The 56,533-nt window shown below is 64.5% G+C and carries 52 protein-coding genes and 1 pseudogene (2 of these 53 only partly in view); 33 read left to right on the top strand and 20 right to left on the bottom strand.

The genetic code is table 11. The features are described 5' to 3' along the window. Nucleotides 1-386, bottom strand: partial view of a TIGR03084 family metal-binding protein gene (locus A3E1_RS0107620; RefSeq protein WP_020520158.1) — the start only. 400 nt of this gene lie to the left of the window's left edge; 386 of the gene's 786 nt are visible here — the first part of the coding sequence; its start codon is at nt 384-386; its stop codon lies off the left edge, out of view. A 51-nt stretch (nt 387-437) separates the two neighbouring features. Between A3E1_RS0107620 and A3E1_RS0107615 the strand changes: the two genes are divergently transcribed. Beyond that, a complete protein-coding gene (locus A3E1_RS0107615; RefSeq protein ID WP_020520157.1) occupies nt 438-1,070 on the top strand; it encodes a TetR/AcrR family transcriptional regulator in 633 nt (210 codons plus the stop codon). On the opposite strand, the gene A3E1_RS0107610 is transcribed toward A3E1_RS0107615, so the two are convergent. Further along, complete coding sequence (locus A3E1_RS0107610) at nt 1,059-2,300, bottom strand: CehA/McbA family metallohydrolase (protein ID WP_020520156.1); 1,242 nt, start codon at nt 2,298-2,300, stop codon at nt 1,059-1,061. The two genes, A3E1_RS0107615 and A3E1_RS0107610, sit on opposite strands and share 12 nt — an antisense overlap. Before the next feature lie 78 nt (nt 2,301-2,378). Further along, a complete protein-coding gene (locus tag A3E1_RS0107605; protein ID WP_020520155.1) occupies nt 2,379-2,852 on the bottom strand; it encodes a hypothetical protein in 474 nt (157 codons plus the stop codon). A 370-nt stretch (nt 2,853-3,222) separates the two neighbouring features. On the opposite strand from A3E1_RS0107605, the gene A3E1_RS0107595 reads away from it, so the two are divergent. From A3E1_RS0107595 to A3E1_RS39375, 3 genes are read left to right on the top strand one after another with little or no spacing between them, the layout of a single operon-like run. Continuing rightward, the gene (locus A3E1_RS0107595; protein WP_020520153.1) at nt 3,223-4,695 is read left to right on the top strand and encodes a phytoene desaturase family protein; all 1,473 of its coding nucleotides are present in this window, start codon (nt 3,223-3,225) and stop codon (nt 4,693-4,695) included. Further along, complete coding sequence (locus tag A3E1_RS45950; RefSeq protein WP_020520152.1) at nt 4,692-5,447, top strand: fatty acid desaturase; 756 nt, start codon at nt 4,692-4,694, stop codon at nt 5,445-5,447. Before A3E1_RS0107595 ends, A3E1_RS45950 begins: the two co-directional genes overlap by 4 nt. After that, complete coding sequence (locus A3E1_RS39375) at nt 5,448-6,041, top strand: TetR/AcrR family transcriptional regulator (RefSeq protein ID WP_020520151.1); 594 nt, start codon at nt 5,448-5,450, stop codon at nt 6,039-6,041. On the opposite strand, the gene A3E1_RS0107580 is transcribed toward A3E1_RS39375, so the two are convergent. Next, nucleotides 6,038-6,796 carry an AfsR/SARP family transcriptional regulator gene (locus A3E1_RS0107580; protein ID WP_083929402.1) on the bottom strand — a complete coding sequence of 253 codons (759 nt, stop codon included), beginning with the start codon at nt 6,794-6,796 and terminating at the stop codon, nt 6,038-6,040. The genes A3E1_RS39375 and A3E1_RS0107580 overlap by 4 nt on opposite strands. Before the next feature lie 112 nt (nt 6,797-6,908). On the opposite strand from A3E1_RS0107580, the gene A3E1_RS39370 reads away from it, so the two are divergent. Beyond that, on the top strand, nt 6,909-7,292 hold the full coding sequence (locus A3E1_RS39370) for a hypothetical protein (RefSeq protein WP_157631387.1): 384 nt from the start codon (nt 6,909-6,911) through the stop codon (nt 7,290-7,292). A gap of 55 nt (nt 7,293-7,347) precedes the next feature. Here A3E1_RS39370 and A3E1_RS39365 read toward each other — a convergent pair whose 3' ends face one another. Then, nucleotides 7,348-8,904, bottom strand: coding sequence for a ricin-type beta-trefoil lectin domain protein (locus A3E1_RS39365; protein WP_020520148.1), 1,557 nt, complete (start codon nt 8,902-8,904; stop codon nt 7,348-7,350). 139 nt (nt 8,905-9,043) lie between these two features. Between A3E1_RS39365 and A3E1_RS0107565 the strand changes: the two genes are divergently transcribed. From A3E1_RS0107565 to hrpA, 6 genes are all read left to right on the top strand, one after another. After that, entirely contained in the window at nt 9,044-9,487 is a 444-nt protein-coding gene (locus tag A3E1_RS0107565; RefSeq protein ID WP_020520147.1) for a Clp protease N-terminal domain-containing protein, read from the top strand. Then, on the top strand, nt 9,477-10,724 hold the full coding sequence (locus A3E1_RS44535; RefSeq protein WP_020520146.1) for a Clp protease N-terminal domain-containing protein: 1,248 nt from the start codon (nt 9,477-9,479) through the stop codon (nt 10,722-10,724). The genes A3E1_RS0107565 and A3E1_RS44535 overlap by 11 nt, the downstream gene beginning before the upstream one ends. Before the next feature lie 63 nt (nt 10,725-10,787). Further along, nucleotides 10,788-10,997: a hypothetical protein gene (locus A3E1_RS46995; protein WP_169454384.1), complete on the top strand. Its 210-nt coding sequence runs from the start codon at nt 10,788-10,790 to the stop codon at nt 10,995-10,997. After that, complete coding sequence (locus A3E1_RS0107550; protein WP_245571112.1) at nt 10,981-13,719, top strand: helix-turn-helix transcriptional regulator; 2,739 nt, start codon at nt 10,981-10,983, stop codon at nt 13,717-13,719. Before A3E1_RS46995 ends, A3E1_RS0107550 begins: the two co-directional genes overlap by 17 nt. A 9-nt stretch (nt 13,720-13,728) precedes the next feature. Further along, nucleotides 13,729-14,355, top strand: a complete 627-nt coding sequence (locus A3E1_RS0107545) for a hypothetical protein (protein WP_020520143.1) — start codon at nt 13,729-13,731, stop codon at nt 14,353-14,355. A 34-nt stretch (nt 14,356-14,389) separates the two neighbouring features. Continuing rightward, a complete protein-coding gene (gene hrpA / locus A3E1_RS0107540; protein WP_083929401.1) occupies nt 14,390-18,151 on the top strand; it encodes an ATP-dependent RNA helicase HrpA in 3,762 nt (1,253 codons plus the stop codon). Here hrpA and A3E1_RS0107535 read toward each other — a convergent pair whose 3' ends face one another. The 3 genes from A3E1_RS0107535 to A3E1_RS0107525 all read right to left on the bottom strand — a co-directional run bounded on the left by A3E1_RS0107535 (nt 18,152) and on the right by A3E1_RS0107525 (nt 20,201). Then, nucleotides 18,152-18,334: a hypothetical protein gene (locus A3E1_RS0107535; protein WP_020520141.1), complete on the bottom strand. Its 183-nt coding sequence runs from the start codon at nt 18,332-18,334 to the stop codon at nt 18,152-18,154. It abuts the gene before it with no gap. Nucleotides 18,335-18,344: 10 nt separating this feature from the next. Continuing rightward, nucleotides 18,345-19,580, bottom strand: a complete 1,236-nt coding sequence (locus A3E1_RS0107530) for a hypothetical protein (protein ID WP_026208200.1) — start codon at nt 19,578-19,580, stop codon at nt 18,345-18,347. A 90-nt stretch (nt 19,581-19,670) separates the two neighbouring features. Next, nucleotides 19,671-20,201, bottom strand: a complete 531-nt coding sequence (locus A3E1_RS0107525) for a hypothetical protein (RefSeq protein WP_020520140.1) — start codon at nt 20,199-20,201, stop codon at nt 19,671-19,673. 45 nt (nt 20,202-20,246) lie between these two features. Here A3E1_RS0107525 and A3E1_RS0107520 point away from each other — a divergent pair, with 45 nt between their 5' ends. Further along, on the top strand, nt 20,247-20,744 hold the full coding sequence (locus A3E1_RS0107520; protein WP_020520139.1) for an acyl-CoA thioesterase: 498 nt from the start codon (nt 20,247-20,249) through the stop codon (nt 20,742-20,744). Between the two features lie 80 nt (nt 20,745-20,824). Then, a complete protein-coding gene (locus A3E1_RS0107515) occupies nt 20,825-22,774 on the top strand; it encodes an acetoacetate--CoA ligase (protein WP_020520138.1) in 1,950 nt (649 codons plus the stop codon). Here the strand turns inward: A3E1_RS0107515 and A3E1_RS39355 are convergent. Continuing rightward, nucleotides 22,722-23,306 (bottom strand): TIGR03089 family protein, encoded by a 585-nt coding sequence (locus A3E1_RS39355; protein ID WP_020520137.1) that lies wholly within the window; start codon nt 23,304-23,306, stop codon nt 22,722-22,724. The two genes, A3E1_RS0107515 and A3E1_RS39355, sit on opposite strands and share 53 nt — an antisense overlap. A gap of 144 nt (nt 23,307-23,450) precedes the next feature. On the opposite strand from A3E1_RS39355, the gene A3E1_RS0107505 reads away from it, so the two are divergent. The 4 genes from A3E1_RS0107505 (at nt 23,451) to A3E1_RS0107490 (ending at nt 27,879) form a co-directional block, all read left to right on the top strand. Continuing rightward, nucleotides 23,451-24,590 (top strand): glycosyltransferase family 4 protein, encoded by a 1,140-nt coding sequence (locus A3E1_RS0107505; protein WP_026208199.1) that lies wholly within the window; start codon nt 23,451-23,453, stop codon nt 24,588-24,590. 26 nt (nt 24,591-24,616) lie between these two features. Further along, complete coding sequence (locus A3E1_RS0107500) at nt 24,617-25,702, top strand: mannose-1-phosphate guanylyltransferase (protein WP_026208198.1); 1,086 nt, start codon at nt 24,617-24,619, stop codon at nt 25,700-25,702. 29 nt (nt 25,703-25,731) lie between these two features. Continuing rightward, complete coding sequence (locus A3E1_RS0107495) at nt 25,732-26,730, top strand: hypothetical protein (RefSeq protein WP_020520134.1); 999 nt, start codon at nt 25,732-25,734, stop codon at nt 26,728-26,730. A gap of 159 nt (nt 26,731-26,889) precedes the next feature. Further along, a complete protein-coding gene (locus A3E1_RS0107490; protein ID WP_026208197.1) occupies nt 26,890-27,879 on the top strand; it encodes an ArsR/SmtB family transcription factor in 990 nt (329 codons plus the stop codon). An 849-nt stretch (nt 27,880-28,728) separates the two neighbouring features. On the opposite strand, the pseudogene A3E1_RS39350 reads toward A3E1_RS0107490, so the two are convergent. Together A3E1_RS39350 and cofD are read right to left on the bottom strand one after the other, a co-directional pair. After that, nucleotides 28,729-29,469 (bottom strand): annotated as a pseudogene (locus A3E1_RS39350) (coenzyme F420-0:L-glutamate ligase); the annotation flags it as partial. A gap of 1 nt (nt 29,470) precedes the next feature. Continuing rightward, nucleotides 29,471-30,391 carry a 2-phospho-L-lactate transferase gene (gene cofD / locus A3E1_RS0107480; RefSeq protein WP_040390650.1) on the bottom strand — a complete coding sequence of 307 codons (921 nt, stop codon included), beginning with the start codon at nt 30,389-30,391 and terminating at the stop codon, nt 29,471-29,473. Nucleotides 30,392-30,415: 24 nt separating this feature from the next. Here cofD and A3E1_RS0107475 point away from each other — a divergent pair, with 24 nt between their 5' ends. Next, nucleotides 30,416-32,890, top strand: a complete 2,475-nt coding sequence (locus tag A3E1_RS0107475) for a bifunctional FO biosynthesis protein CofGH (RefSeq protein WP_020520130.1) — start codon at nt 30,416-30,418, stop codon at nt 32,888-32,890. 302 nt (nt 32,891-33,192) lie between these two features. Further along, entirely contained in the window at nt 33,193-33,450 is a 258-nt protein-coding gene (locus tag A3E1_RS0107470) for a WhiB family transcriptional regulator (protein WP_020520129.1), read from the top strand. Here the strand turns inward: A3E1_RS0107470 and A3E1_RS0107465 are convergent. After that, entirely contained in the window at nt 33,447-33,830 is a 384-nt protein-coding gene (locus A3E1_RS0107465) for a metallopeptidase family protein (protein WP_020520128.1), read from the bottom strand. The genes A3E1_RS0107470 and A3E1_RS0107465 overlap by 4 nt on opposite strands. 201 nt (nt 33,831-34,031) lie before the next feature. Here A3E1_RS0107465 and A3E1_RS0107460 point away from each other — a divergent pair, with 201 nt between their 5' ends. Continuing rightward, the gene (locus tag A3E1_RS0107460; RefSeq protein ID WP_051104940.1) at nt 34,032-34,379 is read left to right on the top strand and encodes a DUF3499 domain-containing protein; all 348 of its coding nucleotides are present in this window, start codon (nt 34,032-34,034) and stop codon (nt 34,377-34,379) included. Between the two features lie 7 nt (nt 34,380-34,386). Here the strand turns inward: A3E1_RS0107460 and A3E1_RS44530 are convergent, their stop codons facing one another. Next, a complete protein-coding gene (locus A3E1_RS44530) occupies nt 34,387-35,235 on the bottom strand; it encodes a hypothetical protein (RefSeq protein WP_020520126.1) in 849 nt (282 codons plus the stop codon). 74 nt (nt 35,236-35,309) lie between these two features. On the opposite strand from A3E1_RS44530, the gene A3E1_RS0107450 reads away from it, so the two are divergent. From A3E1_RS0107450 to ahcY, 7 genes are all read left to right on the top strand, one after another. Beyond that, nucleotides 35,310-36,695 carry an aldehyde dehydrogenase family protein gene (locus A3E1_RS0107450; protein WP_020520125.1) on the top strand — a complete coding sequence of 462 codons (1,386 nt, stop codon included), beginning with the start codon at nt 35,310-35,312 and terminating at the stop codon, nt 36,693-36,695. A 20-nt stretch (nt 36,696-36,715) separates the two neighbouring features. After that, entirely contained in the window at nt 36,716-38,071 is a 1,356-nt protein-coding gene (locus tag A3E1_RS0107445; RefSeq protein WP_020520124.1) for a phosphomannomutase/phosphoglucomutase, read from the top strand. 14 nt (nt 38,072-38,085) lie between these two features. Further along, entirely contained in the window at nt 38,086-38,253 is a 168-nt protein-coding gene (locus A3E1_RS0107440; RefSeq protein WP_020520123.1) for a Trm112 family protein, read from the top strand. Beyond that, on the top strand, nt 38,253-39,461 hold the full coding sequence (locus tag A3E1_RS0107435; RefSeq protein WP_020520122.1) for an SIS domain-containing protein: 1,209 nt from the start codon (nt 38,253-38,255) through the stop codon (nt 39,459-39,461). Before A3E1_RS0107440 ends, A3E1_RS0107435 begins: the two co-directional genes overlap by 1 nt. After that, nucleotides 39,458-40,384 (top strand): cation diffusion facilitator family transporter, encoded by a 927-nt coding sequence (locus A3E1_RS0107430; protein WP_020520121.1) that lies wholly within the window; start codon nt 39,458-39,460, stop codon nt 40,382-40,384. The genes A3E1_RS0107435 and A3E1_RS0107430 overlap by 4 nt, the downstream gene beginning before the upstream one ends. Continuing rightward, complete coding sequence (gene manA / locus A3E1_RS0107425) at nt 40,368-41,468, top strand: mannose-6-phosphate isomerase, class I (protein WP_020520120.1); 1,101 nt, start codon at nt 40,368-40,370, stop codon at nt 41,466-41,468. Before A3E1_RS0107430 ends, manA begins: the two co-directional genes overlap by 17 nt. 721 nt (nt 41,469-42,189) lie before the next feature. Then, complete coding sequence (gene ahcY / locus A3E1_RS0107420; protein ID WP_020520119.1) at nt 42,190-43,641, top strand: adenosylhomocysteinase; 1,452 nt, start codon at nt 42,190-42,192, stop codon at nt 43,639-43,641. On the opposite strand, the gene A3E1_RS0107415 is transcribed toward ahcY, so the two are convergent. Next, nucleotides 43,642-44,553 (bottom strand): RDD family protein, encoded by a 912-nt coding sequence (locus A3E1_RS0107415; protein ID WP_020520118.1) that lies wholly within the window; start codon nt 44,551-44,553, stop codon nt 43,642-43,644. Between the two features lie 64 nt (nt 44,554-44,617). Between A3E1_RS0107415 and A3E1_RS39340 the strand changes: the two genes are divergently transcribed. Beyond that, nucleotides 44,618-45,640: a stage II sporulation protein M gene (locus tag A3E1_RS39340; protein ID WP_020520117.1), complete on the top strand. Its 1,023-nt coding sequence runs from the start codon at nt 44,618-44,620 to the stop codon at nt 45,638-45,640. On the opposite strand, the gene A3E1_RS0107405 is transcribed toward A3E1_RS39340, so the two are convergent. From A3E1_RS0107405 to A3E1_RS39335, 5 genes are read right to left on the bottom strand one after another with little or no spacing between them, the layout of a single operon-like run. Next, nucleotides 45,563-46,870 carry a DUF58 domain-containing protein gene (locus A3E1_RS0107405; RefSeq protein WP_020520116.1) on the bottom strand — a complete coding sequence of 436 codons (1,308 nt, stop codon included), beginning with the start codon at nt 46,868-46,870 and terminating at the stop codon, nt 45,563-45,565. The genes A3E1_RS39340 and A3E1_RS0107405 overlap by 78 nt on opposite strands. After that, the gene (locus tag A3E1_RS0107400) at nt 46,870-47,820 is read right to left on the bottom strand and encodes an AAA family ATPase (protein ID WP_020520115.1); all 951 of its coding nucleotides are present in this window, start codon (nt 47,818-47,820) and stop codon (nt 46,870-46,872) included. Before A3E1_RS0107400 ends, A3E1_RS0107405 begins: the two co-directional genes overlap by 1 nt. A 2-nt stretch (nt 47,821-47,822) precedes the next feature. After that, nucleotides 47,823-49,130: a DUF4350 domain-containing protein gene (locus tag A3E1_RS0107395; protein WP_020520114.1), complete on the bottom strand. Its 1,308-nt coding sequence runs from the start codon at nt 49,128-49,130 to the stop codon at nt 47,823-47,825. Beyond that, entirely contained in the window at nt 49,127-49,696 is a 570-nt protein-coding gene (locus A3E1_RS0107390) for a DUF4129 domain-containing protein (protein WP_020520113.1), read from the bottom strand. Before A3E1_RS0107390 ends, A3E1_RS0107395 begins: the two co-directional genes overlap by 4 nt. Continuing rightward, nucleotides 49,693-50,589 carry a hypothetical protein gene (locus tag A3E1_RS39335; RefSeq protein WP_020520112.1) on the bottom strand — a complete coding sequence of 299 codons (897 nt, stop codon included), beginning with the start codon at nt 50,587-50,589 and terminating at the stop codon, nt 49,693-49,695. Before A3E1_RS39335 ends, A3E1_RS0107390 begins: the two co-directional genes overlap by 4 nt. Nucleotides 50,590-50,740: 151 nt before the next feature. Here A3E1_RS39335 and mtrA point away from each other — a divergent pair, with 151 nt between their 5' ends. The 5 genes from mtrA (at nt 50,741) to hpf (ending at nt 56,383) form a co-directional block, all read left to right on the top strand. After that, a complete protein-coding gene (mtrA, locus tag A3E1_RS0107380) occupies nt 50,741-51,430 on the top strand; it encodes an MtrAB system response regulator MtrA (protein WP_020520111.1) in 690 nt (229 codons plus the stop codon). 60 nt (nt 51,431-51,490) lie between these two features. Then, nucleotides 51,491-53,128 (top strand): MtrAB system histidine kinase MtrB, encoded by a 1,638-nt coding sequence (gene mtrB / locus A3E1_RS0107375; protein ID WP_083929431.1) that lies wholly within the window; start codon nt 51,491-51,493, stop codon nt 53,126-53,128. Then, nucleotides 53,125-54,843: an LpqB family beta-propeller domain-containing protein gene (locus A3E1_RS0107370; RefSeq protein WP_020520109.1), complete on the top strand. Its 1,719-nt coding sequence runs from the start codon at nt 53,125-53,127 to the stop codon at nt 54,841-54,843. The genes mtrB and A3E1_RS0107370 overlap by 4 nt, the downstream gene beginning before the upstream one ends. Nucleotides 54,844-54,847: 4 nt before the next feature. Next, a complete protein-coding gene (locus A3E1_RS0107365; RefSeq protein WP_040390626.1) occupies nt 54,848-55,567 on the top strand; it encodes a ComF family protein in 720 nt (239 codons plus the stop codon). Nucleotides 55,568-55,750: 183 nt separating this feature from the next. Beyond that, on the top strand, nt 55,751-56,383 hold the full coding sequence (gene hpf / locus A3E1_RS0107360; protein ID WP_020520107.1) for a ribosome hibernation-promoting factor, HPF/YfiA family: 633 nt from the start codon (nt 55,751-55,753) through the stop codon (nt 56,381-56,383). Here the strand turns inward: hpf and A3E1_RS0107355 are convergent. Next, nucleotides 56,356-56,533, bottom strand: partial view of a GNAT family N-acetyltransferase gene (locus tag A3E1_RS0107355; RefSeq protein WP_020520106.1) — the 3' portion only. It continues 947 nt past the right edge of the window; only the last 178 of its 1,125 coding nucleotides appear in the window; the start codon falls outside the window, past its right edge — the gene reads right to left on this strand; the stop codon is at nt 56,356-56,358. The two genes, hpf and A3E1_RS0107355, sit on opposite strands and share 28 nt — an antisense overlap.

Genomic DNA, 56,533 nt, shown 5'->3' with positions numbered 1-56,533 from the left:
GCGCTCATGCGCGTCCCGTACCAGGGAATCTTCGTCCCGTCCGGAACCTCGGCCAGCGTCGCGGCCAGTTCCGCCCGCCCCCGGCGCCACAGCGCGAGCAGTTGGCCGGGAGTGTGTGCGTCCACGCTGGCGTTGGCGGCGGTGTCGACGAACCCGGCGGGGTCGGCGGCCGCGGCGGCTAGCGAAGCGGCGAACTTGTCCTGATCGGACACCGCATAGCGGCTGACTTCATCGGTCCACGCGAGATGAGCGATCTGGTGGGAGATCGTCCAGCCGGGTGCGGGGGTAAGGGTGGCCCAGTCGGACGTGGGCAGTGCGGCCACGAGCCGGTCCAGGTCTTCGCTCTCGTCGTGCAGGTCGGCGAGCACACCGTTAAGGGCGGACATGGAGCAAGGCTAGTTACTGACCGCACGTACGGTCAAGGGTATGCTCTCGCTATGGCCGGACGCCGCGATGAAATTCTGGACGCCTTTGTGCGCAGTGTGGCCCGCCGTGGGTACGAGCGCACGAATTTTGCCGATCTTGCCTCCGAGCTGGGCATGTCCAAGGGCACGATCGTGCATCACTTCGGCACCAAGGACCAGCTGTTACGGGAGTTGCAGGAGCGATACATGCGCCAGCGGCTCGAGGAGGCCAAGCGCATCCTCGCCGTGACGCAAAGCGCGGCCGACCGGGTCGCCGCATTGATCTACGCCGGCGTCTTCTATCAGGCCTACCACCGGGATGAGGCGGTGGCGTTCCAGCGCGAGATCGTCCACTTGCGCGATAGCCCGGCACTGGAAGACGCGCGCAAGATGCGCCGCGAATATTCCGAACTCGTCACTGCCGTGGTGCGAGACGGGATGGCGGACGGAACGTTCCGTCCAGGCGACGCGGCGTTGATGGCGCTGATGTTCTACGGTTCCGTGCAGTGGATGTGGACGTGGTACGAGCCTGATGGCCGAGTCGCGCCGGAAGCCCTTGCGGCACAACAGGTTGACTTGGTCATGGGTGGTCTCATGGCGGGCTCCGCCGCGCCGCTCGACCACCCACGACTCGCGAAACTAGTCCACGGCGCCTTAGGGCTGTAGCCACCACGGGCTCGTGTAGGCCACGCCGTAGTCGTTGCACGGGTGCCCAGCGGGGCCGGGTGAAGCGTTGGCTTGCGTGGGATCGGAGACCCTCAGCACCACCCAGTTGCCGTCAGCCGCGTTGAGCGGAACGGCGAAGTTGGCGATGCTCCCCGACGTGAAGTCGACAACGTTGACCACCGTCGGTGCACTCGTGCCAGGCCGCAAAACCTGGATGCGCAAGGGTTTGCCGAACCAGTCGGGACCCCGGTCGAGGTCGAGGGAGAAGTTGACGACGCCGCTCGTGATGCCCAGCGTCCCTCCCATTTGGACACCGTTGGCGGTGGCGTTGACGCGCAGGCCCGACAGGCGGGTCGCGAAGAAACGCCTGGCGCGCATGGCTTCCTGAACTCCGGCGCGGGTGTTCTGGGCGACCCACAAACCGGTACGGCCCTTGCCCTCGGGGAACCCCCAGTTGGTGCCGTGCTCGTCGGTGACGCCGGTCAGGCCGGTACGCCAGCCCGCGTTGAGGCAGGCGACGAGTGGCGAGGTCTGCCCGTTGGACCAGCCGTCGAACAGATAGTCATCGCCGCGGTTGAAGATCTCCATCGCGACCATGTAGTTGCGGGCGGCTGAGGAGTAGCTGAAGTTGTTGAAACGCTGGACTTCCCGTCCTGGGTGGTTGAAGGAGGCGATGCCACCAGCGTTGGAGATCCAGTTGTAGAGGCGGCTCATGCTGCTGGACCCGCCGAGGTCGGTGAAGTTGGCGGTGAACCAGACGTTCACGTGACCGAGGGTCGGGTGTGACCACTCGAACCCGCGGATCGCCGTGTAGTTGCCGGGATCATCGGCAGCGCCAGCCAAGACGTTGGTGCGGTCCCATTCCGAGCGGGACAGCCCGTTGATGGCGAACAGCGTGGTGTGATCGGTCAGTGCGGCAACGTCGAGACCCGCGGAACGCATGGAGGCGAAGGCGTTCTCGGGGCTTCCGTCGCCGTCGGACATGACGGTGTGGTTGTGCATGTCAGCATGCACCAGCGTGGTGCCCTGGGTTAGCGCCGACGTGCGCGACGCGCCATAGGCGGGCAGGTTAGCGCCCATGGGCCCGGAGGCGACCTGGGTGCGAGCGGCTTGTGCGGTGCCCGGGGCGGCGGCGAGAACCAGCAAGCCTCCGGCACCGGCGATCAGGGAACGCCGGCCAAGCGCGCTGTGATCGTGTGCGTGGGGATGGTCATGGTGGTGGGCACTCATGGCCGTTAGTGGACCGAACAAGCGGACAATATCGCAATAGGTCGATTCTTAATTAAACTGCCCGAAGTTTGTTGTTCATCATATTCGGGTGAACGTCATGATCCAGTTTACCGGCCCCCACGTCTGGCCGTCGTCAAAGGAAAACGCCTGAGACCACTGGGCACCGGTCTGCGTGATGTTCTCCCACGTGAAGCGGACTTTAGCGGGCTGACCGCCAAACACATCGTCACCGGTGAAGACCCCGACGCCGTCAGTGAAGCGCCCTTCCACTGGCGGATCAAGGTGACCTGGACGGCCAGTCGAGGCCCACCAGATGCGCCAAACCTGTTGCTCTGGCTCGAAAAGGCGCAGTGACATGCCTTCGAAGTATTCGCCCGTCGGCAATGTCGTGACCATGAAGTCCACATTTCCCATGCCGCCGAGAATCGGGTTGGCCTCTTGCGTCGCCTCGAACTCCACCCACTCGATGCACTCGGGATCGAGAGTGTTGGCCAGCTTGCGATTGTGCACATGCCAGCGCCCGAAGAGGAAGTCAAAGTCAGTCTGTGCCATACCCGGGATCATGCCACCCCGGGTATGACAGCACGTGCCCTAAATGTGTTCTCTAACGTGTTCATGCCAGCCGAGACGTTCGGCGATGGCGCCTAAGGCGTAGAGACTTGGCGCATCGACGCGCTCTCTAAGCTCGGCCAGTATTGCTTCCGTAGTGCGGCTGCTGATGTGAAGCTGTCCAGCGGCCGCGCGAATGGTGTGTCCGGACAGCAGCAGCTGCAACAGCCTCTGCTCCCTGGGCCCAATGTCCAAAGTGCACCCCCGTGTCACTTTTCCCTGCCGTGGGCAATCACTGAGCATCATCGAGAAAGCCACCTAGGCCTGTCAAGGTCAGTTGTGCTGATCTATGGGAAGGGTCTACTTTGAACATATGTTCAGAACGAACGTTCAGAACCAGACCTGGGACGTCGCCATCATCGGTGGTGGCATGGCTGGAATGGGCGTTGCGCTGCGTCTTCAGGCGGCAGGGCAACGCACGGTGGTGCTGGAAGCCCACGGTCACGCGGGAGGATGCGCAGGATACTTCCGCCACAAGGGTTTTTCCTTCGATGTGGGTGCCACGACGCTGGTCGACTTCGAGCCCGGCGGCGTGGGCGCGGAGCTGCTCGATGTGGCGGGAATCACGGACTTCGCTGGCGAACAACTGCCGGGCTATGGCGCGTGGCTGCCTGATCGCAAAGTGACCTTGCACCGGGAAAACGCGCTGTGGCACCAAGAACGACTGCGAGCCTTCGGCGACAGTCCGGCGCACCGTGCTTTTTGGACCTTGCTCGATCGGCTGGCCGGAGTGTTTTGGAAGGCCAGCCGCAAGGGCGTACGCCTGCCGGTGCGCACGGGGCGGGACGTGCTTGCTGACCTGCGCGCGATCGGGCTGGACGGGCTGCCGCTGGCACGTTATGCAACGTGGACACTTGGCGATGCGTTGCGCCGCCATGGTTTACGCGAGCAGGACGCGCTCGTTGGCCTGCTCGGCATGCTCGTCGAGGACACCGTGCACAGCACCGTTGACGACGCGCCGCTGATCAACGCGGCTCTGGGCGTCACGATCAGAGGAGCGGGCCTGACCCGTCATCGCGGCGGCATGCACGGATTCTGGCGTGTGCTCGTGGCTCGCTATCGGGAGCTTGGCGGTGTGTTCCAGGCCGGGTGCCGGGTGCACAGTGTGTCGCCGGGGTTCGTGCTAGACACCCATCGCGGGCCGGTCCGTGCCCGCCAGGTCGTCAGCACCCTGCCCGCATCGCTTACAGCGCAAGTGATTCCGGCTCTAGCACCCCGGTTGCGCCGGTATGTCACGCGAGACGAGCCACATCTGGGCGGAGCTGCCGTCGTCTTTCTCGGCGTGCCAGAGTCCGAAGTGGACGGACAGCATTTCACCCACCATCAGCTGATGCACGACTACCGGGCACCCTTGGGGGAGGGCAACAACATGTTCATTTCGGTATCCAGTGCGGGCGACCATGACAGCGCACCCCCAGGACACCGGGCGGTGATGATTTCCACGCACACCGAGCTCGGCGGCTGGGACGGAACAGACTACGAACAGCGCAAGAAGGAACTCACCGAAACCCTTATCGCGCAAGCGCAGCGGGTCTACCCGCAGCTGGGGGAGCGAGCCGTCGTGTGCCAGACCGCAACGCCACGCACCTATGAGCACTTCACCAGCCGCCCGCGCGGAGCCGTGGCCGGAGTGAGGCAAACGTTGCGTAACACCAATCAGCGGGCGATCCCGCATCACCTTGGCATTGATGGTCTATGGATGGCGGGCGACACCACCTGGCCCGGACTCGGAACCGTCGCCTGTGTGCTGGGCAGCCGCATCGTGGCCGAAGGGATCCTGCGTTGATTACCGACGACCTCCTCGTGACGACCCGGGCACAGCGCATTGCCGCCCTGGCACGGCCCTTCATAGGTGTCGCTGTCTTCGCCTTCGTGGTGTGGCAGGGGTGGTGGTGGCTTACGCCCCTAGTCATGTTCGGCATCTTCGTCGCTGTCGTGACCGTCACGCATGACGTCGTGCACCGGGCGATCGGGCTCGGTCCTCAGGCGACCGAGTGGGCGCTGTTTTTCTGCGGGCTCGTGTTGCTGGAGAGCGGGCACGCGTACCGCATCACACACACGCAGCATCACAAGGTCTTTCCAGGACAAGACGATCCCGAGGGGTACCCAGCGAAGCTCTCCTTCATCGGAGCGATCTGCTATGGACCGGTGTTTCTCGGCAAGCTCTGGTGGTGGTCTTTCAAACGCGTGCCAGCACAACGCAAATGGCTCGTCGCCGAAGCACTCGTGCCGTTGACCGCACTGACCGTCGGGCTATTCGTGCCCGGCGTTCTGCTCTACGCGGCGCTCGCGATCGTTGGCAGCTGGGTGTATCCGCTGCTCACGGTTTACCTTCCGCATCACGGTTACGGCGATACGCCGTACACGCAAACGAGAACCCTGCGCGGGCGCATCATTCCGGCTATCTTCCTTGAGCTGACCTATCACCTCGAACACCACCTCTACCCCCAGGTGCCCAGTCACAAGCTCGCGGAATTGTCGCGGCGGCTCGACCCGGTGCTGGAAGCCGTGGGGGTCCGGCCCTGGAAGGTCCCCTAAGTGCCGCGTCCCGAAACCCGTGAGCGAATCATGCAAGCGACCGTGCGCACGCTGTCGGTTGAGGGCTACTCCAAAACCACGGCTCGTGCTATCGCCAAGACTGGCGGGTTCGCTCCCGGTGTCATCTACTACCACTTCGCCGATCTCGGCGACCTCTTCGCCGCCACGGCAACGTATACGAGCCAACGGCGGCTGGAGCGGTACCGCGCTGAGACAGCGGAAGTCAGTGGTGCCACCGATCTGATCGGCCGTCTTCGCGTGCTCTACCAAGAGGACGAGTCCAGTGGGCACATCGCCGCGATCCAGGAACTTGTCGCCGCAGCGGTAACCTCCCCGCAGCTGGCCGAAACGGTGCGTGCTGAAACGGCCCGCTGGCAGGAGTTCGCCGAGTCTGTCCTAAACGGACTGCTCGGCGAAAGCCCTCTGGCGGCCTTGCTTCCCGTGCCGGAGCTAGCAGCCGCCGCCGTGGCCACTTATCTCGGTTTGGAGATGCTCTCGCACCTGCACGCCGAACGGTATGGCGCACCCGCCATGTTCGACGCCGCCACGCGGCTAGCCCCGCTCCTAGATACCATCCTTGCCAGCGACAGTTAGATGGCGGCGCCGGATAGGACGGCGTGGTGCAGATCGCAGAGCCGCTTGCCCGGCTCCACTCCGTAAAGCTCGCTCAGGGTCCGGTGGGTGTCGCGGAACACTCGCAGGGCTTCGGTCTGCAGGTCACACCGCGTGAACGCCCGCATAAGCAGGCAGGCCAAGGGTTCCGAGCCCGGGCTTTGGGCGTGCAACGCGGATAGCTCGTCGACTATCACCCGGTGCATGCCGAGCTGAAGCTCCAGCTCGAAACGCTCCACGATCGCGATCGTCCGCTGCGTCTCCAGCGAGGCGCGCATGGCTGAGAACCACGCGCCTTGCAGGCCAGCCAAAGGCTCATCACGCCAAAGCGCCAGCCCTTCGCGCAACAGGTGGACCTGCTGTTGACTGCCACTCACGAGCCGGGCGTCAGCCACGATCCGGCGGAACCTAAACACGTCAACCGATTCGTCCTCCAGCGTCATGCTGTAACCATTGCTGCTTTTGATGCCAACGCCTGGCACGCTGGCGAGTCTCGATCGCAGCCGGGCCACGTAGTTGTAAAGAAGTTCGCGCGCGCGGGTGGGTGGTTCCGTCCCCCAGACCCGGTCAATCACCGTGCTTGCTGAGATGTGCTGCCCCTGACCAAGAGCGAGGACAGCTAGAATGCCGCGTTGTTTATTGGGGCCAAGGTCGATCTCACTGCCTTCAAACCACAGACTTGGCCGTCCAAAAAGGACCAATGACGTCCTCAAGTGTGTTGCCCCCGTTTGCAACATAGTTGTATATGAGATCGATTATGGAACATCGATGTGTAAGGCAATGATATCCATCGCTGATGCTTGTACTGCAACGCTTTCAGTTGCGCAAAGACGCACGAAGGGAGATTTCGTGAAACGACTCGCATCAGTGCTACTGGCGGCAGCTATCGCGGTCGGCGTGATGGCGGTGCCGACAGCGGCGCAGGCTCAGAGCGGCGGTGGCTGCCTGCAGCAGAGGCTGAGTCCCTGCTCCAGCTACTCGAACTCGTATGGCCGGCAAAGCGGTGACTTCTATGTGAACTCTTGGGGTTCCGAGTGCACCGCGCAGGTCTATCTACGGACGAATGGCGTGCGCGTGTATCACTACACGGCGGTCATCGACCACCTCGGGCGCTATCCGGAGGTGCACAAGTACATCACCAGCACGGGATCGGGCCGCACGGAGGTCGAGTTCTTCACCTGCAGCGGATCGAGCCTGGGCTGGAAGTACAGCCCGTACATCTACTTCCCGTAACCGACGGCGAAGGCCGGCTGGGAAGGTCCCGGCCGGCCTTCGCTGTCAGGCTGTTTTAGTACACCCGGGAACCGATGAAGTCGTTGTATCCGTAGCCAACGGGGTTGGCGAAGTTGCGGGATTCGAACGACCACTGCTGCCGGGTTGAGGTGCCGCACGTTTGCAAGCGCAGGCGCGGCGCTCCGGAAGAGGGGCTGTCAAAAGCGAGGCACAGTCCGCTGTTGGTCGCCGGCTTGATCTGGTTGCCGGCGAAGACCCACTTCTGGTTGTTGCCACCGTGGCAGTCGTAGATGATGACTTCGGTGTTGGCGCTGATCGAGCCGCCACGCACGTCAAGGCAACGGTCGTGGGAGAGCTCGGAGTGCACGGACTGGCGGGTGGAGTCGTACCAGAAACCCTGGTTGCGTCCGCCGTGGCAAGTCCAGCTGACCTGTTTGGTGGCGTTGCGGGAGTTGTAGCCTTCACCGTCTGCGCAGCCACCTGTTCCGGCGTTGCGCAGCTGCTTGAACTCCATCAGCCCCGGGTAGAGCACACCCTGGCCGGTGGAAGCCGGGTCCACACAGGACGCTGTGGACAAGCCGGAGGTGAAGAACGCGGTCATGCACTGGGCGAACATGCCGTGGCCGCGGTAGTTCGGGTGGAACGATTGCCTCGCGGCGTTTTCGTCCCAGATGCCAACCTCGATGAACAGACCGCGCACTGAGGTGCTGTCAGTGCAGACTTCGTGGCCGTGGAAGAGCCGGCTCGCGTCGAGGTAGCGCACACTTTGGTTCTGGGCTGCCCTGCGCAGGGCCGTTTCGAACATCGGCACGGCCTTGTTGCGGGCGAAAGCGGCGTCGTGCAAGTAAATCAGACATCCGCCGCCGTACCAGCCGGGGAAGTTCGGGTTGTCTTCGACATCCGGCGAACCCGGGCTGGGGTAGGACATCAGCGCCAGCTCGTAGTCAGTCGCCAGGTAACCGGCTCTGGTCATGGTCTGCTTGACACTGGCCAGAACTTGCTCGACCTGCTGGCGGCTGCCGTCGGTGCGGATCGCCCACTGGTCGGTGTACGTGCCGTAGCACGGACCCTGGAAGAAGACTCGCTTGACCGCGCAGTCGGTGGCGACGGGTCCAAACTGGATGGTCCCTTCACCGTTGGCGCCCACGACGATCCAGATGAGCTTGACGTGTGTGTTGCGGGCCTTGATGGCAAGGTAGTCGCCCTGGTTTAGCTCGTTCCACTGGCGCTGGCCGGATCCCTCGATGAGGTGCACCGGCTGGCCGCCCGAGCAGGCCAGGTTGTATTGCGTGTCCGAGGGAATGCCAGTGCGGAAAACGGCCTGGTCATAGGAGCGGTCGCACCAGTTTCCATCTTGGTGCGTCCCTGGGACATAGTTGCCGACGCCTTCGCCCGAGATCTCGCTGTCTCCCATGGTGATGAGCGAGGTCTTGCGCTGTTCGATCGGCTTGATACCCGGGCTGCCGTACAGAGCGGTCGCTTCGCTGGCGCGAATGACTTCCAGATCTGCTGGCAGCGGCTGAATCGGGGGACGGGCCGCCGCCTGTGCCGCGGGGACCGGTAACGCGAGCCCTATCAGCAGGGCGGTGACTATGGCGGTTGATCGCCTCATCCGGGCTCCTTGCGATGGGGGTGAATACGGCGTGGTTACGCCGTGGTTACCGCACGGTAGTACAGACAGAGGTAAATGTGAATACCTTTCACCTGGGTTGGTTCGGCTATCATGCGTTCCAATCACGAGGGGACGCACCATGATCGACCGTCTTGCCATGGACGCCGAAGCCGTCATCGCGAATGCTCATGAAGCCGCCAAATCAATCGGCCGTGACGGCCTCGACAGTGCCGGGCTTCTGCTAGGAATGCTAGTCACCGAATTCAGCCCTGCCGCGAAAACCCTGGCCGCACAAGGGGTTTCGGCTGCGGCCGTGCGGGATCTCATCGCGGCACGCTGGCCGTTGCCGGAGCGGCCCGTCATGCCCGGGGTTCTCCCGTTAACCGACGAGATCATCACGATTCTGTCTGATGCCCAGAAACTCGCGCATTACTCCGGATCGGAAACCCTTGGTTCAGGTCACCTCCTGCTCGCGCTCGTGCGCCTGCGGGAATCGCTTGGCGCGCAACTGCTCTGGTCGTGTGTTGCGGACTTAGGCGCTTTGGAGGCGGCCGTGGAAGCAAAGTTCGGCAATGCTCCATAACTTCACCGAAGAGGCGAGGCAGGCGCTGATCCAGGGTCAGGTCGCGGCCAGAGAGTTGCGTTTCGACACTTTGGACAGTGCCGCCATGCTGCTTGGCTTGCTCACGGCCGAGAAGGATCCCGCGGTCAAAGCGCTTGTCCAGCAAGGGATAACACCCCAGAGGGTACGAGAGCAGGTCACCCGTCAGCGACCACCTGCCTTTGCCGAAACCCAGAAGCGGGCCGTGGCCTATTCCGCTGAAGCGCAAGAGGTTCTGGAGCAAGCGGTCTGGGAGTCCAAGCGCCTGGGCCACAAGCGGATCATCACGGCCGGTCACCTCATCCTCGCGATGATCCGCGTCCAGCACTCAGCGGCGGCGTTCGCGCTCGCGGAGATCGGCGCTGACTTCAGCGCGATCGAGATGGCCGTTGCGGCGCAACACGTGCCGTCCCAACCGGACGCTGCCGTCGAACTGTCCGCTGAGTTTCGCCAATTGCTCGTCGAGGCGAGCGGGTGGGACTGGCCGCGTCCGCGGCGTCACTTCGCGGGTTACATCGTCAGCGCTTTGTGGTACGCGGCAACGCTCGCCCTCATGGTGGAGCTGACAAGGAACACGTCAGGTCCAGAACTCGTGCTCGCGCTCGCCGCTGTCTTCCTGGTCGTCAGGATGGCGCTCTACGCCTGGCGTTTCAGCCGCGCACGCATCCCCGCCCCGGAATCCTCCACCGTCTTATTCACGCCGCCTCAGTTACGTGAGCTTCTAGCCAGCTGGGGTGTCAGCGACTTCGCGCTATGGCTGCGCGACGACTACAAGCTTGACGACCACGCGGTCCGCATCGGAACTAAGGCCCGCATCGGCGTTTCGCGCGAGGTCTTCAACCGCCCGGCCGAAAGTGGTGAGGTCGTCGCCCACGAGCTGGCGCACGTGCTGCGCAACGACTCGTCCCACGGGACCTTCCGGATCTGGGCGCTCTACAGCCTGGCGGTGCCAGCCTTCGTGACCTTTGAGCCCTCGGTCTGGGTGCTCGCCGCGGTCAGCCTGGTCGCGCACCACGTCATGGTGTCGTGGCGGGCCGAGATCGCGTGCGATCTGATCGGGGTGCGGCTCACTTCGTACCAGCAGATGGTTTCGTTCTTTGATCGGGCCGGCGGCCCTAGGTATCGGCCGGCCCGCACCCATCCGCCCGTTGCGCTGCGGTTATGGATCGTGCGCCGGTTCGGCATAGGTATACCTAGGACGGGTACCCAAGACGCCTAGGTAGGTAGGTCTGGCCAAGATAGGTAACTGCTGTGGATGGCATCGGCCCTTACTCGCTAGAAGATGAGTACATCAGAAAGCGATGAAGGGAAAAAGACAGTGATACTCCACCCGGAACTCCTCCTCGGCCAGATCAACGAACACCACCGCGAGCTGATCGCCGAAGCCGAGCAAGAGCGACTCTTCCAAGCCATCAAGCGCCGTCTCACCGATAACAACAAAGCACAGCGTGCGAGGGAGCCGGTAATCTCGACCCGTGCGAAGCACGCGTGACGGGGCGAGCCCAGTGATGATAGGACGTGACCGCGAGCTGCATCAGCTGATGCAGCTCGCCTCGTCTTCGCAGCCGCGTGCGGCGATCGTGGCCGGTGAGCCCGGAATGGGTAAGACCCGGCTGATAGCGGAATTTCTGAGCAAGCTGACGCCCGAGACGGTTGTCCTCGTGGGCCATGCCGAGCCCGGATCGCTCGCCCGGCCCTATGAAGTGCTGATGGATGCCCTGAGCGGCGAGCCTGACGTCTCGCGCCAGCGGCTCGACGAGCTGGCCGACACGGGCCGCAGCGCTGTTGAGCGCTTGCACGCCGGCCTGGCACTGCTCAATGAACTGATCGGGGATCGCCCAGCGGTCATCGTGTTCGAAGATCTCCACTGGGCTGACTCTGAAAGCGCCGCGCTCTTCGAGCGCCTGGCTGACCTCGACACGGCCAAGCTGATCATCGGGACGTTCCGTCCAGGAGACCTTGACGGGCGCAGTCCCGCGACCGGGTTGTTGTCGCGTCTGGATCGTCGCCGTCCAGTGACCCGCATCGAACTCGAACCGCTCACCGAGGCGGAAACTGGGGCATTTGTCGCCGCTGTGGCGGGCCAGCCGGCCACGGTCCGCGCGGTGTCGTCGCTGCACCGGCGCACGGGTGGCAACCCCTTCTTCCTAGAAGAGCTGTTGCGTGGGCACGAGGGCGAAGACCCGGAACTGCTCTGTGAGCACCCGCTGCCGTGGAGTGTGACCGAAGTCCTGCGCCGCCACGTCGCCGACCTCGATCCCCGCGACCAGCGCGTGCTCGACGCCGCGGCCGTGCTCGGGCACCGTGTGCCCTTCGACCTGCTCGCGACGGTCTCTGGCACCAGTGAAGACGAACTGATCTCGGCGCTCGGTGTGCTGGTCGAGCGGGGCGTTCTGGTGGAGACCGGCGAAGACGAATTCACGTTCCGCCACGCGCTCGTGCGCGAATCCGTGACAGGCCGCCTGCTCGGACGGCAACGTCGGCGGTTGCACGAAGCCGCGCTGGAAACCCTGCTCACCGCAGGCGGGTCTGACCCGGCGATGGTCGCCAAGCACGCACAGGCCGCTGGCCGGTACGAAGACATGGTCGCCGCGGCACGCAAAGGCACCGAGCTCTACCTGTCGATTGGCTCAGCGCACCAAGCACTCAGCCTGGCCGAGATGGGGCTTGAGGAAGCAGGCGAAGACGCGCCACTGCTCGCCGCGGCTGCCCGTTCGGCCTGGCTCGCTGGACTGAACGAAGACGCCAGTGAGTATGCCAAGCGCTGGCGCGACGCCGCTGCGTCCAATGTGGACCGTGCACACGCTCAAGCCCTGATGATCCGGCTCGCCTGGGAAGCCGACGAGATCGCCGTCATGGAGCAGCTCACCACGGAAATCCAAGCGCTGCTTGAAGAATTGCCACCCGGTGACGATCAGGCGCTCGCGATGTCAGCGGTCGCTCAGTCAGCCCTCTTGCGTGATGAGCCCGAAGAAGCCCTGCGCTGGGCCGAGCGCGCGCTCGCCTTGGCTGAAGAAATGGACCTGACGAAGGCGAAACTGTCCGCGCTCGCGGAGAAGGGCATGGCCTTAACGGACCGCCCCGCCACCGCCGCCGAGGGCCGCGCGATTCTGGTGGGTCTCGTCGACGCCGCCGAAAAAGCCGACGAGTGGGTACTAGCCGCCCGCTCGCTAAACGTTCTGGTGCAAAGTCTTCCGCCAGCCGACCCGGCCGAGCACGCCGAGATGCTGGAACGCATGCGTGTCAACGCGGAACGAGCCGGGTTCGAGTCGACCGCCGTGGCCGCCTACTACCAGGGCCGGGCCCGGGTCGCGATGCGCGAAGGTGACCTTAAGGCCGCGATAACGGCGCTGGAACAGGGACGCAGCCGTGACCTGAGCTATGTGCGGCGCGGGCGCAAAGCCGACGTGCACGCCGTTTTCCTTGCCGGGCTTTACCTTGAGGCCAGTGAGTTCACGAAAGCTTCGCGTGTCATTGACGATCTGCGGCAACTTCAGCTTCCGTCGACACTGATCGTCCCGGCATTGGCCTTCCACCTGGCTTGCCGCACGAACAACATCGCCGCGGCGGAGTCCTATCTGGAGGAAGTGTTCACCGCTGTTCGTGAGCAGACATGGCGCAGCGGAGCACAGGCCAACGATCTCATCACAGCGGCGATCTACGCTGGGCTTCCGCTAAAGAGCTTGCGGCGCATGGTTTCTGAACTGCTGGACATCAACGTCTGGGACGAATACCGCACACTGATCGACGCGACCGTCGCCCAGGCGAGCGGCAATCACGCTGAGGCGATCAAGGGCTTCCAAGAGGCGCTGACCGCCGAGCTGCTCAACCCGCATCAGCGGGGAAGCGCCGCGGTCGGGCACGCGCACAGCCTCATGGCGCAAAACCGTGCGGCAGAAGCTGTTCCATATCTGGATCAGGCGTCCAAACTGCTCGCGAAGTGGGGCGGTTGGCGGGTGGAAAAGCTGCGTAGCGTACGAGCGGAGGCGGGTCTGGCTCCCGACGGGGGGACACGTGAAGTCACCGGCACCGGTGCTCTGACGCCACGTGAGCGGGAGGTCGCCATGCTGATCGCCGCCGGTCTCACCAACGCCGAGTTGGCTCGCCGTCTCTACATCTCGCCGAAGACCGCTGCGATTCACGTGTCGAGCATCTTGCACAAGCTGGGGGTCACCTCGCGTACCCAGGTGAAGGATGTCGTATCCGGGGGCTAGCCTCCTGCCGTGCGTGACTACGTGACAGCAGACGATGTCCAGACCACCGTTGCCGCCGCGATCGATGCCCTGCTTCCAGCCGCTGACCGTGATTGGTCGGTGCCTGCCGGGGCTCTGATGTGGACCTGTTGGGAGACCGCCGAACACATCGCTGACGATCTGTTCGCCTATGCGGTTCAACTGGGCCCGGCGAAGCCTTCGGCCACGACCTACGTGCCCGTGGCCTGGGAACGCAAATATGACGGCGCGCCAGCGGCGAGCATCTATGCCGAGAAGAAGGCCGGAGTGACCGGTCTGCTAGAGGTGCTGGAAGCTTGTGGCGCCCTGCTGACCGCGATGGTGCGCGTGACGCCGCCCGAGAAGCGGTCCTTCCACAGCTCCGGGTTGTCTGACGTGGAAGGTTTCGCCGCGCTGGGCTGTGTCGAAGTGATCGCGCACACGCACGACATCGCGACCGGGCTTGGCGTGGCGTGGAACCCGCCGCAAGACGTTTGTGAACGGGTGCTCAGCCGTCTGTTCAGCGATATTGCGGCCGGGTTCCCGGCAGCGGAAACCTTCCTCTGGGCCACCGGCCGAGGCGAGCTGCCCGGCCAGCCCAGGCTCACGAGCTGGCGAGTGGACGCGACTCCCCGGTAAACGACTTGATGGGGCGCATAAGCTAAAACGCGAGATGAGCAAGCCAGTACCGATACCTGCTGAGCGCCTGAGCGGGCTGATGATTCGCGATCAGCTGCGCCTGGCGCGCCGGCCCGACCCCGCGTTCCTGGCCGCCGCGGAGGACCGCGTTCAGCGGCGCACGGCCGCGGTGCCTCAGATCACGTACCCGGAAGATCTTCCTGTCGCGCAGAAGAAGGATGAGATCGCCGACGCCATCCGGGATAACCAGGTGGTCATCATCGCGGGCGAGACCGGGTCCGGGAAGACCACCCAGATCCCGAAGATCTGCCTTGAGCTGGGTCTGGGCGTGCGCGGCATGATCGGGCACACGCAGCCGCGGCGGATCGCGGCACGCACCGTCGCCGAGCGGGTGGCCTCAGAGCTGGGCACGGAGCTTGGCGCGGCGGTCGGCTGGAAGATCCGGTTCACGGATCAGGTGAGCGACACCACACTGGTCAAGCTGATGACCGACGGCATCCTGCTGGCGGAGCTGGCCAACGACCGCAATCTGTCGCAGTACGACACGATCATCATCGACGAGGCACACGAGCGCAGCCTCAACATCGACTTCCTCCTCGGCTATCTCAAGCAGCTGCTGCCCAAGCGACCCGATCTCAAAGTCATCATCACTTCGGCGACGATCGACCCCGAGCGGTTCGCCGCTCACTTCGGCGATGCGCCGATCGTTGAGGTTTCCGGGCGGACCTATCCGGTCGAGGTCCGCTATCGCCCACCGTCCATTGAGGACGAAGAAGATCAGATCCAGCTGATCCTCGACGCCGTTGATGAGCTGTCCCTCGAGAAGCCCGGCGACATCCTCATCTTCCTCAGCGGGGAACGAGAGATCCGTGACACGGCTGACGCGCTCCGCAAGCGAAACCTCAGGCACACCGAGATTCTGCCGCTCTTCGCCCGGCTCTCAACGGCCGAGCAGCATAAGGTTTTCCAGCCACACACAGGCCGGCGAATCGTCCTCGCGACCAACGTCGCTGAGACGTCACTGACCGTTCCTGGCATCAAATACGTCATCGATCCGGGCACCGCCCGGATTTCGCGTTTCAGCAACCGGCTCAAAGTGCAGCGGCTGCCGATCGAGCCGATCTCACAGGCGTCGGCCAACCAGCGCAAGGGCCGCTGTGGGCGGACCTCGGACGGCATCTGTATCCGGCTCTACGAAGAGAAAGACTTCGAAGAGCGCCCTCAGTTCACCGATCCGGAAATCCTGCGTACCAACCTAGCCAGCGTCATCCTGCAGATGACAGCACTCGGGCTCGGCAACATCGCCGCCTTCCCGTTCCTGGACCCGCCTGACAAACGCCACATCGCCGACGGCGTCTCGCTGCTCGAAGAGCTTGGCGCGCTTAAGCTTGGCCGCCTCACCGACCACGGCCGCAAGATATCCCAGCTGCCAATCGACCCGCGCCTGGCGCGCATGGTGATGGAGGCGTCCAACACCGGCTGTGTGCGGGAAGTCCTCATCATCACGAGCGCGCTGTCCATTCAGGACCCACGTGAACGGCCGGTTGACAAGGAAGCCCAAGCGGCACAACAACACGCGCGTTTCATCGACAAAGAGTCCGACTTCGGCAGCTACCTCAATCTCTGGGAATATCTGCGGGAACAGCAAAAGGAACTCTCGTCGAGCCAGTTCCGCAAGATGTGCAAATCCGAATACCTTCATTATCTGCGGGTACGCGAATGGCAGGACCTGCAAGCACAATTGCGCCAAGTGGTCCGGAGCCTCGGGTTCTCCATCAACACCGAACCAGCTCACCCTGAGCATGTGCACAAGGCGCTGCTGTCAGGATTGCTTTCGCACATAGGCTTTCTCGATCCGGAAAAGCGTGAATACCAAGGCGCGCGGGGAGCGAAGTTCGCCATCTTCCCGGGATCGGCTTTGTTCCGCAAGAGCCCTCGCTGGATCATGTGCGCTGAACTCGTTGAGACATCACGTCTTTGGGGCCGCGTCGCGGCGAAGATCGAGCCCGAGTGGGCTGAGTCGCTCGCCGAGCATCTGGTCAAGCGGACGTATAGCGAACCGCACTGGGAGAAGAAACAAGCGGCCGTCGTGGCCTACGAGCGGGTTCTTCTCTACGGATTGCCCATCGTCGTCAAACGGAAAGTCAACTACGGGCGCATCGATCCGGCGCTGTCGCGTGAGCTATTCATCCGCCAGGCGCTTGTCGAGGGTGACTGGGACACGCACCACAAGTTCTTCGCCGAAAACCGTGCACTGCTTGAACAAGCAGAAGAGCTAGAGCACCGGGCGCGGCGGCGTGACATCGTCGTTGACGACGAGACGCTATTCGCCTTCTACGATCAGCGGCTTCCGCTCGACATTGTGTCAGGGCGGCATTTTGACGCGTGGTGGAAGAAGACTTCGCGCTCGTCGCCGGACCTTCTGACGTTCACGGAAGACTTGCTCATCACGAAGCAGGTCAGCCTGTCGGATTATCCGTCCACTTGGGACGGTTTCGAGCTGACCTATCAGTTTGAGCCCGGTCAGCACGCCGACGGAGTGACCGTGAACATTCCGCTGCCGTTGCTGAACCAGGTTTCCTCCGCCGGGTTTGAGTGGCAGGTGCCGGGACTGCGCGAAGAACTCGTCATCGCCCTGATCCGGTCACTGCCAAAAGCGTTGCGGCGCAACTTCGTTCCCGCACCTGACGTCGCGCGAGACGTGCTCACGCAGATCAGCCCCGATGACGGTCCGTTGCTCCCGGCGGTTTCCCGCGAACTGCGCAGGCTGACCGGCGTCGTCGTGCCACTAGACGCTTGGGACTTCTCCGCCGTGCCCGCGCACCTGCGCATGACCTTCCGCGTCGGTGATGTGGAGAGCAAAGATCTGGACGCGCTCAAGGATCAGCTAGCTGACAAGGCACGTGCCGAAGTCGCTGCCGCCGCAGACGACTTGGAGCAGCACGGCATCACCACGTGGAGCATCGGCGAGCTGCCCCGTGTCGTGCAGCGTCAACGTGCGGGGCATGAGGTTAACGCGTACCCGGCTTTGGTCGACGAGGGCGATTCCGTTGGCGTGGGCGTGTTCGACACCCAGGGCGAGCAGTGGGGCGCGATGTGGCGTGGCACCCGCAAACTGCTGCGGCTAACCGTCGCCCCGCCGCTTAAGGCGGTCCAAGGCAGACTGTCCAATCAGGCTAAGCTCGCGCTGAGCCGCAATCCGTATGGCGGCGTGGCCGCGCTCCTCGAAGACTGTGTCACGGCGGTCATCGACAAAATCATCATCGACGCGGGCGGACCAGCCTGGGATGGCGTGGCGTTTGACGCGCTCGCCGAGCGCGCCCGCATCCAGGGCGCGTTGCTCGTCGAGCTGCTGCAGGTACTGGAACCGATCTTGAAGTCTTGGTACGAGATCGACCAGAAGCTCAAGCGCATCACCAACGTCGTGCTCGTGCGGTCCGTTTCGGATCTGCGGAGTCAACTCGACGGACTGGTATATCCAGGTTTCGTGGCTGCATCAGGCATCCGGCGCCTGCCCGACATCGCGCGGTATCTGCGCGGAATGCAGGTGCGCCTGTCCAAACTCGACGCCAACCCGCAGTGGGACCGGTCGCGGTTGCTCCAGCTCGACGAAGTGCTGGAGGAGTATGCGTCCTACCGTTCCGACGTCAAGCCGGGCAGCCCCGGGTGGGACACCTTGCAACAGGTGCGATGGATGATCGAAGAGCTGCGGATCAGCTATTTCGCTCAGGAACTCGGCACGGCGTACCCGGTGTCGGACGTGCGCATCTACCGGGCACTTGCCGAGATCGCCTGATCACTCGTCGCCGGACCAGCGGGCGTCCTCTTCGTCGATACGGTCGTTGCGTTCCTTGATGCGGTTGATCGCACCCTCGGCTTTCGCGGCGCTGTCATAGGGGCCGAGCACGCTATACGCAGGGCATTTGTCGGCGTCAGTTTCTACTCGCTTGTGATCAGTGCACCAGTAGTAGTTAGCCATGCCCCTATTCTCACCGAGCCGCTCCCGGATCGTCGATTTTCACCGTCACCTCGTCGGAAAGTAACGTGGGCGGCAAGTCATCCGGCACCTTCGGCTGAGCGGGAGTGCCCTTAGGCGTGCGCTTGGGTAGCGGTGGCGGTTCCTCTTGTGCCGCAACGCTTTCCGCAGGCTGTTCCTCGGAAGCCTCCGCTCGCGCCAACCCCGACACAGCCGCAGCCGCCTTACTCGGCGCCGGCGCTCCCGTGAACGACGGCAACGCCTGCACAGCTTGCGCGGGCGCGGGCGGGGCCGACGGTGCTGGTGACACGGGCGCGGCCGCTGCAGTTGGCACGGCCGGAGCGGATGCGCTTACCGGCGCGGCCGGGGTGGGTGCGGCCGGCTGGTGCGGCGGCACGGGAGCGGTTGGTGCCGCAGGTGAAGAAGCGGGTGCGGTTGGCGGTGCTGGTGAAACGGATGCGGCCGGAGTGGGTGCGGCCGGAGCCGCGGGAGCGGTCGGGGCCGTGGGTGCTGGCGGTGCAGCGACCGGGGTGGGCGGTGCTGGCATCAGGATCGCCGTGGGATCAGTCGAACCTGGTGTTGGTGGCGCTGGCTTGGCCGCTTTAGGAGGCTTGGCGGGTTTCTGCGGCGGCACAGGCATGCCTGCCGGGTAGCCGAGCGACGGCGGTGCGATGTCGGGCAGCGTGGGATCAGGCAGGTATTGGTATTGCGGCTGCTGATACTGGGGCTGTTGATACTGCGGCTGCTGGTATTGAGGCTGCTGGTATTGCGGCTGAGCCTGATACTGCGGGTGCTGCTGTTGGTACTGCAGATACGGAGGCGGCGTGGGATGCGAGTTCTTGCGCCAGCGCCGTGGACTGGTCAGTGTCGCGGCGAGCGGGACGCCGAGCAGGAAGCCAAGGCCCCACTGTCCAACCGCGCCTCCCATGTGGACGTCCAGCTTGCCGAACAGCGCTTCATACGAGGCGTTGTCCAGCAGACCCCATCCGCTCATCCCAAGGTAGGCCATGCCGACCAAACCGGGCCCGAGTGGCGAAAGCCGCGCCATGGTAAGGATGCCGTAAAGCAACCCGGCCAGCAGAAGCGCCCCAAGCGCAGCCAGTGCGGCGAACGGGTCCTTGACGAAGCCCACGCTGCGCGCGGTTTCGAAGGCGCTCAGGCCTGTGCCTGTGAGCAGGAAAATGGCTGGCCCGAAGACGGCAGCCAGGAGCAGCGATCCAATATGGCGCACGCCATCAGGATGCCGCATCACCGCCACTTAGGGCGGGCGGGCCGGCGGCACACGCCGAAAGCCGACTCGGCGCGCCATTTCCCGCAGAAAAGGCGCGCCGCAGTCAGCCTAGTAGAGCTTGTCGGTCTTGGTTTCGTCGTCCCGGCGGATCTCGGCGGTTGGTGCGGCCGATGAGTCCGGTGGGAAGGTGGACGGTGGTGACCACGGAGCGGGTGGCGGTGGCGGGGTCCAGGCGTTCGGATCGCCTTGTGTCGCGTTTCCGCGCCAGCGCGAGGGGCTGAAGATAGACATGAACAAGGTGGCGGCGACAACGGCCAGGATCGGAACCGGGGCTACCCAGTCGACGCGGTAGTCACCGAGTGACCACTCGCCGAGCGTGATAGCTGAATAGGCGCCAACCATCGGGCCGATCGAAATGCCGAAGTAGGCCAGCGAGACGAATAGCGCGCCAACCGGCGAGTTACGCAGGCTGCCCACGGCACCGTAGAGCAGGCCGGCCACCACGAAAATCGCCACCGCGATGTACTTCTCCTGCTGGGTGGTGCCCTGACCTTCGAACAGGCCGTAGACAACCCCTAGCGCAAGCCAGCCCGCGAAGGCAACGACGACGCCGCCAATGAGACTCCAAACATGTCGCATGGCACGGCACGCTACCGGCTGAGGTCTGCATGGGATAGTCGTGCAATGATCGAGGCCCGGCCCACCGCCTACTCCCGCGTCACCTTGAGCCGCATCATGACCTCGCAGGATGTGAACCTTTACGGGACTGTCCACGGTGGAGTCATCATGAAATTCGTCGATGACGCGGCCGGTGCCGCGGCGGCCCGCCATTGCGGGTTCAACGCCGTCACGGTCTCCATCGATGAGATTGCGCTAATGGTGCCGGTGCGCGTGGGTGACCTGGTGCATGCCAACGCTCAGGTCAACTGGACCGGTAAGACGTCACTGGAAGTCGGCGTCAGCGTTCTGGCCGAGCGATGGAACGAAGGTGGCCGCGAACCGGTGCATGTGGCGTCGGCCTATCTGGTGTTCGTGGGTGTGGACGCATTCGGGCAGCCGCGCGAGGTGCCAAAGGTGCTGCCGGGCGATGAGTCTGACCAGCGCCGGTTCCAGGAGGCTGAGATTCGCCGGCAGCACCGGCTCGCCCGGCGTAAGGCGATTTCTGATCACCGTGGCGAATAGCGGCGCGATGTGCCGCGGCCACACAAGAGCGCGCTAACCATGGCGTCAACGGCCGCTTCGGGGCGCGATAACCTCAACGCGTGACCGTGCTCTGGACGCCGCCCGCTGACGTGCGGCAAAACTCCCGCATCGGGGCCTATTTGCGTTTCCTCCAGGAGCGCCGGGGCCTGGATTTCGCGACCTATGACGACCTGTGGACGTGGAGCACCGAGGATCTCCCCGGCTTCTGGTCGTCTATCTGGGAGTTCTTCGAGCTGCCGGGCGAGCCTGGCACGGTTTTGGCCAATGATGCGATGCCAGGCGCGCAGTGGTTCCCGGACGCCCGGCTGAACTACGCCGAGCAGGTCCTGCGGATGCCGGGCATCGAGCCCGAAACACCGGTGGTGCTGGGTTATTCGCAGACGCGACCGGCCGTCACGATGACGGCGGAGGAGCTACGTGAGTCGGTGAGGCTGGCGCGAGCGGGACTCAAGCGGCTAGGTGTGGAGCCCGGAGACCGTGTCGCGGCCTATCTTCCGAACATTCCCGAAACACTGGTGCTGCTTCTCGCGACGGCCAGCCTAGGGGCGATCTTCAGCTCATGTGCGCCGGAGTTTGGCACGCGCAGTGTCACCGACCGCTGGATCCAGATCTCGCCCAAGCTTCTGGTGGCCGTTGACGGTTACCGGTACGGCGACAAGGTGATTGACCGCCGTGCCGAGGTCGCCGCGATCACCGATGCGCTGCCCTCGCTTGAGCACACGATCCTGCTGTCTTATGTGGACGGACAGACCGGCTTGGGTCCCCTGAGCGAGCCAAGTCTTGAGGCACTGGAATTTAGCCAGGTTCCGTTTAACCAGCCTCTCTACGTGCTGTACTCATCTGGTACCACCGGATTGCCAAAGCCCATCGTGCACGGACATGGCGGCATTCTCCTCGAACATCTGAAAATGCTTGCCTTGCACCATGACCTGGGGCCGGGGGACCGTTTCTTCTGGTTCTCGACCACGGGCTGGATGATGTGGAACTTCCTCATCTCGGGGCCCGCGGTGGGTGCGTCGATCGTGATGTTCGACGGCAACCCGGGCGCGCCGGATCTGGGCATGCTGTGGCGCCTGGCCGAGGAGTCGGGCATGACCTACTTCGGCACCTCGGCGCCCTTCCTGCTGGCCTGCCGCAAGGAAGGCTTGGTGCCAAAGGACATCGCTAATCTGTCTCGGCTCAAAGGGCTGGGTTCGACCGGCGCGCCTCTGCCGCCTGAGGGCTTCACTTGGGTGTACGAAAACGTGAGCGAAACCCTTCAGCTGCAATCACTGAGCGGTGGCACCGACGTGTGCACCGGTTTCGTGGGCGCGAGTCCACTGAACCCGGTGTATCAAGGCGAGATCGCGGCGCGGTGTCTCGGGGCGAAGGTCGAAGCGTATGACCCCACGGGCAAACCGGTGATCGGGGAACTCGGCGAACTGGTCATCACCGCGCCCATGCCGAGCATGCCGGTCGGCTTCTGGGGCGACAGTGACGGCAGCAAGATGCGTGAGGCGTATTTCGATACGTTCCCGGGAGTCTGGCGTCACGGCGACTGGATCACCATCACTGAGCGTGGCAGCTGTGTCATCACGGGACGTTCGGACGCGACGCTGAACCGTGGTGGGGTCCGCCTGGGCACGTCTGAGTTCTATTCCGTCGTGGAGGGGCTGCCCGAGGTCGCCGATTCCGTTGTGGTGCACCTGGAAGACGCCGAAGGCGGGGCAGGTGAACTGCTGCTCTTCGTGGTGCTGCGCGACGGGCTGACGCTCGATGGCGCGCTCATCAAGAAGATTGCCACCGAGTTGCGCACCGCGCTGTCACCACGGCACATCCCGGACGGTATCCATCAAGTGGCGGCTGTGCCTCGTACCCTCAGTGGCAAGAAACTTGAAGTGCCCGTCAAACGCATCTTGACGGGCACGCCAGCCGACAAGGCGGCCGCTAAGGGTGCTCTGGCGAACCCAGAATCGCTTACGGCGTTTGAGGAGCTGGCCAAGTTGCCTTCTCAGCAGCAAAAGTCTTAGCGAGCGCGGTTTCGTCAAGCCCGGTGCACGCGACGATGCTTGCCCCAGCGGCAAGCGGGGCGAGCAGCCACTCCCGCGGATCGGGATGGGTGTCCACATTGAACAAAGCCCGGTCGCCTGGCTTGAGGCCCAGATCGAGGACGTCGCCAACGTCAGCCGTTGCCCCGCTGTAGTGATCGCCATGTGCACGGACCGCGACCACCCAGTCGCTCTGCTGAAAAGGATGAAGCGTCAACGTATATTCGGCTTCCGAACCCGGCAGTCCAAAGGAGACATCGCCGGATTCCCCGACTGTTAGCCCGACATTCCAGGACGCGAGTAAGATGACCGCGGTCTGCCAGTGCGGCGGCAGGTCGATTTCGGCGACATCTCCGGGCCCGAGGCCGCATTCATTCACGAGCAGGTTTGACATTTTCGCGACCCAATTGCCGAGCGTCGCGCCGGACAACTCCGTGCGCTCCGTTGGGGAATACCACGTGAGCAGCGGTTTGGCTGGGTCGGTCAGAGCGAGAAAAGAACGAATGGTGGTCACAGTCCGAAAGGCTATTAGACATACGCCTAGGGGGACATCGCGCAAGACCAAGCCAGGCGTAGTCTGAAGCTGACTGCTGTGAAACAGCGCACATTCGCTAGGCGGCGACTGTGCGCTGGAACACCCCCACAAGGAGTGTCCGCCGTGACGATCGCTCGTACTCCCCGGGTGCTTGTGGACGCGACAAGCGTTCCAGCCGATCGAGGTGGCGTTGGCCGCTACCTAGACGGTTTACTCGGGGCCCTCGCCGCGCACACCGACATCGACCTGTCGGTCGTGTGCCAGCGCAACGATTTAGAGCGCTACTCGCGAATGCTTCCGACTTCTCAGGTCCTTGCCGCGCCCGCTGCAGCGGCGCACAGGCCGGCTCGCCTGGCTTGGGAGCAGACGGGCTTGCCGCTGCTCGCGCAGCAGGTCGGTGCTTCCGTGCTGCACTCGCCGTTCTACACCTGCCCGTTGCGGGCTGGCTGCCCGGTGACCGTGACCGTCCATGACGCGACGTTCTTCACCGAGCCCGAGCACTATGAGAAGTCCAGGGGCACGTTCTTCCGTTCAGCCATCAAGACCTCACTTCGCCGGGCTGACCGTGTCATCGTGCCGAGCAAGGCCACTCGCGACGAGTTGATCCGTCTGCTCGACGCTGACCCGACGCGCATCGACGTCGCCTACCACGGCGTCGACCACACGGCGTTTCACCTTCCGGCGGCTGAGGAGAAGGCACGGGTACGAGCCCGCCTCGGCCTCACGACGGACTACGTCGCGTTTTTGGGTGCCAAGGAACCGCGCAAGAACGTGCCGAACCTGATTCGTGGCTGGATCAAAGCTGTGCACGACATGCCCGAGCCGCCAGCGCTCGTGATCGCGGGTGGGCAGGGTCACGACGAGGAAATCGATCGCGTGGCCGGAGAAGTGCCCGCTCACTTGCGGCTGCTGCGCCCGGGTTACCTGCGCTATGCCGACCTGCCCGGTTTCCTCGGCGGTGCCGTCCTGTGCGCTTACCCCAGTCACGGCGAAGGCTTCGGCCTCCCCGTGCTGGAAGCCATGGCTTGTGGCGCTGCCGTGCTGACCACGCCCCGGCTTTCGCTGCCGGAAGTGGGCGGTGACGCGGTGGCCTACACCAAGCCTGACGCTGAGAGCATCGGCACTGATCTTCGCGCGCTACTCGAAGACCCAGCACGTCGCTCACAGCTGGGCAGCGCCGCGCTGACCAGGGCAAAAGAGTTCAGCTGGACCTCGAGCGCCGAGGCTCACGTGGCCGCCTGGAACAGGGCCGCGCGGCCTTAGTGCCGGCAGTCATGCATGATGGGCTGATGCTTCACGCCGTTATCCTCGCCGGAGGAAGCGGGACGCGCCTTTGGCCGCTGTCCCGCGCAGGGAAACCGAAATTCTTGCACCCTCTAACGGGAACGGCGCAGACGCTTCTGCAAGCCACGGCATCCAGGCTGAGCGCCGTGTCACCGGTCACCGACACGCTGGTGGTGACCGGCACGGCGCACGCCGCGGCAGTTGCCAGGCAACTTCCTGATCTGCCCGAATCCAACATCATCGTGGAGCCCTCGCCGAGAGACTCATGTGCGGCGATCGGCCTGGCCGCGGCCCTTATTGCCCGTCGCGATCCGCAAGCCATCATGGGCTCATTCGCTTCCGATCATCTGGTACGCCATTCCGCGCGCCTAACCGAGGTGCTTGCCCAGGCTGTGGCGGGCGCACAGCGCGGCCTGCTGATGACGATCGGCATCGTTCCGACCCATCCCGAGACCGGCTACGGATACCTCCAATGTGGAGAGACGATCGACGGTCCGATCCAGCGCGTCGCCCAGTTCAAGGAGAAGCCGTCGGCCGAGGTCGCGGCGGTCTATGTCAACTCCGGCGGCTACTACTGGAACGCGGGCATGTTCGTCTGGCGTGTTGACGTGTTCCTGGGCGAGCTGCGGCGCCAGGAGCCCGCGCTCTATGAGGGACTGACAGCGATCGCGGCCGCCTGGGACGATGACGCCGCTCGTGAGCGGGCTCTTTCTGACATCTGGCCCGACCTGAAGAAGATCTCCGTTGACTACGCCGTAATGGAAGGTGCAGCAGCGGCCGGAGCGGTCGCGACGGTGGCTGGAGACTTCGGCTGGACTGACGTCGGCGACTTCCAGACCCTCGGTGACGTGCTGCCCGCCGACGAAGACGGCAACGTCGTGGTTGGACAGGACAAGGGTGACGTCCTGCTCACTGACACGTCAGGTTCCGTGATCGTCCCCCAGTCCGGGCGGCTCGTCGCGATGCTGGGCATGCGTGACGTGATCGTGGTGGACACGCCGGACGCTGTGCTCGTGTGCCCCCGGGATCGGGCCCAAGACGTGAAGAAACTCGTCGACGAGCTGAAAGAGCGCGGCGACACGCGGATTTGAGGCGTGCGCAACGTCAGTACCCTTGAGCGATGCACCTAGCCGAGATGACGGTGGCCGGAAACGAGGCCAGTGACCTGCTGCGGGTTCACGACGCGTCGCTTCTGGCTTCGCTGGGCGCTACGTCGGCGTTTTGGACGGTGCTCGACGAGGGCCCGGTCGAAGAATGCCTGGCCGTGCTCTGCTGCCACCCCGATGGGACGTGGACGGCACAGCACGTCGCGGCAAATGCTGGCGTGAACACAGGACGAACCGAAGACGGGGAAGCGCTGGCCTACCTGGACGGCTGGGTCTACGTGCTCGGCTCGCACTTCGGCTCCAAGAAGGGACCATTGCGCCCCAAGCGGGCCTTCGTCGCCCGGTTCCGCGAGTCTGCCACGCCCCAGCTGGAGATCGTGCGCAACAAGTTCGCCTTGCACAGGGTCATCAACGACGCCTTGCTCAAGGTGGCCGGCGAGGTCGCTGACATCGTGCGCGAACGGTTCATCTTGGGCACCCGGGAGCGTGGTCTCGCCCGAGGAAAGACGTGGACGGCCCATCTGCTCGACTCGGATCATCCGATCAACATCGAGGGAGCGGCGTTCACGGCCTCCGGCACCCTCCTGATTGGACTGCGCTGGCCGGTAACGTCGGCCGGCGAGCCGCTGCTCGTCGAGCTCGCCGGAATCCCGGGACTTTTCGCTGGCGGTGACGTGAGCGTCGCCGGTGTCTACCCCTTGATCGAGACCGGCGCCGGCCCGCTCGGCGTCCGGGCGCTGAGCGCACGTGCCGACGGGACGTTCGATGTCGTGATTGGATCGATTGACGCGATCGACAAGGGATCGGTCTTGCTTGATGCGCATCCGCAGGCCAGAGACGTTACATGCAGGCACTATCGCTTCGCGCTGCCCGCGACGCCCGGTCCCGTGAAGCCGGAATTGGTGGCCGATCTGACGCCCCTGCACCATGTTGAGGGAGTGTCGGAATGGGAGGGCCAAGAACTCTATGTGACCGACGAGGATCACAGAGTAGCGCTGTACCAACGGTTTTGAAGAGCGTGACGGGGCTGGTCAAAGCCCCCCGCTTTCAGCCTGACCAGCCCCGGCACTCATCCCCGTGGACTCACAGGATCGTCCACCGAACGGCCAGGCGTCGACGACATTCGGCCGTGACTTAAACACGCTGGTCAGCGAGTTGGTTAGCATCGCTTGGTGCTGAGGATTCACTTTTCGGGTGAAGACCTAGCCGCTACGCGCCTGGCGAATACGCCGGACCCGCTGTGGGAGGTCTCGCTAAGCAGCCATGTGCTGCGGACAAAGCGATCCGACCCCTTGCTGGCCGGCTGGAAGCAACGGGTCGCGACCCGTCTTAGCCCCGGCAGCGCGATGCGAAATGAAGTATCGCTATTCATTACGCTCAATCCGGCGCATGGCTACTTTCCGGACATGCTCACCCCGCATGAAGCCAGTGAAGGCCTCGACGCAGGCATCGACAGCATTCTCAGTCTGCCCAAGCCGCGGCTGCGGATGGAGATTGAAAAGCTTGCCAACGCGCACGGGCGCGTGGCGCCTCGCGTGGCCGAGGTTGGCGAAGGCGATCCGGGCGCGCTGAAGGAACTCGGCACAGCGATGCGCGCCTATCACAGTGCGGCACTTGATGACGTCAGCGACTGGGTGCGAACAGCCTTTGACGCCGACCGTATGTTGCGAGCTCAGGCGCTGCTAGACGGAGGCGTGGGCGCCTTGCTCGACGGTCTGCATCCCAAAGTGAGCTTCAACGGCACCGTGCTCGAAATCAACGACTACAACGGTGATCGCGACCTTTACCTCAGTGGGCGGGGGTTGCGCCTTGTCCCGTCGTTCTTCAAAGTCCCCGAGGTCAAACCCATTACGCTGCACGACCCCGAGCTGCCTCAGGTGCTCGTCTACCCCGTCGATAGGCACGCCGGCCTGGCCGCCGCCGCCGCGCGCGAACCGTTAAGCGCCCTGCTCGGCCGCACCCGCGCCTCACTTCTTGAGGCTTCCGTACTCGGCGGATCGACCACTGAACTCGCCCGTCGCGTGGGCATTTCCGCCCCTGCCGCGAGCCAGCACCTAACCGTTCTGCGCGAAGCTGGCCTCGTCATCAGCGTCCGCGACGCCAACGTCGTCCGCCACACGGCAACCGCCCTGGGCAACGCCATGCTCCACGGCCACCCCTAATCCCACTTCCCACCGCCGTTGCGCGACCGCTTTCCCGCCGGCGGCAACACAGCCGCTTTCCGCCGCCGTTACCCGGCCGCTTTCCCGCCCCGGCACGCGGCCGCTTCCCGCCGCGCCTTGGCCTCATCCTTCCCGCCCCGAAGACGTGTTCCACTGGCTTTTCCGCTACCCGCGCATCGGCTGTAGCCCCTGCGCGATGGCGATGCATCTCTCCTTCAGCTTTGGCCAGCGGATGGTTGGGCTGCGTGAGATCGGTGGGCGCTGATTCAGTGTCGATCTTTTCTGCTGATCCACCTCCCGAAAAGGTGATCAACAGGCAGTTTGTCCATCCTTTTTGGGCTGTGGATCAGCCCCAGAGATCATCTCCACTGTCGACCCGACGGCCGGGGCGGTCAGATAGTCGCCTTGATCGGCTAGGTCGTGATCCACAGCCCTAACGCAGATCCACATCCCACAGGACGTGATCAAACCGCCTGTCGATCACGTCTCAACGGATGTCGATCACATTTGTGGCTGTGGATCACGACCAAGCGCTCCCGCCGCAACGAAAGGTTTGGCGGGAACCGAGCCAAATGGCGAAAGCATCGGCCGGCAGCCAGCAGCGGCCGACGTCCGAGGCCGAAGCCAAAGCGAAATCGTGGGCAGGGGAACAGCGGCCAGGCAATGCGCGGGCAAAGGGAAGCTCCCCGGGAAGCGCGGTGCAGCGGAAGCGCGGTGCAGCGGAAGCGCGGAGCAGGCGGAGGCGCCGGGCGCGCGGAAAAGGTAGGGCGGGAAGGGCGATGGGGACGCGGAAGGGTAAGGCGGGAGAGGGGGAAGCGCGAAAGGGAATTAGGCGGGAGGGGATTGGCGGCCGAGGGCGATGGCTTCGGCTGTGCCGAGGGAGAACAGGTCGTTGGCTGCTTCGCGGACGAGGGTGGGGACGACGCCGGGGGTGTCCTCAGTGGACGTGATGAGGCCGCGGATCACGGCGACGGGGACCTGGTCGATTTTGCCTTTGACCAGCTCAGCGGCGGCGGCGAGTTCGTCGACTATCGCCATTTGGGTGATGTGGAGATCATTTCCATAAGGGTCGATCTCGCCGCGGTGATCACGTAACGGGGCGATCCCGGCGGCGCCGAGGGCGATGTCGGTGAGACCGTTACGCCAGGGGCGGCCGGCGGTGTCGCTGATGATCACGGCAACGTCCAGGTCGTAACGTTCGCGGAAGGTCGTGCGAAGGTCAGCCGCGGAGCGGTCGGGGTCTTTGGGCAGAAGCACGAGCTGTGACCGGTCCACATTGGACGCGTCAATGCCAGCGGACGCCATCACGAAACCGTGATGAGTTTGCACAATCCGGGTGTGCCCACGGGACGCTACGGCGCGGGCGGTTTGGGAACGAAGCACCTCTTCCCGGGCAGCCTCGCGTTCTGGGCCTGACGTGGGAACGTCGACTAGGCTGCCCTCCGCCTTGGAGACAATCTTGCTGGTGACAACGAGGATGTCTCCGTCGGCCAGCCAAGGGGCGGCGGTGAAAATGAGGGCGGCGAGATCATCGCCTGGCCGCACCGAAGGAATGCCGCGAACCGGGCGGACCGTAAAACCGTCGTCCATGCTATTTCTCCAGCGCCGAGAGTGCGGACCGGACCATTGTGGCGGTGGTGGGCACATCAGTCATCCACAGCGGTGTCGGCACGACCGTCACTCCATTCACGACCGTGTCGTCAGCGTCGGCCGGATCGACCAGCCACGCGGTGAGGAAGTCAGCGTAGAGCGAGCCGACGCCGGCCGCCGTGCACTCCACACCTATCGCGGACAGGCATTTGTCAGCCATGCCGCGCACCGGAGCGCCGCCGATGATCGGGGAGATTCCGGCGACGGGTGCCTTCAGGGCGTCCTTGATGCCGGGAATCGCGAGAATCGGGGCGATGGAGACGACCGGGTTACTTGGCGCGATCAGGATGACATCGGCTTGAGCGAGGGCCTCCATGACGCCCGAAGCTGGGGTCGCCGTCTCGGCGCCGAGGAAAACGAACCTCTGTGCCGGGAGCTCGGCCTTATGGCGTACCCACCATTCTTGGAAGTGGATAGCACGGTCTGCGAGCACCACGTGGGTCTCGACCCGGTCGTCGCTGGCGGGCAAGAGGTTGATGCCTGGTTGCCAGCGCTCGCAAAGGCGGGCGGTGATGGCCGACAGCGGCTGGCCGGCGGCGAGCATCGTGCTGCGGACGAGGTGGGTCGCGATGTCGCGGTCACCGAGGCCGAACCAGGTTGGCTCGGCACCGTAGGACGCGAGCTCTTCCTTGACTGACCACGTTTCCCCGGCCCGGCCCCAGCCGCGTCCGGGGTCGATGCCGTCGCCCAGGGTGTACATGACGGAGTCGAGATCCGGGCAAATACGCAGCCCGTGCATCCACACGTCGTCGCCGACATTGACGATGGCGGTCACCTCGGCTCCAATGGAGCGCGCGTGCTCCCTAACCCCGAGGAGAAAGCGTGCTCCGCCTATTCCCCCTGCCAGCACCACAATCCGCATGCCGACCATCGTAGGCTGGCTCCCGTGAGTGAGATCTCCCGTGCCCTAGCCCGTGCCGCGGCCGGCAAGGCGCTCGATGCTGGCGAAGCAACCGCCCTGCTCAAGGCACGTGGAACAGACCTGGATGAGCTCCTCAACATTGCCTCGGGAGTACGCGATACAGGCCTGCGCGAGCAAGGCCGTCCCGGGGTCATCACGTTCTCAAAGAAGGTATTTATCCCGTTATCGCGACTGTGCCGTGACCGGTGTCACTACTGCACTTTCGCGACGGTGCCACACAAGCTTCCGGCGGCGTTCCTCGACCGCGATGAAGTGCTCGCGATCGCCCGGCAGGGAGCCGCGCTGGGCTGCAAAGAAGCCCTGTTCACGCTAGGGGACCGGCCCGAGGACCGGTGGCCCGCGGCGGCACAGTGGCTGACGGAACGCGGCTATGATTCCACATTGGACTATTTGAGGTCCGTTTCCATTGCGGTGCTTGAAGAAACGGGCCTGCTCCCGCACCTGAACCCAGGCGTGCTCAGCTGGGCGGAAATGCAGCGTTTGCGGCCAGTCGCGCCGAGCATGGGAATGATGCTGGAGACGACGGCGACCCGGCTCTGGTCTGAGCCAGGTGGCCCGCATTACGGGTCGCCCGACAAGGAACCGGCGGTCCGGCTGCGGGTGCTGGAAGACGCGGGACGGGTGGCGGTGCCGTTCACCACGGGCATCCTCATCGGTATCGGCGAAACGCTTGAGGAGCGTGTCGATTCCATCTTCGCGATGCGGCGGGCGCACCGGCAGTACGGGCACATTCAGGAGATCATCGTCCAGAACTTCCGGGCCAAGCCCGACACGGCGATGCGTTCGGTCCCGGATGCGGAAGTGCTGGACCTAGCCGCAACCGTTGCGGTTACTAGACTTTTGGTCGGTCCCGGGATGCGGGTCCAGGCCCCGCCGAACCTCATCGATGCCTCGTTCAGCTTGCTGATTAAGGCCGGAATCGATGACTGGGGCGGCGTTTCGCCGCTGACACCAGATCACGTGAACCCGGAACGCCCTTGGCCCTTCCTCGACGACCTGAGCAAGGCCTGTGCCGATGAGGGTTTCTCGTTGCAGGAGCGGCTGACCGTCTATCCGTCCTATGTGGCGCAAAATCCGGAGCGCTGGATCGACCCGCGCATCCATGCGCACGTTTTCGCGCTCGCCCAGCCCAACGGCATGGCAGTTGAAGATGCCGTGCTGGAGGGCAAGCCGTGGCAAGAGCCGGACCAGATATTCTCCAGCGGCCGCACCGATCTGCACGTGGGCATCGATGAGGAAGGCCGCACGGAAGACCGGCGCAGTGACTTCGATTCCGTTTACGGCGACTGGAATTCACTGTCCGTGCCGTTGGCGGGAGCGATCACGGGAGACGTCGCCGCTGGGCTCAGGATCGCCCGCGAGAACCCGGCTGCCTTGCTTTCCCAGGAATCGCTGGCGCTGGCGCTTTTCCAAGCTGACGGCGAAGCACTCGACGAGCTGTGCCGCATCGCCGATGACGTGCGCCGTGACGCGGTGGGCGATGACATCACCTATGTCATCAACCGCAACATTAACTTTTCTAACGTTTGCTATGTCGGGTGCCGGTTCTGCGCGTTCGCGCAACGTGAACGTGACGCTGATGCGTACCGTCTGAGTGTCGACGATGTCGCCGCCCGTGCCGTCGAGGCATGGGAGGACGGCGCGACCGAGGTTTGCATCCAAGGCGGCATCGACCCGAAATTGCCGGTATCTGTTTACGCCGGGATGATTCAAGCGATCAAATCGCGGGTACCGGCCATGCATGTTCACGCTTTCTCGCCTATGGAGATCGTCACCGCGTCTGCGAAAGCCGGAGTATCCATTAAGGACTGGCTGAGCGAGCTCAAACAAGCCGGCCTAGACACGATCCCGGGCACGGCCGCGGAAATCCTCGACGATGAGGTGCGGTGGGTCCTCACCAAGGGCAAGCTGCCCGCCTCAGCGTGGACAGAGGTCATCGAGACGGCGCATCAGCTGGGCATCAGGTCCAGTTCCACTATGATGTTCGGTCACGTTGACAATCCGCGGCACTGGCTTGGGCACTTCCGTGTGCTCGCCGGCATTCAGGACCGCACCGGCGGTTTCACCGAATTCGTAGCGCTGCCTTTCGTGCACACCAACGCACCGATCTATTTAGCCGGTGTCGCACGAGCGGGTGCGACGTGGCAGGAAAACCGTGCTGTGCATGCGATGGCACGGCTTTTGCTGCACGGGCGCATCGACAACATTCAGTGCTCGTGGGTGAAGCTAGGCGACGAGGGTACGGTCGCGATGCTCCAAGGTGGATGCAACGACCTAGGCGGAACCCTTATGGAGGAAACCATTTCGCGAATGGCGGGCTCTTCGCACGGTTCGGCAAGAACCGTCGCGCAATTGCACGGTATCGCTGAGAAAGCAGGACGCCCGGCCCGTCAGCGCACTACCGCTTACGGCCGAGTCAAGTGCGACACGCCGAAGTAATTTCGGCGCGACACGCCCGACACTCCCGTTACCGACCGGGTGACTGGATCGATAGGACGGTGTTGGCTCGCTTACGTGACGGCGCTAATAGCAAACTCGGCTTGACTATGCACGTATGACACGCGTGTAATTTCGGGTGGGGTCGCGATGGTGAGAGATCACCTTCGCTGAAGGTCGCGATTGTCACAGCGCCGCCAATGTGGACAGTCGTAATGCCTTCAGGGCGAACTCACGGCTTGGGGAGCTGTAGTTCGTTGGGGGGTCGCGCTGGATATCCGGCGCTCATGAAGGAGGCAGCGGAGATGGACGGTCAACCCGTCGTGGCGGATCTGCTGGGCAACGCACCTGAGTGGCAGGAGCGGGCCCTTTGTTCACAGACGGATCCGGAGGCGTTCTTTCCCGAAAAGGGCGGCTCGACGCGCGAGGCAAAGCGCATTTGCTCGCGCTGCGAAGTGAAGTCAGAGTGCCTCGAATACGCGCTCGCGCACGATGAACGGTTCGGCATCTGGGGTGGATTGTCCGAACGCGAGCGCCGCAAGCTGAAGCGTAGGGCGATCTAGGGCGCGAGTTCGTCGGGCGAGAGTCCTAATAGGTTGGCGACCTGCTCGACGATGACGTCGCGGACGAGGGTGCCGAGATCGTCGCGGTCGCTCGCGCGAAACTCGAGCGGGCGGCGATAGACGACGATCCGGGGCGGCACCCCGTGCCGTCCGGGACGGCCTGGCAGGAGCCGGGCCAGGGGGACCCGGCCGTCTTCGAGCACGTCAGAGTCATAAACGTTGAGGTCCGGCGGGACATCTTCGACGGCGAATTCCACCCCGGCCAGCTCTTTGGAGTAGCGCGCCTCAAGCAGCTCGACCGTGTCCAGCACAAGATCGTCAAAGACTTCCGCCTTGGTGCGGGCCAGGGGGACGCTCGCGGGCACGAGCCGGCCGCGCATCCCCCGGCCATGCCGGTCGCGGCGGCGACGCCAAGCGGCTGGGCGGCGGCGGGGTCGACTGGTCACGCGCCCAATCTAGCGCGCGCGAGCCCGTCATCCGGGCCGGCACAGCCAACCTGACCCAAGAATGATCTTGCTTCCGGCGTGTCGTCCACGCCAAGCATGGCTCCAGGCAGCCTCGGTCAGATAACGTCACACGCCGTGAGGTCTCCACGACGTTGCTCCCGCAATGGCTGCGATAGGCAGGCAGTTGCGACGTTGACCTACGTCTACAAGGAATCGACTGCTGTCGTTGGCCCGCTTGCCGTGAACCCGGAACCGCACACGTATGACCTGTGCGAATCCCACGCTCGTAGCCTGACCGCCCCCCGTGGCTGGGAGCTGGTCCGCTACGACGGCGAGTTTGAGCCGCCACCGCCAACCACGGATGATCTTGTGGCGTTGGCCGACGCCGTGCGCGAGGCGGCCAGGCCAACACCGCGCCCGGAGCCGGAAATCATTCCGACCACCCGTCGCGGCCACCTGCGCGCCGTGCCACCGCCTAGCTAGCTGCTTGCTAAGCCGTGTCAAAGGCGAAGACCTGGCCCTTGCTGGCGGCGTCACAGGGCGCTTGCTGGACCGCCGCCCGCTCCCGCACCGACGCACCCAGGACTTCCGCGCAAAGACCACTTTCCACAAACCTCAGCCGGTACCCGGTGAGCGGTTCCGTGGTCGGCACCAGTTCGAACTTCACGGACTCGCCGAGCTGGTGGCAGAAGTCGTCGACGACCGGGTTGCCCTGCTCGGGCTTTCCGCCCGCGGCACCCATGCACCCCTTGAGGTAGACCGGATGCATCGTCACGATCCGGTAAGTGTTGTCGTCGTGTTTGACGAAGGTCCGCTCGACATAGGTGTTGGCGCAGCTGACCTGCAGCAGGTCGCCGGAATCCGCGTCAGGCAGCTCGTCAACGCACAGTCCAGAGTGGACGCTGCGGATGCGCACCACTCCCGTGGGCAGACCCTCAGGCCCGCTCAGCAAGCGGATGACGACGAGAGCACCGGCGACGACCACGAACACGGCAACGATGGCAGCCAGAATCTTTGGCGATAGCGGACGCCGGCGGGAAGTCACATCCTCGGGCGAGGGTGACTCAGCCGGGGCTGGCTCGGTCGTGGACACCAGGGCACGCCGCGCGCGTACCCACTGGTCAATGGTTTGCTCGTCATGGCCCGTGGCCCGCAGCAAGGCGACCACCAGTTCTTCGCGCGGCAGGGTCGTGCGGTTGAGCATGGTCGCCAGCGTGCTCGGTGGAAGGGAATCACCGGCCGAAGCGGCCTTGCGCTCGATCGCCCGGTAGGCCAAGCCGGACTGTTCGCGCACTTGACGCAGCAGAGCCACGTATTCTGCCGGTGTCGCCGTGGTCAAAGGATCAAAGGTGAGGGGTGCCGTTCACCGACATTCCGCCATTGTGGCGGTTACGGCGGCGAATAGGGTAGGGCATGACTTCGTTCTGGGTGGCGGGCTCGCCCGCGTCAGGCAGCGAATCGTTGACCGTGATCAGTCCGGCCGACGGCAGCGTCGCGGGCGTCACCAGCTATGCGACAGCGTCGCAAGTGGAGCAAGCCGTCGCGGCCGCGAGCCAGACCTTTGAGCTGTCGGCCGCGCAACGCGCGAGTGCTTTAGATCACGTCAGCGCGACCCTCGCGGCCCGGCGCGATGAGGTCGCCGCGCTCATCACCGCCGAAAACGGCAAGCCCGCCGTGTGGGCCCAAGCCGAGGTAACCCGTGCTATCTCAACGTTTCGCTGGGCCGCCGAAGAGGCGCGCCGGTTCTCCGGCGAACTGATGCGTTTGGACACTGATCCCGCCGCGGCTGGGCGCATGGCGCTGATCAGGCGCTTTCCCCGGGGACCGGTGCTGGGCATCACGCCGTTCAACTTTCCGCTGAATCTGGTGGCGCATAAGGTCGCTCCGGCCATCGCCGTCGGCGCACCCATCATCGTCAAGCCCGCACCGGCCACGCCGCTGAGCGCGCTGCTGCTGGGCTCGATCCTGGCCGAGACCGATCTGCCCGCCGGAATGTTCTCGTTCCTGCCGCTGCCCAACTCCCGCGCCGCGGAACTTGTGGCCGACCCGAGACTGCCCGTCGTGTCGTTCACCGGCTCGGACACCGTTGGCGCGGCGATTCGGGCCGCGGTGCCACACAAGCACGTCACGCTCGAGCTCGGCGGAAACGCCGCCGCTGTCGTGTGCTCCGATTACTCCAATCTCGACTGGGCCGCGGAACGGATCGCGCTGTTCTCCAACTACCAGGCGGGGCAGAGCTGCATCGCGGTGCAGCGGGTGATCGTGCACTCCTCGGTCGCTGACGCGTTCCTGGAGCTGTTGCTGGAAAAGGTTGCCGCGCTTGACTTTGACGCCCAAGTCGGGCCGATGATCAGCGAGGCGGCAGCCGAGCGGGTCGAAGGCTGGGTCCGCGAATCGGGTGCCAAGGTGCTCGCGGGCGGCACGCGGGACGGTTCGCGCTATCAGCCCACCGTGTTGACCGACGTTCCGTCAGGCGCCAAAGTCGTGACACAGGAAGTCTTCGGGCCAGTGCTCGCCGTGTCCACTGTGGACTCCGATGACCTCGCCTTTGAGGAGGTCAACCGGTCGCGGTTCGGGCTGCAGGCCGGGGTCTTCACGTCGAACATCCAGACCGCTCACAAGGCTCATGCCGTGCTGCGGGTAGGCGGCGTGATCATCGGGGACGTGCCGTCCTATCGAGCGGACCAAATGCCTTACGGCGGCGTCAAAGACTCCGGCTCCGGCCGCGAAGGCGTGCGCAGCGCGATGGAGGACTACACCGAGGCCAGGGTGCTGGTGCTCACCGGCCTGACGCTTTGACTAGGCTAATCGGTGTGACGATGGACCTAGCTCAGATCATCAAAGCCTATGACGTTCGCGGAACCGTGCCTGACCAGCTGAACGATTCAGTCGCCCAAGCGATCGGCCGGGCCTTCGCCCAGACACTCATCGCGCGCGGGCAGAACAAGGGCTCGATCGTCGTCGCACATGACATGCGCGAGTCAGGCCCCGCCCTCGTCGAGGCGTTCACCAACGGTGTCCGCGCGGAAGGCATCGACGTCATCAACGCCGGGCTCGGCTCGACCGACCTGCTCTACTACGCCTCGGGCATCCTGGATCTGCCCGGTGCCATGTTCACGGCCAGCCACAATCCGGCCCAGTACAACGGGATCAAGTTCTGTTACGCCGGTGCCAAGGCCGTCGGCCAAGACTCCGGGCTGGGCCAGATCAGGACACTCGCGCAGGAGCTGCTCGGCACGCCGTTGCCGCCGCTCACGGGCAGCATTTCTAGCCAGGACATGCTTAGTGGGTACGCAGCGCACCTGCACAAATTGGTAGACCTCACCGGCATCCGCCCGCTGAAAGTCGTCGTCGACGCCGGTAACGGAATGGGCGGCTACACGGTGCCAGCTGTGCTCGGCACGTTGCCAACGCTGGAGATCGTGCCGTTGTATTTCGAGCTCGACGGCTCGTTCCCGAACCACGAGGCCAACCCGCTGGAGCCGGCGAACCTCGTCGACCTGCAGAAGGCCGTGGTCGCCCACGATGCCGACCTAGGTCTCGCGTTCGACGGTGACGCTGACCGCTGCTTCGTCGTCGATGCCAACGGAGCACCGGTTTCACCGTCTGCCATCACCGCCCTGGTCGCCACCCGTGAGCTGGCCAAACACCCGGGCGCCACCATCATTCACAACCTGATCACCTCACGCGCCGTACCAGAGATCGTGCTGGAGCACGGCGGCAAGCCGGTCAGGGCGCGGGTGGGGCACTCGTTCATCAAGGCCGACATGGCGACGACCAACGCGGTGTTCGGCGGTGAGCACTCGGCGCATTACTACTTCCGCGACTTCTGGGGTGCTGACACCGGCATGCTCGCCGCGATGCACGTGCTCGCGGCACTGGGCGAGACCGGCAAACCGTTGTCGGAACTAGGCGCGGAATTCGAGCGTTACGTGTCGTCCGGTGAGATCAACTCTCGCGTCACGGACACCGCCGCCAAGCTCGCCACCGTCAAAGCCCACTTCGCGGACACTCCTCAGGACGAGCTAGACGGCCTGACCGTCTCGTTTGACGACGGCTCGTGGATCAACCTTCGGCCGTCAAACACCGAGCCGTTGCTGCGGCTCAACGTGGAGGCGCCAAATCAGGAGCGCATGTCTGAGCTACGGGACGAAGTCCTCGGTCTCATCCGCTAGGTAAGCTGCTGCACATGTCGCTCGATCCGCTGTTGCTTGAGATGCTCGCCTGCCCGGCCGAGGATCACGCACCGCTGCAATATGACGCCGATAAGCAGACCTTCACGTGCCCGGATTGTGCCCGGGTATATGAAGTTCGAGATGGTTTGCCAGTGCTCCTCATCGATGAGGCGGTTAAGTAATGGCCGCACCCGTTGATGGCACGGCAGGAGTTCGCGGGCACCGCGAGTTCGACCACGAACTGCTTGACGATGCCCCAGCACTGGCGGCCCGTGACCCTGGCGGCATGCTGCGGGCGATCGCGTCAGCCGGGGCACAGGTGCGTGAGGCCGCAGCCCTAACAGCGGAAACAGATCTGAGCGGGCTCGGCGAAGAAGGCCGCCCGCGCGCGGTCGTCGTCGTGGGCGCCGGCACGGCTGCCCGCACCGGTGACATCCTCGCCACCGTGGCCGGTCCAAAGTGTCTGGTCCCGGTGCTAACCCACCGCAGCGTGGAGATCCCGGGCTGGATCGGCGCGGCAGACGTCGTCATCGCGGTGAGTGCGAGTGGACGCTCGCCCGAAGCACTAGCCAGTGCTGAAGCGGCAGGCCGCCGGGGTGCCCGGCTGGTCGCCATCGGTGCCCCTGACTCACCACTGCAAGGTGTCGCTGAGCGGTTCCGCGCTCCCTACGTGCCTATTCCACGCCGTGGCCCGGCCCGCGCCAACCTCTGGGGCCTGACCGTCCCGGTCCTGCTCGCGGCACGAACCCTCGGCCTGGTCAAGGTGAACGAAGCCGACCTGGCTGAGACAGCGCAACGCCTCGACCTCGAAGCTGACCGTTGCCGTCCGACCGCTGAATCCTTTGTGAACCGGGCGAAGACACTGGCCCTCAACCTGGCCGGCTCTGTGCCCGTGATCTGGGGCGACTCGCCCCTCGCGCACGTCGCCGCGCTTCGCTTCGGCGACATGCTTTCGGCCAACGCCCGGTACCCGGTCGTCACCGACGCCCTCGGCGAGGCTGGCCGTGGCCGGGTTGGTTTGCTAGACGGCGTTTTCGGCGCTCTAGCCGAAGCGGCCCGCGACATCTTCGCCGATCCCGATATCGACGGTGAGACGACGACACCCCAGCGCCTCAAGGTTGTCTTGCTGTGCGATGGTGGTCTCGCCGACGAGGACGGCAGAGCGGCGCAGGCTTCCGACCACAGGGCTTCTGTGGTGCAGGAGATCGCCGAAAAGCGCGGTGTGGACGTGGGAATCCTTACCGCTGAAGGAGGTTCGGCGTTGGAGCGGCTAGCTTCACTGGTCGCCGCGACCGACTTCGCCTCTGTCTACCTTGGACTCGGCCACGGACTTGACCCGATGGCGGTGCCGGCCGTCACCGAGCTGAAGGAACAGCTGAGAAAAGCATGAGTGCTGAGAGTCATGGAACAAAAGCGATTGTCGCTGCTCTGTTCGCCAACCTGGGCATCGCCATCACGAAGTTCATCGCGTGGATCCTGACCGGATCATCCTCGATGCTCGCCGAGGCGATCCACTCAGTGGCCGACTCAGGCAACCAGATGCTGCTGCTCCTTGGCGGCAAACGCGCCAAGCGGGCTGCCACGCCGCAGCACCCGTTCGGCTATGGGCGTGACCGCTACATCTACGCGTTCATCGTCTCCATCGTGTTGTTCAGCGTCGGTGGCTTGTTCGCGCTTTACGAGGCGTACCACAAGTTTTCGCACCCGGAGCCGATCACGCAGTGGCAGTGGGTGCCGGTCACGGTTCTGCTCATCGCCATCGTGCTGGAGTCGTTCTCGTTCCGTACGGCGATCGTCGAGTCAAACGCGGTGCGGGGCAAGGCATCCTGGAAGAACTTCATCCGCCACGCCAAGGCCCCGGAGCTTCCCGTCATCCTGCTGGAAGACCTCGGCGCCTTGCTGGGCCTCGTCTTCGCCCTCTTTGGCGTGAGCCTGACGCTCATCACCGGCAACGGGGAGTGGGACGCCATCGGCACCGCGATGATCGGCATCCTGCTCGTCACGATCGCGGTCATCCTCGCCATCGAGACCAAAAGCCTGCTGCTCGGCGAAGGCGCGACCCCTGAGCACGTCAAGGCGATCGAAGACGCCATCGCTTCGGACCCTTCCGTCGACCGCCTGATTCACATGAAGACGCTGCACCTTGGGCCAGATGAGCTCCTCGTCGCCGCAAAGATCGGCGTTCGCTCGGGTGACGACGCGGCTGCCATCGCGGCAGGCATCAACAGCGTCGAGACCCGCATCAGGGAAGCCGTGCCGATCGCCAGAGTCATCTACCTAGAGCCGGATATCTATCATGCTCCGTCTTCATAGCGAGATCCGCGGATACGACTGGGGCTCAAGGGATTTCATCGCCCGTGTGCAGGGGCGGCCACATCCGACGGCCGCCCCCGAAGCCGAGCTGTGGATCGGGGCACACGCCGACAGCCCGTCGATGGTGGACGGTTACGGGCGCTTGGACGACCTCATTCGTTCTGCCCCAACGGCTTACCTCGGTGAGCACACCGTCGCCCAGTTCGGCCCGCGCCTGCCCTTCCTCACGAAGCTTCTAGCCGCGCAAGAGCCGCTGTCGATCCAGGCACATCCTTCGTCGGAGCAAGCGTCCGCGGGGTTCAACGACGGCAACAAGTCTTACATCGACCCGTACCACAAGCCCGAGATGCTGGTCGCGCTCACGCCGTTTGAGGCGTTCTGCGGGTTCCGGGACATCGCTGCTTCCATCGCGGCACTGTCCGCTTTGGACCTCGCTGAGCTTGATCCGATCGTGGACGCATTGCGGCACGGTTCGCTGCGGGAAGCCGTGACGCTGATCTACGCACTGGAGTCACCGGCGACCATCGTCAAGGAGATCGCCGACCGGCACCCGACCGCGGCCAGACTGGCCGGGCACTATCCTGGTGATCTTGGCGTAGTGGTCACCCTGCTGCTCAACCACATGAACCTTGAGCCGGGGCAAGCCGTGTGGATGCCGGCCGGCACGCTGCACAGCTACATCGAAGGCGCCGGGATCGAAGCCATGGCCGCCAGCGACAACGTGCTCCGCGGTGGACTGACACGCAAGGTCGTCAATGTGCCCGAGCTGCTGCAGGTGCTGCGTTTCACACCCATCGAACCTCCACTCGTGACACCGATCGCGCTGGGGCGGGGCGTCGAGTATTGGCCCGTTCCGGTTCCCGACTTCCGGCTGCACCGGATCAGGCTGACCGAAGGCGTGGAGACCGCGAAGATCGACCCAGCCGGCCCGCGAACCATCTTCTGCCTGTCAGGACGCGTCACCGTCACGGACCGTGCCGGTGAATTGACACTTTCTGGCGGAGAATCCGCCTTCGGCGCGGTGACCGGCGGGGAGATTACTTTCACCGGCTCCGCCGCTGAGGTCTACCTCACGTCCCTTTAGCGCCTTCACAACGCCCTGCACCTGGCCTGGAGCTAACGTGCGCCCGGGCACTCGGCCTGACATAACGTGAAGCCCGGCACCTGGGCGCGGACTTTCCGCGGCCGAGTGCGCTGTGGGAGTTCAGTTTCACGCTCGGTGAAGCCCGGGCACTCGGCCTGACATAACGTGAAGCCCGGCACCTGGGCGCGGACTTTCCGCGGCCGAGTGCCGGGCTTCACTTCCCCCCGGTTTGGTTCCCTCGCGCGTGGCTCGGACTTTCGTCAGATAACGCTGCGTGGTTATAGAGTCACACTCCGTGTGATCTCTGTCAAGCAAAACCCGACAAGTCGGATACCAGACTGTCACCCAAAAGATCCACTTCGGACAGCCACTGTCTGTCGTTGATCCACAGCCCAAAACCGGCTCGAGAATCCCGTTTTTCTGCCCTTCCCGGGCTGTGGTTCACGCTTGAAGATCATCTAGCCGGTGTGAAATGAGCCCGGGAAGCGCGGACATGACTGCCTCGCGGGAGGGAGGGCCGGGACCACGGCGGGCGCCGGAAAAGGGAAAGCGGAAACAAAACCGGGGACGTCACGGCAGGGGAGAAAGCGCAAGCCCGCACGGCATGCGTGGCCAAGGCTGCCCTAAGGGCATGCCGTAGTGTTGGCGTGAACACCTCGACGCGCGGCCGGAGTGTTGCGCGTGCGCGGAAAACGTGGTCAGCCGACCGACTGGAGTAGTAATGACCCGCACTCTGACCGCCGACGATTTCAAGGTCGCCGATCTTTCCCTTGCCGCTTTCGGGCGGAAGGAAATCCAGCTCGCTGAGCATGAAATGCCCGGCCTCATGGCCGTCCGGAAGGAATACGCCGCAGCGCAGCCTCTGCGGGGCGCTCGTATCGCAGGTTCCCTGCACATGACGATCCAGACCGCTGTTCTCATCGAGACGCTGGCGGCGCTGGGTGCCGACGTGCGCTGGGTGAGCTGCAACATCTTCTCGACCCAGGATCACGCCGCCGCGGCGATTGTCGTGGGCCCGAACGGGACGCCTGAGGCGCCTAGTGGCATCCCGGTTTTCGCCTGGAAGGGCGAGACGCTCGAGGAGTACTGGTGGTGCACTGAGCGTCTGTTCGAGTTCGCCAACGGCGAAGGCCCGAACATGATCCTCGATGACGGTGGTGACGCCACCCTGCTGGTGCACAAGGGCCGCGAGTTTGAGCTCGCTGGTGCCGTGCCCGCGACGTCTCCTGAAGACTCGGAGGAGTACAGCGTCATCCTCGAGGTGCTGCGTAAGTCGCTGGGCAACAGCCCGAACAAGTGGACCCAGATCGCCGCTGGCATCAAGGGCGTGACGGAAGAGACCACCACGGGCGTGCACCGCCTCTACGAAATGCAGAAGGCCGGAACGCTGCTGTTCCCCGCGATCAACGTCAACGACTCGGTGACAAAGAGCAAGTTCGACAACAAGTACGGCTGCCGCCACTCGCTCATCGACGGCATCAACCGCGCGACCGATGTGCTCATCGGTGGCAAGGTCGCTGTCGTGCTCGGCTATGGCGACGTTGGCAAGGGCTGCGCCGAGTCTCTGCGGGGACAGGGCGCGCGGGTCATCATCACCGAGGTCGACCCCATCTGCGCGCTTCAGGCCGCGATGGACGGATACCAGGTCACCACGCTCGAAGACGTCGTCGAGACCGCCGACATCTTCATCACGGCGACCGGTTGCTTCGATGTCATCACCGCCGCTCACATGGCGCGCATGAAGCACCAGGCGATCGTGGGCAACATCGGCCACTTCGACAACGAGATCGACATGGCCGGTCTGGCCAAGACCCCGGGCGTCGAGCGGATCAACATCAAGCCGCAGGTCGACGAGTGGCGCTTCGCCGACGGGCACTCGATCATCGTGCTGTCCGAGGGACGTCTGCTCAACCTCGGCAACGCGACCGGTCACCCGTCGTTCGTGATGAGCAACAGCTTCACCAACCAGGTCATCGCGCAGATCGAGCTGTTCACCAAGCTCGAGCAGTACCCGCTGGGCGTTTACACGCTGTCCAAGCAGCTCGACGAGAAGGTCGCCCGGCTGCACCTGTCAGCGCTGGGCGTCAAGCTCACGGAACTGACCAAGCCGCAGGCCGAATACCTTGGTGTGGCAGTGGAAGGGCCCTACAAGCCCGAGCACTACCGCTACTAGTTAGCTGACCGGCGACGCCGGCCGCAGCCCCGGATAAGTGGGCGACGCGGCCGGCGTCGCTGTCGTTGGAGCGCTCAACGGCACGAACAGCTCTGGCCACAGTTTGGCCTGGGTGCTCCTGTGCCGGGTCAAGCGAAGCGCCGCCCTCCGGTGCCGTTCACCCACGACCGCCGCCAAATAAGCCCATCCGGGCGTATCAGGGGGAGGCGCCGGCGTGGTCTGGCTGAGCAGCTCCTTCGCCAATGCCTCACCGAGCCGTGTGCGATGTGGCTCCTTGAACGACCGGCTGCGCGCCAGGAAGTGCCGTGCGGCAAGGGCTAGCCGATCGTCCACATTGGCCAGATCGAGCGTGGCCGCCCACTCCTGCAACGGAACCGGTGTCGAGGGCACCCAGCCCCAGCTGGCGGGAGAGCGCTCGTGAATGACGATCGTGCCCGCAGCCAAGTCGGCTAGGCGCTGCGCGCGGCCCGAGCTGACGAGGATGCCGAGGCTGATGATCCAGCTGAACCCGAGCATGACGCCCGGCCACTCCAGCGCTGTGCCCACGAGGGCGCGGGTGAAGGACTGCCGCCACGTGAGCGGGCCACCGTCGGCGCGCAGAACCCGTAGCCCCATCACCATCTTGCCGGGTGTGCGCCCACGCATGAGCTTCAGGCAAATCGTGGGATAGCCGACGAACATGAAGGCGACCAGCACGATCACGCCGACCTGCACGAGCGGAATGCCCGCCGACGGGAAGTAAACCGCGAAGAGCCCGAGCAGCAGTGTCATCGGAATCATCAGCAGATAGAAAAGGAAAATCTGCACGACGACATCGATAAGGAGCGCGAGGACACGTGAACCCGCGCGGGCGAGCCGGATGTCGAGATCGACCGCCTCGCCGCTGACCAACCGCACCTCTGCCACGGACATCGCCACAGAGTACTAGCATGACGCCCCTGAGGTTGTCTCGGATAATGAAGGGTCTGGTGGCGCGGTGGATCTCGATGCCTATGTGGCAGAGCACCGGGGCGAGTGGCGTCGCTTGGCCTATCTGAACGGACGGGCGAAACTGACCGCTTCGGAAGCCGACGAACTCGTGCTGCTCTACCAGCGCGTGGCCACGCAGCTGTCCGTGGTGCGCAGCCGCACACCGGATCCGTCCCTCGTCGCCGAACTCTCCCGGCTCGTGCTCGCGGCCCGTGCGGCCCTCACCGGCCCGGCGAAGTTCGACTGGCGGCGGTTGCCACGCTATTTCTTCCGCGATGTGCCGCTGGCGTTCTATCTGGCGCGACGGTGGTGGCTCACGCTCGGGGCACTGTTCTATACCGTGGGCGGGATTGTGCTCGTGTGGGTGGCCAATGACGTCACCGTCGCCGAGTCGTTCGGGCTCGGCCCGGATGAGATCGATTCTCTCGTCAACGGCGCGTTCGTCGGCTACTACTCGGAGTTTTTCGCGCCCAGCTTCGGATTGCTGGTGTGGACCAACAACTCCTTCATCGCGGCCATGTGCCTCGCCAGTGGTGTGCTCCTAGCGCCACCGTTGTTCATTCTGTGGAACGAAGCCGTGCGGTTCGGTGTCGTCGGCGGTGTCATGACAGGAGCGGGCCATGGCGAGACGTTCTTCGGATACCTTGCGCCCCATGGCTTGCTGGAGCTGACCGCGATCTTCGTCTCGGCCGGTGTCGGCATGCGCATCGCGTGGGCCTGGATCGACCCGGGACCAATCCTGACCCGGGCTCAATCGCTTGCCGCGGCAGCGATTCAGGGCATGAACGGTGCCGTTGGCCTCGTCGGTGTGCTCGCCGTTTCCGCACTGCTGGAGGCATTCGTCACGCCAGCGCCGTTCCCACTCATCATCCGCGACATGGTGGGACTGATCGCCTTGCTGGCTTTCTTCGTCTACGTCTGGGTTTTCGGCCGGGCCGCCAAGGCCGAAGCCTTAGAGACGGCCGGCGGCCTTGAGGGCGAGATAGGCGTCAGTGACCTGACTCGCGAACGTGCTGGCCGGGCAGTCTAAGACGGACACTCCGTTCTTAGCCAGGGCAACGGAAATCTTCTGCCGTTCCATCAGCGCACGGGTGCCGGCCGCGACCTCGTAGACCGACGTAGCGTCCGTCACCGGGGTCGAAGCCAGCTCGGCTAGCGCCGGATCGTGCACAGCGGCGATCAGAACCTGATGGCGGGCAACAAGTTTCGGCAAGACCGGCAGCAGGCCTTCGCCCAGCGCGCCCGGCTCGAGCGCCGTGAAAACCACGACAAGGGAACGCTTGCGCTCACGGCGCAGGATCTCGCTGATGATGACTTCGAAGTCGGTTTCCACGAGCGAGGGCTGCAACGGGGCGATGGCGTTAACCAGCTTCGGCAGCAGGCCGCGGCCGGTCACCCCGCTGACGACGGCACGGGCACGGTTGTCGGCCGCGATGAGATCGACCTGATCGCCCGCCTCCTGTGCCACGGCAGCGAGCAGGAGAGCGGCATCCATGGCGGCGTCAAGGCGGGGCTCGTCGCCCACGCGGACCGCGCTCGTGCGTCCGGTGTCCAGCACACAGACGACCCGGCGGGACCGCTCTGGGCGCCACGTGCGCAGCATGACGTCGTTGCGGCGGGCCGTGGCACGCCAGTCAATGGAGCGCACGTCGTCGCCCGGAACGTATTCGCGGAGGGTGTCGAACTCGGTGCCCTGGCCGCGGCCGCGGATCGCCGTCGCGCCCTCAACCTGGCGCAGCTTGGCGAGTTTTTCCGGCAAGTGCTTGCGCGACTCAAACCGGGGCAGCACCCGCAACGTCCAATCAGGATGGTGCGTCGCCTGCTTGAAAGCCAGCCGCAACGGACCGAAACTGCGGATCGTCACACCGAGCGAGGGCCGGTCACCGCGACGGGTTGGCTTGAAGTCCTCGGGCAGTGCCACCCGTTGCCCAGGCCGAAGCGAGAACGTGTAGTTGTGCTTTTGCAACCCGGCTGACGGCACCCACGCGTTGCGCACGAGGAGCCTAGCTGTGCCATCCTGTCCGTTGTGGACGGACAGTTCACTAGACGCCTGCTCCCCGAGACGGACCGCCGTGTCTCCGGATCGCTTGAGCCGCAACGCTTTCGGATCGGCAGCCAGTGCGAAGTCAATGGACACGGCAAGGACGACCACGACAGCGATCACAGCGACGGCCGACCACGGTGGCACGCCCGCTGACACCGCGACGGCGCCAGGGACCAGAGCCGCGAGAATCAGTGCCGCGGTGCGGATCGTCACCATTAGCGTGGTGTCGGAACGGTCGCCAGCACGCTTTCGAGCACGGCGTCGGTGGTCGCGCCCTCCAGCTCGGCCTCCGGGCGCAACCGCAGCCGGTGCCGCAAAGCGGGCCGCGCCATGACCTTCACGTCATCGGGCGTCACGTAGTCGCGTCCAGACATCCAGGCCCAGGCTTTCGACGACACGAGCAGAGACGTCGCCCCACGCGGCGAAGCACCGAGCTCGACCGAAGGCAGAGCACGGGTCGCGCGGCACAGGTCGACGACGTAGGCCAGGACCTCCTCGGCCACGGTCACCCGCTGCGCGGCTTCCCGTGCCGCGGCGAGGTCCGCCGCCGTCGCCACGGCCTTGATGCCCGCGGCGGCGAGGTTACGTGGATCGAAACCGGTGTGGTGCGCCCGGACCACGCCGAGTTCATCGTCACGCGAGGGCAGCGGAACCGTGAGCTTGAGCAGGAACCGGTCCAGCTGAGCCTCGGGCAGCGGGTAGGTGCCCTCGTGCTCAATCGGGTTCTGCGTCGCGGCGACGATGAAAGGCTCCGGCAGCGGCCGGGTCACGCCGTCGGTTGACACCTGCCGCTCCTCCATCACCTCAAGGAGAGCCGACTGCGTCTTGGGCGACGTGCGGTTGATTTCGTCTGCCAGCAACAGGTTCGTGAAGACCGGACCGTGGCGGAACAAGAACTCCACCGTGCGCGGGTCGTAGATGACTGAGCCGGTCACGTCACCGGGCATGAGGTCTGGAGTGAACTGGATGCGCTTCATCTCCAGATCGAGGGCGGCCGCGATCGAGCGCACCAGAAGCGTTTTGGCCACGCCGGGCGGGCCTTCGAGCAACACATGGCCGCGGCACAGCAGCGCGATCACGAGGCCGGCGACAATTCCGTCTTGTCCCACAACAGCTTTGGCGACTTCGGCCCGAAGCCGGCCGAGTGCTTCCCTAGGGTCGCTCATTCTTACTTCTCCCTACCATTGCGGGTGACGTGTTCCACCAATTGCAGAAGTTCGATCGTTCGGGACTCGAGCTCGGCGTCGTTTTCCGGGCTCGGTCCAAAGAGGATGTCGGCCAGCTGTTCCCGAGGACGCCCCAGCTGTGCCGCGAGCGCGTCCAGCAGAACCTCTCGGTCGGGCTGCGGCGGCAGGCCCAGCGTCTGCCCAATCCGGCGGCGGGCTTCCAGCCGCAGAGTGTCGAGCGCTGCCCCGCGCGCTTTGGCACGCCGGTAAAGGCGGCTGCGGCCGATAGCCGTTTCCGCGCCCTTGACTTCGATCGGCAGCGGTTCGGTCAGCGGTGCGCCCAGCCGCCGTCCCCGTGCGATAGCCAACACCAGCGCGGCGAGGGCAAGCATGACGAACAGCGGCACGAGCCAATTCGGGAAGGGACTAGGCGCTTCCATCGTCGCGGTGCTGTCGGCTGTCTGGCGCGGGCGCGGTGAAAATGTCGTCGACTGCTTCGGCCGTGGGCTCGCGTCGGGACGTTCGACCTCCCGGCCCGGGGCCAGTGACGGAATCGGCTTTCCGTTGGGCGGAGGACTCTGCTCCGAATAGGTCAGCGGGTTGGGCTCGGCCGCGTGCAGATCCAGCCAGATGAGGGTCGGCCGGGCGCTCAGCAGATCGGTGGCCAGCTGTGCATTGTCGTTTTCGGACAGACGGTCGCCGCGGAACGGGTCATCGCTGCCGGCCAAGACGAACTCGATGCCGTTGAACGACAGCGACACCAGGCCCTGCTCGAAGCAATACTTGCCGATGAGTTCGTCTTCAGGAGACAGCCATTCTGTGTACCGAGTGCGCGTCACCGCAGCGCGTTTGGCCGTCGTTAGCTTGCACTCCGGGCCAGCGCTCGTGACCGCCGTGGCCCAGCGTCGCTGCGCTGCCGCCGCGCGCGGCACGGCCTGCGCCAGCTCGGCGTCGCCTGGCTCCACCATGACGATCCGTGACCCGGCCGGACTCTGGCGCAGCATCCACAGATACGTCGGGTTGACGTGCTCAGGCGCCGGGACGAAAAGCGTCGCCTTGCCGCCCATCGACCAGAAAGCGGTCAGCGCGTCGGAGGTCTTCGTCTCGCGCCGGACGGTGATTCCCTTGCCCTGCAACGTTTCAGCAAGCTTCTGCGCCGAGGTCTCACCAGCCACCGTTGGCGACAGGTAATGCGGGTCCGACGAATCGGGCTCGGCGAGCCAATGCGGCACGAAGACCGCGATGTTAAGCAGGATCAGAATGATGAACGGGATGGCGATGCGGTGCCAGCGGCGGCGTTTCTTCGTCACTTGCGGCCTCCCGCTAGCTCCGCCGTCAGCTGATCGGCATAGCCGCGCATGCGGGCGTCGTGCTCGGACAGGGCGGGCACCTTCGCGTACCAGATCTCGCTGAAAATGACGGACGCTTCCGCGACCGGCGGTCCCGTGGCAGCACGACTCGTGCCGGCCTCACGGGCCAGTTCGGTGACTGTCCAACCTGGATGGTGGGTGATGACGCCGGAGGTGACGAGCGCCCGCACCATGGAACGCAGTCTTTCGCGGACTGCCTCGGCGAACTGGCCTTGGGCCGCGAAGCGGTCGGCCAGCGAGGCGAACAGGGCGGGATCGACCGCGGGCAGCTCTTCGTCGCTGTCGGCCACGGCGTCGAGTTCCTCGTCGGAAAACTCCAGTGCCTCGTGTTCCTTGGTGCGTTTGCGTCCCCGGCCCAGGCGAATCCGGCGTAGAGCATTCCACCAGCTCGGCCACATGAACCACAGGATCGCGATGATGAGCGCGAGCACCAGGAGGATGACTTCGGTCAGCGCGAGCGAGAAAACGTCGTCCCACACGGCGACGAGTTCGTTCCAGACTCTCATCGAGCGGCCGCCACGCTGTCAGGGGTTAGCCGTGAGTGCTGCTCGGCACGGCTGAGCCAGATGTCCAGGCCCTCGGTGCGGAACCGGATTTCGGCGAGCGCCGCGGCATCGAGCGCGGCTAGGAAGACATAGGCGGCGGCGTTGGCGATCACCGTGCCAGCGGTCACCACGATGAACGCGGCCGTCTCACCGAAAGTCACGTAGTCAAAAAGCGAGAGCACGCCGATGGAAAAACCTAAGCGCAGCAGTGCCCACGCGAAGAACCCCAGCAGGCGCACCCAGGTGACCCGCATCCCGCCGCGGAAACTCAGCGCACTAGCCCGGCCCAGCGCGGCGAAGGGCACCCGCCGGTCCTGCCCGGACACCGCGCCCGTTAGTCCAAAGAGGACAAAGACGATTAACCAGAGGGAGCCCAGCGCGAGGCCGAGGAGAAAAGCGATCCCGGGCTCGGCGGACATGCCGCCCAGCAGGTAGGTCAGCACAGTGAAGACGAGCCCGCTGGTAAACGGAGCCAGCAGCAGCATCCACCAGTGGGCCGCGACGATTCTGAGCGCCTCGATGGGCCGCCCTGGCGTATCGCTCAGGTCGGCGGCCATGGAACGGCCCGCGCTCACACCGAGAATCACGATGATGGCTGACTCGAACGTGAAGCCCACCGCCAGCAGCAGCCAGGCCGGGCCAAACGCGTCCTCGAAATCACCGGCGAAGCCGGTCACCACGTGATAGCCCATGGCTTCGCGAACCGGGTAGAGCGCGGCCTGTTCCACAAGGGCAAGCGCCACACCCACCGCGAGCAACGGCCAGGCCCGCCGGCGAACCAGCTCAGCCGCAGCGTCGAGCAACTCGCCGACGGTGAGGGGGCGGCGAGGCAAGGCGGCAGGCCGGTCCGACAAGATCGCTCCAAGCTGAGGGGGTCAGCGTCACATACTGGCATGGTCTGGCCACCCTGGTGTGACCCAGGGCTCGGCCGATCGGCCAGTTACCTATAGACCAAACTGTGAGGCTGGTTCATGACGGTGGTCTTGAGGTGGAATATTGGACCTCATGAGAGCCCGGGTCCTGGTTGTTGATGATGATCCCGCACTTGCTGAGATGCTCGGCATTGTCCTGCGGAGTGAAGGTTTCGCCCCTTCGTTCGTGGCCGACGGCGAACGTGCCCTAGCCGCGTTTAGGGAGACGAAGCCCGACGTCGTCCTCCTTGACCTCATGCTCCCCGGCATGAGCGGCCTGGACGTCTGTCGCGCGATCCGTGCCGAGTCCGGCGTCCCGATCGTGATGCTGACCGCGAAGAGCGACACCGTCGATGTCGTGCTGGGACTGGAGTCCGGCGCCGACGACTACGTGGTGAAGCCGTTCAAGCCCAAGGAACTGGTCGCCCGCGTGCGGGCCCGGCTGCGCCGGGGCGAAGACGTCACGCCGGAAATGCTGAACATCGGCCCGCCCGATAACCAGATCAGCATCGATGTGCCCGCGCATACGGTTACCCGCAACGGTGACGAGGTCAAGCTGACCCCGCTTGAGTTCGATCTGCTCGTGGCGCTGGCCCGCAAACCGCGACAGGTTTTCACACGTGAGGTGCTGCTGGAGCAAGTTTGGGGCTACCGCCACTCGGCGGACACCCGCCTTGTCAACGTTCACGTGCAGCGTCTTCGCGCGAAGATTGAGCCTGACCCTGAGCGTCCAGAGATCATCTTGACTGTTCGTGGGGTGGGTTACAAGGCGGGGACCAGCTAATCTGGGCAGACCGTGACCACCCCTGCTGATCACCCTTCTGCGCACCGCCGCGCCGCCGAGATGGCGCGGCGGCTAAAGCGATCCCAAGCGGTGCAAACGGCGGTCGCCTACGCCCGCCCGGTGCTCCTGCGCGCCCGCCGCACCTGGCGGCGGTCCCTTCAGCTCCGCATGGTCACGCTCACGGTGCTCATTTCTGGCGTTCTCATCACCGGCTTCGGTGTGATCATGGCCAAGGGTGTCAACAACTCCCTGCTCGAGGCCGCCCGCAAGGGCACCGAGGCGCGCGTCGACGCTGGCGCGAAATATCTTGCCGGGGAACTCCAGCTCATCGACAACGGTGAGGTCGCCGGCACCGACAACTTCGTGGCGAAGAGGCTGGTGAGTCTCGCCGACGCACCCAATCAGGGTTCAAATATCACCGTCGCGGTCACCTTCTCTAAAGCGACCCGGTCCAACCTGGAGCCGATGGTCGCCTGGCCGAGCAAAGACATCGCCGAAGGCGCGATCACTCAGGACTTGCGGCGGCGGGTCGAGACGCTGGGCATGAAAGCCCATCAAGTTGTTTCCACGCCAGCGGGAACCTTCTTGGTATACGGCGTTCCGGTCTACACGGAGTGGAGCACTTATCAGCAGGTTGAGCTCTACTACGTCGTCCCGCTAACGCGCGAAATCGAAGTGTCCTCCGACTTTCGCGCCACGCTCAGCCTTGTGGGGACGCTCCTGGTAATCCTTCTGGCGATCCTCGTGGTCCTGGTGACGCGCCTCGTCGCGCGGCCGGTTCGTCAGGCGGCTCAGACCGCGCAGCGCCTTTCGGCGGGTCTGCTCGATGAGCGCATGGAGGTGAAGGGCGAAGACGAGCTGGCGCTGCTCGCTGACGCGTTCAACCAAATGGCCGCGAATCTCCAGCGTCAGATCGTGCGCTTGGAAGACATGTCCCGCCTACAGCGCCGGTTCACCTCAGACGTTTCGCACGAGCTGCGCACTCCACTGACGACAGTCCGGATGGCAGCCGACCTGATCCACTCAGAACGGGAAGCCTTCGATCCCGCGGTCGCGCGCAGCGCAGAGCTGCTTCAGACAGAGCTGGACCGCTTCGAGGAACTACTCACGGATCTGCTGGAGATCAGCCGTTTCGACGCTGGGTTCGCGATGCTTGAAGCCGAACCATCTGACGTGGTCGCGCTAGTGAGCCGAGTCGTTGATCGCCTTCAGACGGTCGCTTCACGTGCGGGAGTTGAGGTTCAAGTCGTCGCGCCGGGTGCGCCTGTCATCGCCGAGATTGATACACGCCGGGTCGAGCGCATTCTGCGCAACCTCCTGGACAACGCGATCGACCACGCTGAACGCCGCCCGGTCGCCATTCACGTTGCGGCAGACCATAATGCGGTCGCTATCTCGGTTCGCGACCAGGGCATGGGCCTAAAGCCGGGTGAGGAAAAGCTGGTATTCAACCGGTTCTGGCGCGCGGACCCGTCACGCGCGCGGCAGACCGGTGGAACCGGGCTCGGCCTTTCCATTAGCTACGAAGACGCCCGCTTGCATAACGGATGGCTCGAAGCCTGGGGCGCTCCCGGTGAGGGCGCAGCGTTCCGGCTTACGGTGCCCACCCGGGAGGGCGGCCGCCTGGTGAGTTCTCCTCTTCCTTTGAAACCCGCGAGGGTACCGGATCAGCTCGCCACGTTTGAGGTGACCGCATGAGACGTGCGCTAGTGCCGATAGCCGGCCTCATCGCTTGCCTTCTGCTGTCCTCCTGCGGGATCGGTCCGTCGCGCGTTATCGATGACCATCCGGTAAAGCCCGACGACCGGACTGGGACTGGAAATGTCAGTGCCCTCAAGGAACGCGGCGAGCTCGCGATCGGCACCGCCGAAATGCTCATCAGGGAATATCTCAACCTCGCGGCGGCCGACAATGTCGAGCGCCGCAAGGTTTTGCTCGGCAGCTTCTTCCAGGACCCCACCAGTGGTCCAAAGGCGGACGGTCCGGTTAACGTGGTACGCCTGCCGGTCCCCTTCCCAGACCCAGCCAGGCAACCGGACCAAAGCCTTCAGGTGAAGCTCACCGTCGACCATCTCGGTGAACTCAAGGACGGTCTGCTCATTCCAAGCAGCAAGGGAAAGCAAGAAGTCATCTTCACGGTGGTGGAGCGCAACGGCTCACTTATCCTGAAGGATCCGCCAACGGAACTACTGCTTTCGGCCGACGCGCTCAACGAGCTGTTCCAGAAGCGGGCGCTCTACTTCTGGTCTGGGCCCAATCTGGTCCAGGATTTGCGTTACGTCCCAGAGGCCGCGACGATCGAACAACGCGCGACTCGTTTGCTCGGCATGCTTTATGGCGAGCCCGCTGACTGGCTTAAGCGCGCGGTCAGCAAGCCACCGGGGGAAACCAAGCCGACCGCCGCCGTGTCCACCGAGGACAACAATCTCGTGGTGACCCTGTCGAATGTGCTGGCGGAGCCAGAGCTAACGAAGCTGGCCGAGCAACTCGCGCGCACGCTGCTAGAAGCCCCCTACACAGCAAGCGGTTTGCAGATCCGGGTGCAGGGGCAGATCTTGAAAAAGAACTACTTGCCAGATCCCCGGGCGGCCGACACAGGCCGGTTCTGGCGATACGGCATTGTCGATGGCAAGGTCTACCGCTTCAAGTCGCCAGGAACTGTTGCTGTGCCAGGCTTTTTCGGACAGACCTCAAATCCGCTGAATCAGAATGTCGCCGAGGTCGCGTTCGCCCGCGACGAAAGCGCGATCGCCCTCCTGCGCGTTGAAGGTGGAAAGCAGCAACTGGTGTTGGTCAATTCCACTGGCGGCGAGACATCGGCGGCTGGTCTTCCGTCGGCCGGGCTGTCTCATCCCATGTGGATTAACGCCAAAACACTGCTGATCCGCGGTAACGAAAAGATTTATCAGGTCGATGGCGCAACGGGTGCCATAACCGCCGAGAACGACATCGAGGGATTGACCAACTACGCGGTTGCTAGCGACGGGCGCCGCGTGGCGCTCGTGATGGGCGAGCAGGTGTATCTGGCAGTGCGCAACGACGAGGGTCAAATCCTGCTGGAGGACCGGCAGTTGGTGAAGACTGGCTTTTCCGCCGTGTATGCCGTCGCGTTCGAAGACGCACGCAATCCCGACCGTCTTTTCGTTTCCGGGCTAAGCGGTTCCAATGTCTACATTGGAGTCGTCAACGCCGATGGCACCGACTGGGTGCGTTACAACCAGGCCTTCGGCGCCCCGATCCGGCACTTATCGGCAGGGGGCGGCCAGGTGCTCTTCGAGGTCCCAGGCTGGGGCTCGTTCCGCGGCCAGCAGGTGGACGACTCGAAAGTCGACGAACTCATCGCCGAAGTCGACTGGCAAAATGGCGTCAAGCCGCAGCAGGTTGTGATCCACTCACCCGTGTTCCAGGGCTGAGGCGTTGGCCGGGTTGGTGCAGGCGCTCGCTGATCTCGTGCTGCCCGCTGCGTGTGCCGGCTGTGGTGGCGATAGTCCAGACCTGAACTATGGCGTGTGCCCGCCATGCGTTCGCCTTGTGGAGCGTCTGGAGCCCATGAGCGCCCGGCCAGATCCGGCTCCGGAGGGATTGCCCCCGACGGTGACTCTTGGCGAATATGGCGGCGTCTTGCGGGAGCTGATCATAGGCTTCAAAGATCGGGGGCGGCACCGGCTCGGGCGGCCGCTGGGCGGCCTGCTCGCTGAGGCGGTCGTGGCAGCTGTGCCACCGCGAGTGCCGGTGCTGTTGCTCTATGTGCCGGACACAGCGGCCGCGGCGCGCCAACGTCACGGGGATCACATGCGCCGTCTCGCGACGCTCGCCGCCGCTCGTTTACGCGATTCCGGTCGCTTCGCCGCAGCTTCCCGTGCCCTGACAGCCAGGCCCGCCGTGGCCGACTCGGCCGGGCTGACGCAGATTCAGCGAGCGGAACTCGCTCAAGAACGTTTCGTGGTCCGTCAGCGGGGCATAGCAAGAACACGTGACCTTGCTGGACAGGCAGCCGTAGTGCTCGCCGATGACATCATGACGACCGGTTCGACGCTCGCGGCAGCGGCGCAAGTGCTTGCGGCATCGGGAATTTCCGTCGCCGCGTGCGCCACTCTGGCCGCGACACGCCGCCGTTTGCCCGGCTTGATCACTTGAGGTACCGATCGGGCGAATCTCGTGGAAACTCTCTTGGGACAAGGGGTGACGAGAGGCTTAAGAACGGCTAGCGTCAGAAGCCAACCACCTGATGTGAGCAGGGAAGGGGCTAGATCGATCACGCCCTATGAGTGGGGCAGGGTGGACGCCTAAACCGCTTGTAACAGACTGTGGAGGTCAGGCGTGGAAATCGTCGTCAAAGGCCGTAACGTCGAGGTCCCAGATCACTACCGGGTTCATGTGGCTGAGAAGCTTGAGAAAGTCGAGCGCTACGACCAGAAAATCATTCGGATCGACGTCGAGTTATTTCATGAGCGCAATCCGCGGCAGAGTGATAGCTGCCAGCGAGTCGAGATCACTTGCTTGAGCCGGGGCCCCATTGTGCGCGCCGCCGCCGCCGCGAGCGACTTCTATACCGCTCTTGACCTGGCAATAGGCAAATTAGACGGTCAGCTGCGCAAGGTAGCCGACCGGCGCCGCGTCCATCGTGGACGCCGTGCGCCGATTTCGGTGGGGGAGGCAACCGCGAAGCTAGCTCTCTTCGAACAGCCCAGGCCCGCGGAAGCTATGCCTCAGACGGCAAATGGCTCGCGTGGCCCGGTGAGCGTGCTTGATGAACAAGATCCCGACGCGCCTTGGCACATCGTGCGGGAGAAGGAATTCTCCGGCGAGCCGATGACTGTAGACGACGCCCTCTATCAGATGGAGCTCGTTGGACACGACTTTTACCTGTTCCACGACAAGGATTCCGGCCGTCCGAGCGTCGTCTACCGCCGCAAGGCTTATGACTACGGCTTGCTGACACTCGCCTGGTAATCGGGGGACACCCGCACATACTGAATGTCATCAATTCGCGTACCGTCTGGCCCGGGCAGAAATGCCCGGGCTTCCGCCTCCCACGTGAAACCGGCTCGCGTCAAGACGGCACGCGACGCGTCGTTTTCGCGGAACGTTCCGGCCTTCACC

It is taken from the genome of Catelliglobosispora koreensis DSM 44566 (assembly GCF_000379685.1).
GTDB lineage: Bacteria > Actinomycetota > Actinomycetes > Mycobacteriales > Micromonosporaceae > Catelliglobosispora > Catelliglobosispora koreensis.
The sequence above is the reverse complement of the archived record's forward strand: the minus strand, read 5'-3'. Positions and strand labels throughout refer to the sequence as shown.

Excerpts from the sequence above, each read along its gene's own strand:
- A3E1_RS0107615 (WP_020520157.1), top strand. The coding sequence starts at position 438 with ATGGCCGGACGCCGCGATGAAATTCTGGACGCCTTTGTGCGCAGTGTG.
- A3E1_RS0107610 (WP_020520156.1), bottom strand. The coding sequence starts at position 2,300 with ATGAGTGCCCACCACCATGACCATCCCCACGCACACGATCACAGCGCG.
- A3E1_RS0107605 (WP_020520155.1), bottom strand. The coding sequence starts at position 2,852 with ATGGCACAGACTGACTTTGACTTCCTCTTCGGGCGCTGGCATGTGCAC.
- A3E1_RS0107595 (WP_020520153.1), top strand. The coding sequence starts at position 3,223 with ATGTTCAGAACGAACGTTCAGAACCAGACCTGGGACGTCGCCATCATC.
- A3E1_RS0107580 (WP_083929402.1), bottom strand. The coding sequence starts at position 6,796 with ATGTTGCAAACGGGGGCAACACACTTGAGGACGTCATTGGTCCTTTTT.
- A3E1_RS39365 (WP_020520148.1), bottom strand. The coding sequence starts at position 8,904 with ATGAGGCGATCAACCGCCATAGTCACCGCCCTGCTGATAGGGCTCGCG.
- A3E1_RS0107565 (WP_020520147.1), top strand. The coding sequence starts at position 9,044 with ATGATCGACCGTCTTGCCATGGACGCCGAAGCCGTCATCGCGAATGCT.
- A3E1_RS44535 (WP_020520146.1), top strand. The coding sequence starts at position 9,477 with ATGCTCCATAACTTCACCGAAGAGGCGAGGCAGGCGCTGATCCAGGGT.
- A3E1_RS46995 (WP_169454384.1), top strand. The coding sequence starts at position 10,788 with ATGAGTACATCAGAAAGCGATGAAGGGAAAAAGACAGTGATACTCCAC.
- hrpA (WP_083929401.1), top strand. The coding sequence starts at position 14,390 with ATGAGCAAGCCAGTACCGATACCTGCTGAGCGCCTGAGCGGGCTGATG.
- A3E1_RS0107535 (WP_020520141.1), bottom strand. The coding sequence starts at position 18,334 with ATGGCTAACTACTACTGGTGCACTGATCACAAGCGAGTAGAAACTGAC.
- A3E1_RS0107530 (WP_026208200.1), bottom strand. The coding sequence starts at position 19,580 with ATGCGGCATCCTGATGGCGTGCGCCATATTGGATCGCTGCTCCTGGCT.
- A3E1_RS0107525 (WP_020520140.1), bottom strand. The coding sequence starts at position 20,201 with ATGCGACATGTTTGGAGTCTCATTGGCGGCGTCGTCGTTGCCTTCGCG.
- A3E1_RS0107520 (WP_020520139.1), top strand. The coding sequence starts at position 20,247 with ATGATCGAGGCCCGGCCCACCGCCTACTCCCGCGTCACCTTGAGCCGC.
- A3E1_RS0107500 (WP_026208198.1), top strand. The coding sequence starts at position 24,617 with ATGCTTCACGCCGTTATCCTCGCCGGAGGAAGCGGGACGCGCCTTTGG.
- A3E1_RS0107495 (WP_020520134.1), top strand. The coding sequence starts at position 25,732 with ATGCACCTAGCCGAGATGACGGTGGCCGGAAACGAGGCCAGTGACCTG.
- cofD (WP_040390650.1), bottom strand. The coding sequence starts at position 30,391 with ATGCGGATTGTGGTGCTGGCAGGGGGAATAGGCGGAGCACGCTTTCTC.
- A3E1_RS0107470 (WP_020520129.1), top strand. The coding sequence starts at position 33,193 with ATGGACGGTCAACCCGTCGTGGCGGATCTGCTGGGCAACGCACCTGAG.
- A3E1_RS0107465 (WP_020520128.1), bottom strand. The coding sequence starts at position 33,830 with ATGCGCGGCCGGCTCGTGCCCGCGAGCGTCCCCCTGGCCCGCACCAAG.
- A3E1_RS0107450 (WP_020520125.1), top strand. The coding sequence starts at position 35,310 with ATGACTTCGTTCTGGGTGGCGGGCTCGCCCGCGTCAGGCAGCGAATCG.
- A3E1_RS0107445 (WP_020520124.1), top strand. The coding sequence starts at position 36,716 with ATGGACCTAGCTCAGATCATCAAAGCCTATGACGTTCGCGGAACCGTG.
- A3E1_RS0107440 (WP_020520123.1), top strand. The coding sequence starts at position 38,086 with ATGTCGCTCGATCCGCTGTTGCTTGAGATGCTCGCCTGCCCGGCCGAG.
- A3E1_RS0107435 (WP_020520122.1), top strand. The coding sequence starts at position 38,253 with ATGGCCGCACCCGTTGATGGCACGGCAGGAGTTCGCGGGCACCGCGAG.
- A3E1_RS0107430 (WP_020520121.1), top strand. The coding sequence starts at position 39,458 with ATGAGTGCTGAGAGTCATGGAACAAAAGCGATTGTCGCTGCTCTGTTC.
- manA (WP_020520120.1), top strand. The coding sequence starts at position 40,368 with ATGCTCCGTCTTCATAGCGAGATCCGCGGATACGACTGGGGCTCAAGG.
- ahcY (WP_020520119.1), top strand. The coding sequence starts at position 42,190 with ATGACCCGCACTCTGACCGCCGACGATTTCAAGGTCGCCGATCTTTCC.
- A3E1_RS0107415 (WP_020520118.1), bottom strand. The coding sequence starts at position 44,553 with ATGTCCGTGGCAGAGGTGCGGTTGGTCAGCGGCGAGGCGGTCGATCTC.
- A3E1_RS0107405 (WP_020520116.1), bottom strand. The coding sequence starts at position 46,870 with ATGGTGACGATCCGCACCGCGGCACTGATTCTCGCGGCTCTGGTCCCT.
- A3E1_RS0107400 (WP_020520115.1), bottom strand. The coding sequence starts at position 47,820 with ATGAGCGACCCTAGGGAAGCACTCGGCCGGCTTCGGGCCGAAGTCGCC.
- A3E1_RS0107390 (WP_020520113.1), bottom strand. The coding sequence starts at position 49,696 with ATGAGAGTCTGGAACGAACTCGTCGCCGTGTGGGACGACGTTTTCTCG.
- mtrA (WP_020520111.1), top strand. The coding sequence starts at position 50,741 with ATGAGAGCCCGGGTCCTGGTTGTTGATGATGATCCCGCACTTGCTGAG.
- mtrB (WP_083929431.1), top strand. The coding sequence starts at position 51,491 with ATGGCGCGGCGGCTAAAGCGATCCCAAGCGGTGCAAACGGCGGTCGCC.
- A3E1_RS0107370 (WP_020520109.1), top strand. The coding sequence starts at position 53,125 with ATGAGACGTGCGCTAGTGCCGATAGCCGGCCTCATCGCTTGCCTTCTG.